Below are 57179 nucleotides of genomic sequence, written 5' to 3' on the forward strand. Positions count from 1 at the left end.
TCGGTCTCCGACCTGATCTGGTCGCGGGCGTGGGCCAGTTCCTCGCGCAGCCGGTCCAGCTCGCGCCGCCCGACCTCGTCGGCCCGCTCGGCGTCGGCCCGCTGGGCCTCCTCGCCGGCGGCGGCGACCATCTTGACCCAGCCGGGCGGACGCAGCACATAGGCGGCCGCCGCCACGTCCGCGGGGTCCGCGGCGGCGGGCGGCGATCCGGACTCGAGGGCCTTGACCAGCTCGGGCTGGGCCTTGCCGAGCCGTTCACCGATGCGCTGGCGGAAGAGGGGGTCTCCCTCGAGCGCGGCGGCCATCGCGTTGCCGGCGAACTTGGCGCGCCGGGTGGGAGTGAACCGGGCGTACTGCCGGAGCTGGGCGGGCAGTTCGGCGACGGTCAGGCCGCCGAAGGCGTCGGAGACGAGGGCGACGACCCGTCGCCTCACACCTTCCGGCAGCGGGCGGTCGAGCGCCTCGGCGGCGTCACCGGCCGCACCGGCCGGCCCGCCGCCGTTCTCAGGCTGCTCCACGATCCGTCACCCCTACCACCCATGGGGGCCGCTCCGTTCAGGAACCGGCTCCCGGCCTGTCCACCAGCTCGATCTGGTCCACCGCGTTGCACCAGCGGCAGCGGACCGACTCGATGGTCTCACTGACGACCTCGCGCTCCTCCACGGTCGGCTCACCCGCCAGGTCCAGATGGACGTACTCGACGACCTTCGACGAGCGTGTGACGTCGAAGCGCGTCAGATTGCCACAGAGCGTGCAGCGCCACCTGGTCTCGGCGGTCGGCGAGGGAACCGTCGTCATCGTGCCGTCCTCTTGTCTCATGCGGGTGCGGTACCGCGGTGCGCCGTCGAACTGCGGATGTACTGCCTGTAACCCTACGGCCTCGCAGGCACCCGATGTCGCGGCGAGGCACTCTGTACCGTTCGGTCCTGCTACGCCATGCTCTGTCCATGATCAGTAGGTGGGGCACGGCCAGGGAAGCACTCAGGAACGCGGCCTCGGGGCCGACGGTGACATACGGCCTGATCGCGGCCTGTTGCGCGATCTTCCTCATCAGCCCGGTGTCCGGCTTCAACCCCGTGTACGGCCTCGGTGACCGGCTGCTCGTCGCCCAGGCGGGGTACTTCGAGCGCTGGGGAGTGATCCCCGCCGAGCTGATGGCAGGCTCCCCGGACGCCCTGCTGACTCCGCTCACCGCGCTCTTCGTGCACGGAAGTTGGCTGCATCTGCTGGGGAACATGCTGTTCCTGTTCGTCTTCGGCGCCATGGCGGAGGAGCGGATGGGGCAGCTGGAGTTCGTGCTCTTCTACGTCGGTGCCGGATATCTCGCGCTGCTCGCGTTCGCGGTCGTCAACGCCGACTCCGAGCAGACGCTGGTAGGGGCCTCCGGGGCGATCTCCGCCGTCCTCGGGGCGTTCCTCTTCCTCTTCCCCAGGGCCCGGGTGACCAGCCTCTTCCCTTTCCTCTTCTTCCTGCCGCTGCGTTTCCCCGCCTGGGCGGTGCTGATCTTCTGGTTCGTCCTTCAGTGGCTGGCCGCCAGGGGCGCCGGCAGCGGGCCGGGCGTCGCGTATCTGGCGCACCTGGTCGGCTTCGGGGCGGGCTTCGTCTACGCGTGGGGCCGCTACGGGCGTGGGACTAGAGTGAACGCATCCGCCGCGACCGAGGGAGAAAGCCAGCCGTGATCACCGCGATCGTGCTCATCAAGACCAGCGTGGACCGCATCCCCGAGATCGCCGAGTCGATCGCCGCGCTGGACAGCGTCAGCGAGGTCTTCTCCGTCACCGGTACCTACGACCTGATCGCCATGGTGCGCGTGGCCAGGCACGACGACCTGGCGGAGGTGATCCCCGGCCGGATCAGCAAGATCCCCGGTGTCGAGGGGACCGACACGCATGTCGCCTTCCGCACCTACTCGCAGCACGACCTGGAGGCGGCGTTCGCCATCGGGCTGGACGCGTAGGACCGGCCCGGCAGCCGGGGCCGTCCGGGCGCGGAACCGGCCGGGGCGCACCGGGGGCCGCGAGCCCGCGCCCCGCCGGGGACGCCGTCGTGCCGGGGCCGGCGGCCAGCGACGACGATGACGACACCGGTGGTGAGAACTGACCGCCGGACCTCCGCGGGTCCGCATTCCGCACTGGCTGCGCCTGATGTGACGGTGGCCCTCGCGGCCGTCGCCACCTCCACCCGGTCACTGCTGCCGCGGGACATCGACCACCGGATCAACCAGCTGCTCACCCAGGAGACTCCGTCGCGCTGCACCCGGACGTCCCTCTCCTCGATCCTGGACGCCAAGGCATCTTCCGGCGTCCTCGAGCGGCCGGCGGGCGAGGTGCACTGCGCGAAGGTGCCCATCGACTCCGCCAGGCCGGGTCACCCGGCGGCCTTCGTCGTCGCGTTCCACCGCGACGGCGAGCGCTCGATCGCCGATGACACGTTCCGCACGCTGCTCGTGATCTGCGGTGTGGCGCTGTTGCTGACGACCGGCACCGGGTGGGTGGTGGCCGGCCGCATGCCGGCACCCGTACGAGTGGTCCGGGCGAGCGCCGAGCAGGACCTGACCCAACGGATCCCGGTCCAGGGCCGCCGGAGTGCCGGTGCCGGCCCTCGCCGGGACGCTCGGCCACGGCGTGCACGAGGTCAGGGCTGCGGGCGTGGACGCCTACGGGTCGATCGTGACGGCGCCGGTTCCGCTGCCGGAAGCACTGGACCGGGCCGGCGAGTTCCTCGCCGACGCGGCCGAACGGTGCTGCTGGGCACCCGGCTCGCGGCCTGAGTCAGCCGCGGTCTGGCACGCAACGCCCGTCCTCGGTGCGGTAGTTCCACTGCGCGCCGTCGCGGACGAGCTCCTTGACGGCCCGCACGAACCTCTCCACGTGCTCGTCGGGGGTACCCGCGCCGAAGCTGACCCGGATGGCGTTGAGCGACCTCTCCCCCGGCCCGGCCTCCGGGGCGCCGCAGTCGCCGACGTCCTGCGGGTCGCTGCCCAGCAGGGTGCGCACCAGCGGGTGGGCACAGAAGAGTCCGTCACGGACGCCGATGCCGTACTCGGCGGACAGCGCCGCGGCGAAGTGCGAGCTGTTCCAGCCGTCCACCACGAAGGAGAGGACACCGACGCGGGGGGCACCGTCGCCGAACAGCGAGAGCACCCTGACCTCCGGCACCTCCGCGAGGCCTTCCCGGACCTTGGCGATCAGGTGCTGCTCGCGGGTGACCAGCCGGTCGAAACCGGCCTCCGTGAGCGCCTTGCAGGCGGCGGCGATCGAGTAGACGCCGATCACGTTGGGCGAGCCGGCCTCGTGCCGTGCGGCGGTGGTGTGCCACTCGACCTCCACCCCGCCGTCGGCGCGCCGTGCGACGGTGCGCGAGGCACCGCCGCCGGCGAGGTACGGCTCCGCCTCGCGCAGCCAGTCCGCACGGCCTGCGAGCACACCGGAACCGAACGGCGCGTAGAGCTTGTGCCCGGAGAAGGCCACCCAGTCGACGTCCAGCTCCTGGACGGACAGCGGGTGGTGGGGCGCGAGTTGGGCCGCGTCGAGCACGATACGGGCGCCGTGCGCGTGGGCCGCCGCGGCGAGTTCCCGCACCGGCCACAGCTCACCGGTCACGTTGGACGCACCGGTCACGCAGACCAGCGCCGGACCGTGGGGGTCGCGGTGGGCGAGCGCGTGCTCCAGCGTCCGTACCGCCTCACCGGGCGTGCGGGGCGCGTCCAGGTACGTCACCCGGGCCTCCCTCCACGGCAGCAGAGAGGCGTGGTGCTCGGTCTCGAAGACGAACACCTCGCAGCCGTCGGGCAGCACGGCGGCCAGCAGGTTCAGCGAGTCGGTCGTGGACCGGGTGAAGACCACTTGGTCGCCGTCGCGGCAGCCGAGGAACTCGTGGACCACGGCCCGGCTGTTCTCGAACAGGTCGGTGGACAGCTGCGACAGGTACCCGGCCCCCCGGTGCACGCTTCCGTAGTACGGGGCGTACGCGGCCACGTCGTCCCACACCCGCTGCAGCGCCGGGGCGCTCGCGGCGTAGTCGAGGGCCGCGTAGGCGACTTCGCCGCCGGTGACGAGCGGGACGGTGACATCCCGGCCGAGGACCGGCAGCGGGGCACAGAGGGACGGGTCGGCGGCGTCGGCGACAGCGGTCTCGGCGGCGTTCGGGTACACGGACATGGCGGTATCTCCCAGCAGGAAAGGCGAATCGGCTTCAGAACCCGGATTACGGGATCGCCTCGGCACACGGCCACGCCGTGCGGAGGGTGTTGAAGAAGGGGCGCAGACGCCCTATCGCATTCGCTTGCTCACGAGACTGCTCCCTTGAGGACCAGGACCCCAGGGACGCGGCGGTCGATGACGCCGCGGGGGTCCGCGCTTGCCGCAGACCTCGCTGCCTGCGGCCTGGTCTTCACCCGGGGCACCCCGCCACGGACGGAGGGTTGCCGGACAGCGGGCCGGGGCCGTAATCGCTGTCACTCATGACCTTGGCCAGCATCCTGCCATACGTAGCGGCGGACGCAAGGGCGCGGTCCATCATCCGGACCGCGCCCAGGAGCCGTCTACGCGTTGCTGGCCTCGACCCAGCGCTCCAGCGCGGCCCTCGCCGCGCCGGAGTCGATCGACCTGGCCGCCCGTGCCACACCGGCCGCCAGCTGCTCGTTCAGCGTGCCGTCGGTCGGCTCCAGGGCCGCCAGCGCCGCCGCCGAGTTGAGCAGCACGGCGTCCCGCACGGGCCCGGTCTCGCCGCCCAGCAGCCGGCGCGCCACATCGGCGTTGTACGAGGCGTCCGCCCCGCGCAGCGCCTCGACAGGGACCAGCTCGATGCCGATGTCCCGCGGGTCGAAGGTCTCCTCGCGCACGGCGCCGTCCCGTACCACCCAGACATGGGAGGTGGAGGTGGTCGTCAGTTCGTCCAGGCCGTCGTCGCCGCGGAAGACCAGTGCGGACGAGCCGCGCTCGGCCAGCACCCCGGCCATGATCGGTGCCATCCGGGCGTCGGCGACGCCGGTCGCCTGGGCGGTGACCTTCGCCGGGTTGGTGAGCGGGCCGAGGAAGTTGAAGACGGTCCGGATGCCCAGCTCCTTGCGCGCCATGGCGACGTGCCGCAGCGCCGGGTGGAACTTCACGGCGAAGCAGAAGGTGATGCCCGCCTCCGCCGCGACCTCTGCCACCCGCTGCGGGGTCAGCTCCAGATTGACGCCGAGCTTCTCCAGGACGTCCGAGGCGCCGCTCGCGGAGGAGGCGGCGCGGTTGCCGTGCTTGACCACCTTCGCGCCCGTACCGGCGACGACGATCGCCGACATGGTGGAGATGTTGACGGTCTTGGCCCCGTCGCCGCCCGTGCCGACGATGTCGACACATCCCCCGGGCACCTCGATCAGATTGGCGTGGCGGTACATCGTCCGCACCAGACCGGTGATCTCCTCCACGGTCTCGCCCTTGGCGCGCAGGGCGACCGCGAAGCCGGCGATCTGCGCGTCGGTGGCCTCGCCGCTGAGGATCCGGTCCATGGCCCACGCCGTCGCGTCCGCGCTCTGGTCGCGGTTCTCGAGCAGGGCGTTCAGCACGCTCGGCCAGGAGTGGGCCGCCACGCTGTCGCCGCCTACTGGGGTCACAACGTTCATGGTCCACTCCAGGGTCCACAAGCCGACAGGGATGGTTCCCACCCTATCCAGCCCCGGGCACGGCGAAGGGCCCCGTCCATCGAGTGGACGGGGCCCTTCGCTGTGGCGACGTGTCTGCCGGACGTGTCCGTCAGGTGATCAGTGGTGGCCGTGGCCGCTCGTGATCTCCTTGTACTCGTCCGCGGTGGGCTTGTCGATCTGGTTGTGCTCGCCGTAGTAGCTCTTACTGAGCCTGGCGCGCAGCTTCTCGGTTCGCTTCACCTTGCGGCGGACGCCGTTCTCGTCGACGGTCGGGCCGATCTCCGCGGGCTTGTACTGCTCGTGCGCGGTGAGCTTGTACAGGTCGCCCTGTGCCAGCGGCTCGTGCACCTCGACGAACTCACCGTGCGGCAGGCGCTTGATGATGCCGGACTCGCGTCCGTGCAGCACCTTGTCCTTGTCGCGCCGCTGCAGACCCAGGCAGATCCGCTTGGTGATGATGAACGCCAGGACCGGTCCGACGAAGTACGTGATGCGCACGAACCAGGTGATCGCGTTGATCGACAGGTTGAAGTGCGTCGCGAAGATGTCGTTTCCGCCACCCAGCAGCATGATCACGTAACCGGTCACCCAGGCCACGCCCAGCGCGGTACGCGTCGGAGCGTTGCGCGGCCGGTCCAGGATGTGGTGCTCACGCTTGTCGCCGGTGATCCACGACTCGATGAACGGGTACACGGCGAGCACCGCGAGAACGAGACCGAAGAGGACCAGCGGGATGAACACACCGAGGACCAGGGTGTGGCCCCACAGGTTGATCTCCCAGCCCGGCATCACTCGGACCAGACCCTCGGCGAAGCCCATGTACCAGTCGGGCTGGGCGCCGGTGGACACGTGGTCCGGACGGTACGGGCCGAGCGCCCACACCGGGTTGATCGTGAACATGCCTGCGATCAGTGCGATGACACCGAAGACCAGGAAGAAGAAGCCTCCGGCCTTGGCCATGTACACCGGCAGCAGCGGCATGCCGACGACGTTCTTGTTCGTACGGCCGGGGCCCGCGAACTGGGTGTGCTTGTGGTAGAAGACCAGGATCAGGTGGGCCACCACGAGACCGAGCATGATGCCCGGCAGCAGCAGGATGTGGATCGAGTAGAACCGCGCCACCATGTCGTGGCCGGGGAACTCGCCGCCGAACAGGAACATCGACAGGTAGGTGCCGACGATCGGCGTCGCCAGGATCGCGCCCTGCGTGAAGCGGACACCGGTGCCGGAGAGCAGGTCGTCCGGGAGCGAGTAACCGGTGAAACCGGTGAACATGCCGAGGACGAACAGCAGGAAGCCGAACAGCCAGTTGATCTCACGCGGCTTGCGGAACGCGCCCGTGAAGAACACGCGCATCATGTGCACGAACATCGCGGCGAGGAAGATCAGCGCGGCCCAGTGGTGGATCTGCCGGATCAGCAGACCACCGCGGACGTCGAAGCTGATGTCCAGGGTCGAGGCGTACGCCTCGGTCATCCGGATGCCCTGCATCGGCACGTACGAGCCGTGGTACTCGATCTCGTTCATGCTCGGGTGGAAGAACAGCGTCAGGTACACACCCGTGAGGATGATGATGATGAAGCTGTAGAGCGCGACCTCACCGAGCATGAAGGACCAGTGGTCCGGGAAGATCTTGCGCATGTTGGCCTTGGCCAACGAGTAGATCCCGAGCCTGCCGTCCGCCCAGTCGGCCACCCGCTCGCCGGCGGGCGCCTTCTTCTTCGTATCCGTTGCAGTGCTCATCCGCGCTCCCAGAAGGCAGGACCGACGGGCTCTTCGAAGTCGCCGAGCGCCTCGAGGTTGCCCTCGGCGTTCACGCCGATCCGCAGCTGCGGAAGCGGGTGACCGGCCGGACCGAAGATGACGCGGGCGCCGTCGGAGAGGTCGAAGGTGGACTGGTGGCACGGGCAGAGGACGTGGTGCGTCTGCTGCTCGTACAGGCTGATCGGGCAACCGACGTGCGTGCAGATCTTCGAGTAGGCCACGATGCCTTCGTGGGACCACTCGAGCTCACGCTTGTCCTTGATGTCCTCCGGCTGGAGCCGGACGATCATCACGGCCGCCTTGGCGATCTCGGTGTTGAAGTTGTGGTCGCTCTCCTTCAGGCCCTCGGGCATGACGAAGGTCAGCGAACCCACCGCGACGTCCTCGGGACGCAGCGGCTCGTTGGTGTTCATGTTGATGAGCTGCTTGCCCTTGGCCCACAGCGTCTTGCGGAGCTTGTCCTCGGGCAGCGGGCCGAGCTCGCGCAGCAGGACCACACCGGAGAGCGGCACCATGGCCAGCGCGCCGAACATGGTGTTGCGGATCAGCTTGCGCCGTCCGATCGCGGACTCCCGGGCACCGTCCGCGAAGTCGGCCATGACCTTGGCCTTGACCTCGGGCTCGGCCTCGATCGCGTGCCGGTCGTCGGCGACCTCCACGTCGGACATCAGGGTGCGCGCCCAGTGGACGGCGCCCGCGCCGATGCAGAAGAGCGCGAGGCCCAGCGTCACACCCAGCGAGAAGTTGAGCGCGCTGATGTGCCCGAGCGGCCAGATGTAGACGATCTTGTCGACCGGGAAGATCACGAACGCGGCGATGAAGCCGATCGTGGCCAGCATCGACAGCGTGAACATGAAGGCGACGGCGCGCTCGGAGCGCTTGGCGGCCCGCTCGTCGATGTCCTGGATGCGCGGCTTGTGGGCCGGCAGTCCAGGATCGGCGAACGGATCTTCGTGGCGCTGTGCGACGGCGGTGGTGCCACCGTGGGCCGCGTCGTGCGCGGCGCCCTGCTCTGCGGGCAGGTTCTCTTCTGGAATGTCTTGGCTACTCATGACTTCTTGGCCTTAGCGGTGTGGGCCGCGACCCAGATGGCAACAGCGATCAGCGAACCGAGACCGAAGATCCAGCCGAACAGGCCCTCGGCGACCGGACCCAGGCCACCGAGCGCGAATCCGCCGGGGGTCGGCGTCTCCTCGCCGTTCACGGTCTTGACGTACGCGATGATGTCCCGCTTCTGCTGCTCGGGCATCGTCGTGTCGGGGAAGGACGGCATGTTCTGCGGGCCGGTCTGCATGGCCTCGTAGAGGTGCTTGGGGCTGACGCCTTCCAGACTCGGGGCGTACTTGCCCTCGGTCAGCGCGCCGCCCTCACCGGTGAAGTTGTGGCACTGGGCGCAGTTGTTGCGGAACAGCTCGCCACCCTTGGCGATGTCCGCGCCCTCCGGGCTGTACTGCTTCTCGGTCGGCGTGATCGGACCGGCGCCCAGGGAGGCGACGTAGGCCGCGAGCTGGTCGATCTCGGCCTGCGTGTAGATGTTCTTCTTCTTCGGCACCTGCGCGCCGGGCTGCTGGGCGGGCATGCGCCCCGTGCCGACCTGGAAGTCGACGGCGGCGGAGCCGACACCGACCAGGGACGGGCCGTCTGAGGTGCCCTGACCGCCGGTTCCGTGGCAGCTTGCGCAGCCGACGGTGTAGAGCTTCTGCCCCTCCTTGATGGCGAGGGACTGGGCGGTTGTGTCGGCCTGCGCCTTGTCCGCGGGTGCGAACGCGGCGTACAGCCCCCCAGTGGCCGCCAGCGCGAGGAGTAGGACGACGACCGCCGCCAGCGGATGGCGTCGTCGTGCGGAGAGCTTTTTCACGGATTACCCCGGTGTCAGGATCTTCTGCGTCGATGCTTCTGGACTGTGTCTGCTTCAGGCGGTGTCCGCTCGGGGACGAACCGCCCGCGCCGATTACTTGATCATGTAGATCGTGGCGAAGAGGCCGATCCAGACGACATCGACGAAGTGCCAGTAGTAGGACACGACGATGGCGGCGGTTGCCTGCTCATGGGTGAATCTCCTGGCCGCGTAGGTCCTTCCCAGGACCAGCAGGAAGGCGATGAGACCGCCCGTCACGTGCAGGCCGTGGAAACCGGTGGTCAGGTAGAACACCGAGCCGTACGGGTCCGACGAGAGGGAGAGCCCCTCGTGCTTGACCAGCTCGGTGTACTCGAAGACCTGACCGCCGATGAAGATGGCACCCATCACGAATGTGATCACGAACCAGGTGCGGAGCTTCTTCACGTCGCCCCGCTCAGCGGCGAACACGCCGAGCTGGCAGGTGAGTGAAGAGAGCACCAGGATCGTGGTGTTGGTCGCCGAGAACGGGAAGTTCAGCGCATCGGCTTTCTCCGCCCAGAAGTCGGCACCCGTCACCGATCGCAGGGTGAAGTACATCGCGAAGAGGGCCGCGAAGAACATCAGCTCGGAACTCAGCCAGATGATGGTTCCGACGCTGGTGAGGTTCGGTCGATTGACCGACGGGTGCGCGTGCCCGGTTTCTACTGTCGTTGCTGTCGCCACGACCGACATTATGTCGGTCGCTTATCCCGCCCTCACTCCGGGGGGTGCCGTTCGGAGTGTTCCCACTCCCCGCGGGGCGTTCCGGGAGAGCCGAACGGCCCATCGAAGGCGTGTCCGAACCGGTGTTGACAGGCAGTGGGACGGAGTAGCATCCGGCGCAACGAGCCTGATCGAACGAGTGCGGAGGAACCATGCAGTCGAGCGCCACGGTCCTGGTCTACAGCGACGACTCCAACACCCGCGAGCAGGTCAGGCTGGCGGCGGGGCGCAGGCCGGCCCCCGACGTTCCGCCGGTGCGGTTCGTGGAGTGCGCGACCCTGCCCGCCGTCCTCAAGGCCCTTGACGAGGGCGGGATCGACGTCTGCGTCCTGGACGGCGAGACCGTCCCGGCGGGCGGTATGGGCGTGTGCCGGCAGATCAAGGACGAGATCTTCGAATGCCCGCCGGTGCTGCTGCTGATCGGCCGCCCGCAGGACGCCTGGCTGGCCACATGGAGCCGTGCGGAGGCCGCGGTGACGCTGCCGGTGGACCCGGTGGAGTTCGCCGCCTCACTGGCGGCCCTGCTGCGCAGCAGGCTCTCCATCGAGGCCTGAGGCCCCGGGAGGGACCGGTCAGACCCGGGGGCGCAGGCGGGCGGAGACTTCGGTGACGTTGCCGGCCGCCGCGTCGGAGCCGGCGACCAGGGCGCTGCCCTTGAGCCACTTGTCCCAGGACAGATTCCAGTCGCCGAAGCCGTTACCGAACGTGTCCATCATGTCACCGTAGCTATTTATGACCTTGACGATGTCACCCTCACGAACGGTCTTGTAGAACCATTCGGCGTTCTCCATGGACATCCCGGTGCAGCCGTGGCTGACGTTCGCCGACCCCTGTGAACCGACCGACCAGGGCGCCGCGTGGACGTATTCGCCGCTCCAGGTCACCCGGGTCGCGTAGTAGACCGGCAGGTCGTAGGACTCGGAGCTGCCCTCGGCGATGCCGATGCTGGTGCTGCGCATCCGTACGTAGTACTCCTTGCCCAGCACGACCTTGATGCCGTTGCGCGTGTCGAAGCCCGGCTTGCCGGTGGTGACCGGCATGGTCTTGATCACTTCTCCGTCGCGCATCACCGTCATGGTGTGCGACCCGGCGTCGGTGACGGCTTCGAGGCGGTCGCCGATGGTGATCTTCAGCGGCTTCGAGCGGCCTCCGTAGAGCTTGCCCGCGACCTTGACGCCCTGGAGGTTGCTGGTGGCGTTCACGACGGCACCAGCGGGCCAGTAGTCCCTCGGGCGGTAGTGCAGGGTCTTGTCGTCGACCCAGTGCCAGGAACCCTCTACGGCGGGCTTCGAGCTGATCTTCAGGGCGCGTTCGACGACAGCCCTGCCCTTGCCGTCGGCGACGGCGAGGCTGAGCTTGGCCGTGATGGGCTGCCCGACGCCGTACGTACCGGCCTTGGGGCCGAACTCGGCGGTGAGGAACCGCTTGGCGGGCGCCGTCTCGAAGAGCATCGTGCGCAGTCCCGGAGCACCATCGTCGTCCTCCGTGGAGACCCGGACGGTGTACTTCGCCCCGGCGGCGAGCGGGGCCGTGGAGCGCCATCGGACGCCGTCCGCGGCGAGTTCGCCGGCGAGGTAGTGGCCCGCTTCGTCCATGACGGTGACGTCCGTGATCCGGCCGCCGTCGCCCTTGGATGTGACTTCCAGGGGCTTCTCGGGGTCCACCTTCAGGTCTGACCCGGTGTTGAAGCTCACCTGCCGCGCCGCGTCGTACGGCGCTGCGGACAGGGGGTGCCGGTCCGGTTCGCCACACGCGGTAGCGACCACACCGAGGGAGACGACCAGCGCGATGCCGCTGACGGCACGGATACGAGGCGTGTGGTTCATGAGCACACGCTATGAAGGTTCGTCAGCCGCGGCGCGCCGGATGACTCCGAACGAGTGGGCCCGGATCACCTCACTGGAGTGAGGTGATCCGGGCCCGTGCCGTGTTTCTCAGGCGTTGTTACTGGTTCTGGCTCTCACCGCGGTAGTACTCGAACACCCAGCCGAAGAGACCGACCAGGATCAGCGGAAGCGAGAAGTACAGCAGCCACCAGCCGAGCGCCACGCCCAGGAAGGCGAGCGCACCGCCGATGCCCAGGGAGAGCGGCTGCCAGCTGTGCGGGGAGAAGAACCCCACCTCGCCGGCCTCGTCGGCCACGTCGGCTTCCTTGTTGTCCTGGGCCATGGCGTCCACCCGCCGGGCCGTGAAAGCCAGGTAGTAGCCGATCATGACGCTCAGGCCGAAGGCCAGGAAGAGCGCGGTGGTACCGGCAGGCTCCTTCGACCAGACGCCGTACAGGATGGCGACGGCCAGGATGAAGACGCTCAGCCAGAGGAACATCTTGCCCTGGATCTTCACTTGCTCTCCTCCTTGCCGACGGCCGCCACCGGGGCACCGTGGCCGCCGTCCTCGAGCTGGTCGAGAGCCGCGATCTCCGGGTGGTGCAGGTCGAACGCGGGCGATTCACTGCGGATGCGCGGCAGGGTGAGGAAGTTGTGCCGCGGCGGCGGGCAGGAGGTCGCCCACTCGAGCGAACGGCCGTAGCCCCACGGGTCGTCGACCTCGACCTTCTTGCCGTACTTCGCCGTCTTCCAGACGTTGTACATGAAGGGGAGCATCGACAGGCCCAGCACGAACGACGCGATCGTCGAAATCGTGTTCAGGGCGGTGAAGCCGTCGGCGGCGAGGTAGTCCGCGTACCGACGGGGCATGCCCTCGGCTCCCAGCCAGTGCTGCACCAGGAACGTGCCGTGGAAGCCGATGAACAGCGTCCAGAACGTGATCTTGCCGAGCCGCTCGTCCAGCATCTTGCCCGTGAACTTCGGCCACCAGTAGTGGAATCCGGCGAACATCGCGAAGACCACGGTGCCGAAGACGACGTAGTGGAAGTGCGCGACGACGAAGTACGAGTCGGAGACGTGGAAGTCCAGCGGCGGCGACGCCAGGATGACACCGGTCAGGCCACCGAAGGTGAAGGTGACCAGGAAGCCGATGGTCCAGAGCATCGGTGTCTCGAAGGACAACGACCCCTTCCACATCGTGCCGATCCAGTTGAAGAACTTCACACCGGTCGGTACCGCGATGAGGAACGTCATGAACGAGAAGAACGGCAACAGCACGCCGCCTGTGACGTACATGTGGTGCGCCCATACCGTCACGGACAGACCGGCGATCGCGATCGTCGCACCGATGAGACCGATGTAACCGAACATCGGCTTACGGGAGAAGACCGGAATGATCTCCGAGACGATGCCGAAGAACGGCAGGGCGATGATGTACACCTCCGGGTGCCCGAAGAACCAGAAGAGGTGCTGCCACAGCAACGCGCCGCCGTTGGAGGCGTCGAAGATGTGGGCGCCGAACTTGCGGTCCGCCTCCAGGGCGAACAGCGCTGCCGCCAGCACCGGGAAGGCGAGCAGGACCAGCACACCGGTCAGCAGCACGTTCCAGGTGAAGATCGGCATCCGGAACATCGTCATGCCGGGAGCGCGCATGCAGATGATCGTGGTGATGAAGTTGACCGAGCCGAGGATCGTGCCGAAGCCGGAGAAGGCCAGACCCATGATCCACATGTCGGCGCCGACACCCGGCGAACGGACCGCGTCCGACAGCGGGGAGTAGGCGAACCAGCCGAAGTCGGCCGCACCCTGCGGGGTGAGGAAGCCGGCCACCGCGATCAGCGAGCCGAAGAGGTACAGCCAGTACGCGAACATGTTCAGACGCGGGAAGGCCACGTCCGGCGCGCCGATCTGCAGCGGCATGATCCAGTTCGCGAAACCGGCGAACAGCGGCGTCGCGAACATCAGCAGCATGATCGTGCCGTGCATCGTGAACGCCTGGTTGAACTGCTCGTTCGACATGATCTGCGTGCCCGGCCGGGCCAGCTCGGCGCGCATGAAGAGCGCCATCAGGCCACCGATGCAGAAGAACACGAACGAGGTGACGAGGTAGAGCGTGCCGATCGTCTTGTGGTCGGTGGTCGTCAGCCACTTCACGACGACATTGCCGGGCTGCTTGCGCCGTACCGGCAGCTCGTTCTCGTACGAGTCTTCGTCCGCCACGGCGGCACCCTGGGATTCGTTGAGGATGCTCACAGTTGGTTCTTCTCCGCATTCCTGGCCGGGTCCGTCTGCTCGATGCCAGACGGGATGAAGCCGGTCTGCCCCTTCTCGGCAAGCTCCTTCAGATGCTGCTGGTAGCGCTCCGGGGAGACGACCTTGACGTTGAAGAGCATCCGCGAATGGTCGACGCCGCAGAGCTCGGCGCACTTGCCCATGAAGGTGCCCTCGCGGCTGGGGGTCACCTCGAAGACATTGGTGTGGCCGGGGATGACGTCCTGCTTCATGAGGAAGGGGACCACCCAGAAGGAGTGGATGACGTCACGCGAGGTCAGGACGAACCGGACCTTCTCCCCCTTGGGCAGCCACAGCGTGGGGCCCGGGTTGCCGTTCTGCGGGTTCCGGGTGCCGGGAATACCGGCGTCGTAGACGCCCTCCGCACCCGCCGGGAAGTCATTGGTGTACTTGTCCGGGATCGCGTTCAGTTCCTTGTCCGCGGCCGCGTCCCCGGTGGCCGGGTTCCCGTCCACGTCCTCGAGGTAGTTGAAGCCCCAGCTCCACTGGTAGCCGACCACATTGATGGTGTGGGCGGGCTTGTCGGAGAGCTCGAGGAGCTTCGACTCGTCACGCGCGGTGAAGTAGAAGAAGACCGACACGATGATGATCGGAACCACGGTGTACAACGCCTCTATCGGCATGTTGTACCGGGTCTGCGGAGGGATCTCCACCTTGGTGCGGCTGCGCCGGTGGAAGAACACGCTCCACAGGATCAGGCCCCACACCAGCACGCCCGTGGCGAGCGCAGCCGCCCACGAGCCCTGCCAGAGGGAGAGGATCCGCGGCGCCTCCTCCGTGACGGGGGTGGGCATTCCGAGGCGGGGAAAATCCTCCCAGTTGTATGAGCAACCGGAGGCGGTAGCCAGGATCAGGCCCGCAGTCAGCACCTGCGGCAGCTTCCGCCGCATCGGGCGCCGCGACGAGCGGTCGGAGCCGTTGGGACTCACGTAGCGCCTTCCCGAGAGTCTCGGCCCGCGCGGCCGGGCTGCGGCCGTCTCGCTGGTCGGTCGCCGGCCCTGACGCGGGCAGGGGTTTGGATGTTTATGCGGACCAAACCCTACTGGACGCTATTTGGGGTCGCGCGGGGAGGGTGCCCAACGCGCCGTCCGGCACCCCGAAGGGGTGGCTGCTCCCTTCGGGGTAGGTGCGGAGCGCCCCGGAATGCCCGATTCCGGCAGGCAACTGACACTCCGTGTCCTGGCCGGGGTTAGCGTGATGACGTGCCCTATTTCGACGCCGCTTCCGCCGCTCCTCTGCACCCCGTCGCCCGCCAGGCTCTGCAGGCCTCCCTCGACGAGGGCTGGGCCGACCCTGCCCGGCTGTACCGCGAGGGCCGCCGCGCCCGGCTGCTCCTCGATGCCGCCAGGGAGGCAGCGGCCGACGCCGTCGGCTGCCGCCCCGACGAGCTCGTGTTCACTCCTTCGGGGACGCAGGCGATCCACGCCGGTGTCTCCGGGGCGCTCGCGGGGCGTCGGCGTGTCGGCCGGCGGCTCGTCGTCTCTTCCGTCGAACACTCCGCCGTGCTCCACGCGGCGCAGGCATGGGAGGCCGCCGGCGGTTCGGTGACGGAGGTCGGGGTCGACCGGCGCGGAGCCGTCGCACCGGACGCGTACGCCGCCGAACTCGGCGAGGCCACGGCCCTGGCCTGCCTGCAGTCCGCCAACCACGAGGTGGGCACCGAACAGCCCGTGCGGGAAGTGGCCGAGGCATGCCGGTCCCTGGGCGTGCCGCTCCTGGTGGACGCGGCGCAGTCGCTCGCCTGGGGGGCTGTGGAAGGGGACTGGTCACTGCTCACCGCGAGCGCGCACAAATGGGGCGGCCCGTCGGGCGTCGGACTCCTCGCCGTACGCAAGGGCGTCCGCTTCGCCCCGCAAGGCCCCGCCGACGAGCGGGAGTCGGGCCGGTCCGCCGGATTCCAGAACATCCCGGCGATCGTCGCGGCGGCCGCCTCGCTCCGGGCCGTACGCGCGGAAGCGGCCGCCGAGTCGGCCCGGCTGCGGGCCCTGGTGGACCGGATCCGCGCGCGGGTGCCGGAGCTGGTGCCCGACGTGGAGGTGGTCGGCGATCCGGTGCGGCGGCTGCCGCACGTGGTGACGTTCTCCTGTCTCTATGTCGACGGCGAGACCCTGCTGCACGAACTGGACCGGGCCGGCTTCTCCGTGTCCTCCGGCTCGTCGTGCACGAGCAGCACGCTGATCCCGAGCCATGTGCTGAAGGCGATGGGCGTCCTCTCGGAGGGCAACGTACGGGTGTCGCTGGCGCCGTTCGACACCTCGGAGGAGGACGTCGACCGCTTTCTGGCAGTGCTGCCGGAGCTGGTGGCGGGGGTACGGGAGCGGTTCGGCGCGCCGGTGCCTGCGGCGGCGTCTGCGTCTGCGGAGGGAGCGGGGGCGCCCCCGTCGGCGGAGCGTTCGCCGGAGCTTTCGTCGGAGCCCCCCGAGGCGTCCGAGTCCCTGGTGCTGGACACCCTCGGGCGGCGCTGCCCGATCCCGGTGATCGAACTGGCGAAGGTCATCGGCGAAGTGCCGGTCGGCCGTACGGTCACGGTGCTCTCCGACGACGAGGCGGCCCGCCTGGACATCCCGGCGTGGTGCGGGATGCGGGGGCAGGAGTACGTGGGGGAACGGGGGGCGGAGGCGGGGGTGGCGTACGTCGTGCGGCGCTTGCGCTGACGCGTGTTCGCCTCTCCGCCCCTTCCCGACCCGGGTTCCGCCCGGACCCGTACGCGGCCTTAGGCCCGTGCCCTCGGTCTCCCCCTGCGTCCCTGCGGCCGTGGGAGCCGCAGGCAGGCTGGATCCGCTCCGCGAAATCAGCCTCGTCGGCATAGATCGGTGGTCCGGGCGGAGCCCCGGACCACCGAATCACAGCGCGGTACGGTCCGGGCTTGCCCGATCGCCGATCCCGCACCGGCCCGGGGCCTGCCCGGTGGCGGGTACCCGGCCGGGCCGCCGCCGGCCCCGGCATGCCCGACCGCGGGCCCGGGGCTCGCCCGGCGAGGGGCAGAGGCCTGCGCGAACGGCCCAGCCCCGCCTGGCGGCGCGCTCGCGCCCCGGGGCTTGCCCGCCGTGCGGTAACGGCCCCGCTGCGGGCGGGGCCGTTACGTCAGGACAGGTGTTCGCGGACCTCCGCCGCCGCATCGTCCCCGTATGCCTTCGTGAAGCGCTCCATGAAGTGCGCCCGCCGCAGCGTGTACTCCTGCGTGCCGAGCGTCTCGATCACCAGCGTCGCCAGCATGCAGCCCACCTGCGCCGCGCGCTCCAGGCCCACGCCCCACGAGAGGCCCGAGAGGAAGCCCGCGCGGAACGCGTCGCCGACGCCGGTGGGGTCGACCTTGGCCTCCTCATCGGGACAGCCGACCTCGATCGGGTCCGCGTCCGCGGATTCGATGCGGACGCCGCGCGAGCCGAGGGTGGTGACCCGGTGTCCGACCTTGCCGAGGATCTCCTCGTCGGTCCAGCCGGTCTTGGACTCGATGAGCCCCTTCTCGTACTCGTTGGAGAAGAGGTACGCCGCGCCGTCCAGCAGTATCCGGATCTCGTCACCGTTCATCCGGGCGATCTGCTGCGAGAAGTCCGCGGCGAACGGAATGCCCCGCGTACGGCACTCCTCGGTGTGGCGCAGCATCGCCTCGGGGTCGTCCGCGCCGATCAGGACGAGGTCGAGGCCGCCCACACGGTCCGCCACCGACTTGAGTTCGATCTGGCGGGCCTCGCTCATCGCCCCGGTGTAGAAGGAGCCGATCTGGTTGTGGTCGGAGTCGGTGGTGCACACGAAGCGGGCGGTGTGCAGGACCTCCGAGATACGGACGGACGCCGTGTCCACGCCGTGGCGGTCGAGCCAGGCGCGGTACTCGTCGAAGTCCGAGCCCGCCGCGCCGACGAGGATCGGGCCGGTGCCGAGTTGTCCCATGCCGAAGCAGATGTTCGCCCCGACACCGCCCCTTCGCACGTCGAGCGTGTCGACGAGGAAGGAGAGGGAGACCGTGTGCAACTGGTCCGCGACCAACTGGTCGGCGAAGCGGCCGGGGAAGGTCATGAGATGGTCGGTGGCGATGGATCCGGTGACTGCGATACGCACGGTGAGGCGCTCCTGAGGCGGGCTGGCAGTGACAGTCCACGCTACCGGTCCTTGGAGCCGGTCACGTGCGGAAACTACCCGATAGTAGGGCTTTTTTCCGGGACTCCCAGGTGCATACGGTGCGGCTATGACGAAGTACACGGCGGCGCTCGAGCCGCGGGCGCAGCGGGATCCACGGGAGCCCGAGATCAGTCTGGCCCAGCTGCGCGGCGACTGCGCCCGGATGGCACCACACTGGGTCGTACCGGCGGCAGCGGCACCCGCGCCCGTGCACCCCTCCCTCATCCACGGTGTCGTGGTGCCGTCCGCGTCCGCGCGGCTGGTGGACGCGATGTCGGAGTACGGCGACTGACGCCGCCCGGTCCCTCCCCGGCTCCGGCGCATGCGGCCGGCCGGGGAAGAGGCGAAGGGAACCACGCGCTCCTCCGCTCCGTCCCACACGTGTCCTCCGCAGCAGGAGGCGCGAGACAAGGAGCGATGCGGTGAGCAGCACGGAGAGCACGCAGGAGAGTCCCCGCCGTCGGCGTTCCCCGCTGGTCGTCGCCTCTGTGGCGGCCGCGGTGCTGGTCGCCGGCGGTGGCGGTGCGTACTTCGCGACCGTCGGCTCCGAGGGCGGCTCGAACGCCACGGACGCCAAGAACGGTGCCGCCGGAGCCAAGAACCCTCTTCCGCCGGCCCTGGACCTCGGCGGCAGCGGTACCGAGAGCGGGATCGCGCCGGGTGAGCCCGACCCCACCGGAGGCGGCGTCGTCTACAGCGCGAAGGGCGACCTGCCGGACGGGCCCGACCGCGCGCCCGTGCACCGGGCGACGGGGACGGTCACGGAGGCGGAGGTGACCCGGCTGGCGAAGGCGCTCGGCCTGCCGGGGACACCGCGTCTGGAGGGACCGGCCTGGAAGATCGGGCCGGCCAAGGACGGCCAGGGGCCGACACTCCAGGTGAACAAGGACGCCCCGGGGACCTGGACGTTCGCCCGCTTCGCTTCGCCCGGCGGGGACAACTGCCTGAAGGGCAAGGGCTGCCCCTCGGGCGGCTCGGCGGGCGGTGAGCCGGTGAGCGAGGCCGAGGCGAAGAAGGCCGCGGCGCCCCTGCTGAAGGCCGTCGGCCAGGGCGACGCCGCGCTGAACGCGGGCCAGCTGATGGGCGCGGTGCGCGTGGTGAACGCGAATCCGGTCGTGGGCGGACTGCCGACGTACGGCTGGACGACGGGCGTCCAGGTGGGCGCTGACGGCACCGTGGTCGGCGGCAGCGGGCAGCTGAAGAAGCCCGCGAAGGGCGACACGTATCCGGTGGTCTCCGCCGAGGAGGCGGTCGGTCAGCTGAACAAGGCGGGCAAGGACAGCGGACGCGTCGGCATCGGCGGGTGCGCCACCCCGGTCCCCCATGAGGGCGAGATCAAGCCGGACGCACCCTGCGAGCCCGACAGCGCCACCGCGGGGCCGGAGCGGCTGACGATCGGCAAGGCCGTCTTCGGGCTCTCCGCGCAGTATGTGGACGGGCGGCAGGCACTGGTGCCGACGTGGCTGTTCGAGGTGGCGGCGAAGGACGGGGGCAGGCCGTTCACAGTGACGCAGACCGCCGTGGAGGAGCGTTTCCTCAAGAGCGCCGAGCCGCCGGCGCGCGACATCGCTCCGGCGGATCCGTCGGAGGACCCGGCCGGCCAGGGCCCCGCCCAGATCTCGTACAGCATCGAGGGACGGACGCTGACCGTCACCTTCTGGGGCGGCGTGTGCAGCAACTACGAGGCGAAGGCGACCGAGAGCGGTGACCAGGTGAAGGTCCGGATCGTGGAGACGAACCCGGACCCCGAGCGGGTCTGCATCATGCTGGCCAAGGAGCTCAAGGCGTCCGTGACACTGGACGAGCCGCTGGACGACCGGAAGGTCGTGGACGCGAACACGGGCAAGCCACTGCCGCGCAAGGGCTGACCCCCCTCGTGCCACATGCCGAAGGCGGCGGATCCTCGAACGGGTCCGCCGCCTTCGGCATGAGCAGCCGGAACTCTTAGCTGAACGAGTCGCCGCAGGCGCAGGAACCCGTGGCGTTCGGGTTGTCGATCGTGAAGCCCTGCTTCTCGATGGTGTCGACGAAGTCGATGGAGGCGCCGCCCAGGTACGGGGCGCTCATACGGTCGGTGACGACCTTGACACCGTCGAAGTCCTTCACGACGTCGCCGTCGAGGGAGCGCTCGTCGAAGAACAGCTGGTAACGCAGGCCGGAGCAGCCGCCGGGCTGAACCGCGACGCGCAGCGCCAGGTCGTCCCGGCCTTCCTGGTCCAGCAGGGCCTTGACCTTGGCCGCGGCGGCGTCGGACAGGAGGATGCCGTCGCTCACGGTGGTGGTCTCGTCCGATACGGACATCTGCTTCTCTCCCGGGTTGTGCGGACTGCTTGCCGACGGTGCAACCGGCGTGGCCCTGGATTCATTCCGGACCGCTCGTCTTTCCCCTTCATGCTCGCACACCCGGCCATGGGACGGCACCGGCCTGTGGACGGGGCGTGCGTCACCTTGCGGACAGGGGGGTGCGTCACATCGACACTATGGCCATCGTCAAAGTGACGTGAAGCGGTTATGATAGATAGCGTCAAATAGACGAAAAGCGCTCTGCCAGACGAAGAAAGGGTGCGTGTCGTGACCACCGCCCAGACCAGCCCCGAGCTCGACGTGTCGCCGACTCCGCTCGCACTGCTGCTGCTCGGCCGTGAGGCCGACCCCCGCAGCGAGCGCGGCGTGGAGTGCCCGGGCGACCTGCCCTCGCCGTCCGACCCGGATCTGGTGGAGCGCGCCCGCGCGGCCAAGGAGAAGCTCGGCGAGAAGGTCTTCGTCCTCGGCCACCACTACCAGCGCGACGAGGTCATCCAGTTCGCCGACGTCACCGGTGACTCGTTCAAGCTGGCGAAGGACGCCGCGGCACGGCCGGAGGCGGAGTACATCGTCTTCTGCGGTGTGCACTTCATGGCCGAGTCCGCCGACATCCTCACCTCGGACGACCAGAAGGTCGTGCTGCCCGACCTCGCGGCCGGCTGCTCGATGGCCGACATGGCCACCGCCGAGCAGGTCGCCGAATGCTGGGACGTGCTCACGGAGGCCGGCGTCGCCGAGCAGGTCGTGCCCGTCTCCTACATGAACTCCTCCGCGGACATCAAGGCCTTCACCGGCAAGCACGGCGGCACGATCTGTACGTCGTCGAACGCCAAGCGCGCGCTGGACTGGGCCTTCGAGCAGGGCGAGAAGGTCCTCTTCCTGCCGGACCAGCACCTGGGCCGCAACACCGCCGTCCGGGACATGGGGATGTCCCTCGAGGACTGCGTCCTCTACAACCCGCACAAGCCGAACGGCGGTCTGACGGCGGAGGAACTGCGCGCCGCCAAGATGATCCTGTGGCGCGGTCACTGCTCCGTGCACGGCCGGTTCTCGCTGGACTCCGTCAACGACGTGCGTGAGCGCATCCCGGGCGTCAACGTCCTGGTGCACCCGGAGTGCAAGCACGAGGTGGTCGCCGCCGCCGACTACGTGGGCTCGACGGAGTACATCATCAACATGCTCGAGGCGGCCCCGGCCGGCTCTAAGTGGGCGATCGGCACGGAGCTGAACCTCGTCCGGCGCCTGGCGAACCGTTACGCGGACCAGGGCAAGGAGATCGTCTTCCTGGACAAGACGGTCTGCTTCTGCTCGACGATGAACCGCATCGACCTGCCCCACCTGGTGTGGGCCCTGGAGTCGCTGGCCGAGGGGAACCTGGTCAACCGCATCGAGGTCGACAAGGAGACGGAGAGCTTCGCGAAGCTCGCACTCGAGCGGATGCTGGCGCTGCCGTAGCCGCCGCCTCGCGCGCACGAGGGGCGTCCCGCCGCAGCGGGGCGCCCCTCACGCATGAGGTCAGGACCTGCCTGCGCCGACGACCACGACCAGGGCCCCGCAGCCGGTCGGCAGCGGGACCCTGCTCCGTGCGGGACAGAACGGAGGCTAGGCGTTCGACGGCTCCAGGGCCGTCTCGTCCGTCTCGCCGGGCTTCGCGGCCTCACGCTTCGCCGCACGCTTGGCCCGGCGCCGCTCCTTGCGGAGCTCCACCATCGCGTACAGCGTCGGCACCAGCAGCAGGGTCAGCAGCGTCGACGTGATGAGGCCGCCGATCACCACCACGGCCAGCGGCTTGGCGATGAAGCCGCCCTCGCCCGTGACCCCGAGCGCCATCGGCAGCAGCGCGAAGATCGTCGCCAGGGCCGTCATGAGGATCGGGCGCAGCCGGTGCCGGCCGCCCTCGACGACCGCCTCGACCACGCCGAGGCCCTGGGCCCGGTACTGGTTGATCAGATCGATCAGCACGATCGCGTTGGTCACCACGATGCCGATGAGCATCAGCATGCCGATCATCGCCGGCACGCCCATCGGCGTGCCCGTCGCGACGAGCAGGCCGATCGCGCCGGTCGCGGCGAACGGGATCGAGACCAGCAGGATCAGCGGCTGGATCAGCGACCGGAACGTCGCCACCAGCAGCATGAAGACGATCGCGATCGCGGCCAGCATCGCCAGGCCGAGGTTCGAGAACGCCTCCTCCTGGTCCTCGGACACGCCGCCGATGGAGGCGGTCGCGCCCTCGGGCAGGTCCAGCGCGTTGATCTTCGACTGCAGCACGGCGCTCACAGCGCCGGTGTTGTCACCGGTCGGCTTCGCCGTGATCGTCGCTGCCCGCGAGCCGTCGATCCGGGTCATCGAGACCGGGCCGGGGACCAGCTTCACCTCGGCGATGTCACCGAGCTTCACCGGGCCGAGCGGCAGCGCCTTCAGCTCCTCCATCGTCTTCGCCGGCTTGGCGGAGGTGATGACGATGTCCCGCTCGGTGTCGGCCAGGACGGCCTTGCCCGACGGGGTGCCGCGGACGGCCTGGCCGACGGCCATGCCCAGCGTGGCGTCGGTGAAGCCCGCATCGGCCGCCTTCGGCGTGGCCTTGACGGAAATGCGCGGCACGGACTGGGCCAGGTCGCTCTGGACGTCGGTCACGTCATCGAGCTTCGCGACCTCCGCCCGTACCGCCTCCGACGCCTTCTGGAGGGTGTCGGAGTCGGACGCCTTCACCACGACGCTCAGGTCCTGGCTGCCGAAACCGTCACCGGCGGCGATCGTCGTGTCGCCGACGCCGTCCAGCTTGGCGAGCTCCTCGTCGAGGTGATCGCGGACCTTCTCGTACGACGCCGAGTCCTTCAGCGTCAGCTGGTAGGACGCCTGGTTGGCGCCGGTGCCGCCGCCGAAGGCCGCCATGAAGCCGGAGGAGCCGACGGTGACCTGGTAGTCCTTGATCTCGTCGACGCCCGAGAGGACCTTCTCGACCTTCTTCGCGGAGGCGTCGGCCGCCTCGAGGCTGGTGCCGGGAGGAAGTTCCTGCTTGACGGACATGACCTCCTGCTCGCCCTGGTCGAAGAAGTTGGTCTTGAGCAGTCCGGCCATGCCGAAGGTGCCGAACAGCACCACGACCGCCAGGGCGACACTCGTCAGCCGGCGGCGGGTCGCGAAGCGCAGCACGGGGACGTACATCCGCTGGAGCCGGCTCCGCGCCTCCTTCTCCTCCGCCTTCCGCCGGGCCTCCTCCGGGTCCAGGCCCTGCACGGCCTTGGGGGCGCGCAGGAACCAGTACGACAGGACGGGGACAACGGTCAGCGAGACGAGCAGGGACGCCAGCAGGGCGGCGGTGACGGTCAGCGAGAACGAGCCGAACAGTTCGCCGACCATGCCGCCGACGAGACCGATCGGCAGGAACACCGCGACGGTGGTCAGCGTGGAGGACGTGACGGCGCCCGCCACCTCCTTCACCGCGGTGATGATGGCGCTCTGCCGCTCCTCGCCGTAGCCGAGGTGACGCTTGATGTTCTCGAGGACCACGATCGAGTCGTCGACGACCCGGCCGATCGCGATGGTCAGCGCGCCGAGTGTGAGCATGTTGAGCGACAGGTCACGGGTCCACAGCACGATCAGCGCGAGGACGACGGACAGCGGGATGGACACCGCCGTGACCAGCGTCGAGCGCAGCGACGCGAGGAAGACAAGGATCACGATGACGGCGAAGACCAGGCCGAGCGCGCCCTCGGTGGTCAGGCCGGAGATCGACTTGGAGACCGCCGGGCCCTGGTCGGAGACGACGGTGAGCTCCGCACCCGCGCCGAGGTCGGCGCGCAGGCCGGGCAGCTTGTCCTTGACCGCTTCCGAGATGGCGACGGCGCTGCCGTCGTTGTCCATGGTGGCCAGCACGGCGAGGCTGGGCCTGCCGTTCGTGCGGGTCAGGGAGACCCGGCTCGCCTCCGTCTGCCGGACGGTCGCGATGTCTCCGAGGCGTACGGGCCTGCCCTTCGTGCCCTGCGCCGGCACGATCCGCAGGTCCTCGATCTGCTGGAGGCTGGTGAAACCGCCGCCGACCTGGACCGTGCGGCTCTTGCCCTCCTCCGAGAACGACCCGGCAGGCATCGTGGCGCCGCCGGTCCTGAGCGCCTCGGACAGCGCCATGGTGTTCAGGCCCGCGGCGGCGAGCTTGCGATCGTCGGGGGTGACGGAGACCTGGAGGTCCTGGACGCCGTCGATGGAGACCTGGCCCACGCCCTCGATGTCCTCGATCGCGGGTACGACGGTCCGCTCGAGCTGGTCGGCGAGCGCCTGCTGGTCCTTGTCGGAGGTGACGGCGAGCACGACGGTGGGGATGTCGTCCGTCGACCCGGCGACGACCTGGGGGTCCACCTCGTCCGGGAGCTGGGCGCGGGCCCGGTTCACGGCCTGCTGGACGTCGGCGACGAGCTGCTTGCTCCCGTCCCCGTACTCGAAGCTCGCCATGATGACGGCACTGCCCTCGGCGGCCGTGGACGTGATGCCCTCGATGCCGTCGACGGCCTTGAGGCTCGCCTCGAGCGGCTCGACGACCTGCTTCTCGACGACATCGGGCGACGCGCCCTGGTAGGGGGCGAGGACCGAGACCATCGGGAGCTCGATGGACGGCAGGAGCTGCTGCTTGAGCTGCGGGACGGCGATCGCACCGAAGACGATCGCGACGATGGACATCAGCCCTATCAGGGCCCGTTGCGACAGGCTGAATCTGGACAGCCAGGACATGGGGTCTCTCTTCTGTGGCTTGCGCAAGGACGGGCACAGAGGCCCGCCTATACCTTCGGCCACTCGAGGAGGGCGTTCCGTAGCCCCCAGGTCCCGTTCCTCACACCGCGCATACCACGGCTGGAGTACGCGCCCTCCCGCTCACTCCACCCTTGGACGTACCAGTCCCGACTCGTACGCGGTGACCACCAGCTGGGCGCGGTCGCGGGCGCCCAACTTGGCCATGGCGCGGTTCACATGGGTCTTGACCGTGAGCGGGCTGACCTCGAGCCGGGTGGCGATCTCGTCGTTGGAGTGACCGCCGGCCACCAGCACCAGCACCTCCCGCTCGCGGACGGTGAGCGCCGAGAGCCGCTCGGAGAGGTCCCCGGCGTTCCGGCCGTCGTCGTCCGCCGCTCCGCCCTGCGCGAGGAAGGTGGCGATGAGGCCCTTGGTCGCGGCGGGCGACAGCAGTGCCTCCCCGGCGGCGGCGACCCGGATAGCGTTCAGCAGTTCGTCCGGTTCCGCGCCCTTGCCGAGGAAGCCGGAGGCGCCGGCCCGCAGCGACTGCACGACGTACTCGTCGACCTCGAAGGTCGTCAGCATGACGATTCGTACGTGCGACAGCTCCGGGTCCGCGCTGATCTCGCGGGTGGCGGAGAGTCCGTCCGTACCGGGCATCCGGATGTCCATGAGGACCACGTCGGCCCGCTCGGAGCGGGCCAGCACCACCGCCTGCGCACCGTCGGCCGCCTCTCCGACGACCTCCATGTCCGGCTCGGAGTCCACCAGGACCCGGAACGCGCTGCGCAGCAGCGTCTGGTCGTCGGCGAGCAGCACCCTGATCGTCATGTGTCCTCCCCCGCGCGGACGGCCCGCACCTTGAGCGGCAGTATCGCCTGCACACGGAAGCCGCCTCCGTAGCGGGGTCCCGCGGTGAGGGTGCCGCCGAGGGCGGTGACCCGCTCCCGCATGCCGAGCAGACCGTGACCGCCGCCGTCGGAGGGACCGGCCGCGTCGGCGGGGCCGTTGTCGATGACGGTGACCTCCAGCGTCGAGCCGACCCGCACCACGCTCACCTCGGCCTTGGCGTCCTTCCCGGCGTGCTTCCGCACATTGGTCAGCGCCTCCTGGATGATCCGGTAGGCGGCCAGGTCGACGGCCGCCGGCGGCGCGTCGCCGTCGTCGGCGCGGGCGACCTCCACGGGGAGGCCGGCCTGACGGAACGTGGTGACCAGTTCGTCGAGGACCGCGAGACCGGGTGCGGGTGCGGTGGGCGCCTCCGGGTCCCCGGACTGGCGTAGCAGCCCGACGGTGGCGCGCAGTTCGTTCAGCGCGGAGCGGCTCGCCTCCCGTACGTGCGCGAGCGCCTCTTTGGCCTGGTCCGGACGCTTGTCCATGACGTGGGCGGCGACCCCGGCCTGCACATTGACCAGCGCGATGTGGTGGGCGACGACGTCGTGGAGGTCGCGGGCGATCCGCAGCCGCTCCTCAGCGACCCGGCGCCCCGCCTCCTCCTCCCGCGTCCGCTCCGCGCGCTCCGCCCGCTCCCTGATGGCGTCGACGAAGGCCCGCCGGCTGCGCACGGCGTCACCGGCGGCGGCCGCCATACCGGTCCAGGCGAAGACGCCCAGGTTCTCCTGCGTGTACCAGGGGCTCGAGCCGAAGGCCATCGCTGCGGCGGTCAGCACGGTCATCGTCAGCAGGCCGACCCGCCAGGTGGTCGGACGGTCGGTACGGGAGGCGACGGTGTACAGGGCGATCACGGCGCTCATCGCGACGGGGGCGGCCGGGTCGCCGGCCACCAGTTCCACGACGGACACCGCGCCGGTGACCAGCAGCACGCCCATCGGCTCACGCCGCCGGAAGACGAGCGCGCCGGCGGCGAGAAGCATCAGGACCGCGCTGCGCGCGTCGGGTGTGCGGGTGCCGAAGGTGGGACCGTGCGGCCCGTTCGGATCGGCGAAGGAGCCGGCCACCATGCAGATCAACGCGGCCACGGCGAGGGCGCCGTCCAGTGCCAGCGGGTGCGCGCGCAGCCAGTTGCGGACGCGGTCGTACCGGGCGGCGAATGGGGTCACGTCGGGCAACGTTACGGCGTGGGAGGGGTGGCGGAGCACGGTGGTGGCCGCGACCGCGGCCCGGAACCGGAGATTGGGGCGCGGGGGTCCGGGGCCTGCCCCGTAACGGGTCCCGGCGGGGCCCCGGTTCCGGTAGGCGCGGGGAGGGGGCAGGCTCCGCGAAGCTGCACCGTTCCGGTTCGGGCCGCGGTCGGGGACAGACCGGCGCGACCCCGTTGAAGAAGTCGGTGCAGCCGGTACAGAAGGGGCGCGCGTGTTGGAGTGCGGGCGCGGGCGCCGGCCGCTACGCCACCGGCGGGATCAGACCGCTCTCGCCGAGGAGTTCACGGACCTCCTCCAGCGTCGCGTCCGGCGCGGGGAGAATCAGTTCGGACGGTTCGAGAGAGGCGTCGGGCAGTGGCTCCCCCAGCTCCCGGACCTTCTCGAGGAGCGCGTGCAGGGTTTGGCGGAAGCCGGCCCCGTCGCCGCTCTCCATCTCCGCGAGCAGTTCGTCGTCGAGCTTGTTGAGTTCGGCGAGGTGGCTTTCCGCCACCTCCACCTGGCCCTCCCCCATGATCCGTACGATCATGACGAGTCCTTACTCTCCGTGCAGGTCCGTACTGACGGTCACTGCTTGTCGAACTTGTGCGGGCTGTTCTGCTGCTGCGTGGCGTCCTGGGAGCCGGCGGCGCCGCCTTCGATCGCCTGCTTCGATGCCGGGCCGCCGGCCAGTTCCGCCTTCATCCGCTGGAGCTCCAGCTCGACGTCCGTGCCACCGGAGAGGCGGTCCAGCTCGGCCTGGATGTCGTCCTTCGCCAGCCCCGACTGGTCGTCGAGGGCACCGGAGGCGAGCAGCTCGTCGATCGCGCCGGCCCGGGCCTGGAGCTGGGCGGTCTTGTCCTCGGCGCGCTGGATCGCGACGCCGACGTCGCTCATCTCCTCCGAGATGCCGGAGAAGGACTCCGCGATCCGGGTCTGCGCCTGTGCCGCGGTGTAGGTGGCCTTGATGGTCTCCTTCTTCGTGCGGAAGGCGTCGACCTTGGCCTGGAGCCGCTGCGCGGCGAGCGTCAGCTTCTCCTCCTCGCCCTGGAGGGTCTGGTGCTGGGTCTCGAGGTCGGTGACCTGCTGCTGCAGCGCGGCACGGCGGGAGAGTGCCTCGCGGGCCAGGTCCTCACGGCCGAGGGCCAGCGCCTTGCGGCCCTGGTCCTCGAGCTTCGAGGACTGCCCCTGGAGCTGGTTCAGCTGCAGCTCGAGGCGCTTGCGGGAGGTCGCCACGTCGGCGACTCCGCGGCGGACCTTCTGAAGCAGCTCCAGCTGCTTCTGGTACGAGTAATCGAGGGTCTCGCGCGGATCCTCGGCCCGGTCGAGGGCCTTGTTCGCCTTCGCGCGGAAGATCATCCCCATACGCTTCATGACACCGCTCATGGGCTTCGCGCGCCCCCTTCTGACGGACTACGGCTTCAGCACTCCAACAGAACCCACAGTACGGGCCCTGCATCCATTACCGCACTGTTCGAGCGCGGATGCGCTCATCCCCAAGGACGACTGCGTACGGCTCCGATCCGGCGCAAGGAGTAGGTGGCTGTCAGGGGAGCCGTACCCGCCGTCCCGTTCTGTCCCTTACGGACGCACGCCGTTGCGGGATCGTTCCCCACCGGGGTGGGGTCCATGCCCCGCAACCCGTACCCTTGGGTTTTGTGTTCCGTAGCCGTTCCAAGGAAGAGAAGGCCCCCACCGGCAAGGTGACGGCGGACCTCTCCAAGCAGCCCCGCGACCCCGAGGCCCCCAAGGGCCGCCCGACGCCTAAGCGCAGTGAGGCACAGGGCCAGCGCCGTCGTGCCTCCAGTGGTGCGCCGCAGGACCGCAAGGAGGCGATGAAGCGCCAGCGTGAGGCACGCCGTGCCGACCTGGCCAGGCAGCGGGAGGCTCTCGCCAGCGGCGACGAGCGTTACCTGCCGGCCCGCGACAAGGGCCCGGTGCGGCGCTTCGTCCGCGACTTCGTCGACTCCCGCTTCTGCATCGCGGAGTTCTTCCTGCCGCTCGCGGTGGTGATCCTGGTCCTGAGCATGGTCCGGGTCGCCCAGCTGCAGAACATCGCGCTGCTGCTCTGGCTCGGCGTGATCGTGCTGATCGTCGTCGACTCGATCGGCCTGTCGATCCGCCTGAAGAAGCAGCTCCGTGAGCGCTTCCCGAACGAGCCGAAGCGCGGAGCCGTCGCCTACGGCCTGATGCGTACGCTCCAGATGCGTCGGCTGCGCCTGCCCAAGCCGCAGGTCAAGCGCGGAGAGCGGCCCTGAGCACCAATTCGTCGCAGCGTGGCGGCTTCACGCCGGAGGCGTCCGCGAACTGGCTGGCCGGCGCCGGCGGTCTGCGCAACACCGTCCGCCAGGAGCTGGTGGCCCGGCAGCTCGAGGAACAGATCACGTCGCGGTATCCCGTCGGCCAGCGGCTGCGGGTGCTCGACGTCGGCATGGGACAGGGCACCCAGGCCCTGCGTCTGGCACGCGCCGGGCACACGGTCACCGGCCTGGAGTCGGACTCCGTGATGCTGAAGGCCGCCCGTGAGGCGCTGGCGGGCGAGCCCGCCGGTATCCGCGAGCGGGTCCGGCTCGTGGAGGGCGACGGCCGGGACACCGGCGTGCACTTCCTGCCGGGCAGCTTCGACGTGGTCCTCTGCCACGGCGTGCTGATGTACGTGGAGGAGCCGGACGGGCTGCTCGCCGGTCTGGCCAGGATGCTGGCGCCGGGCGGGCTGCTGTCCCTGCTCGTCCGCAACGGCGACGCCCTGGCCATGCGGCCCGGAGCGGCCGGGGACTGGCAGACGGCGCTGGACGCCTTCGACACCCAGACCTACACCAACCGCCTCGGGCTGAAGGTGCGCGCCGACCGGCTCGAGGCGCTCACGGCGACGCTGGACGGCATCGCCGCGCCGCTGCATGCCTGGTACGGGGTGCGGATCTTCACGGACAACATAGGCAACGACGTCGAGCTCCCCGCCGCGGACGAGCTGCACCAGGTGCTGACGCTGGAGGAGCGCGCCGGACGCACCGACCCGTACCGCGGGGTGGCGGCACTGCTGCACCTGTGCGGAGTACGGCGGATCTGACTCCGGCCGCCGCCCCCTGATCGGCGGCGCACCGTAGGCACGGCCGGGCGGCCGTAGGGACACTCCTCCGGGCATCGACGCATCTCCCCCGCCCGGCCGGTCGAAACCTCCGGCTGCCGGCGACCGCCGGCGACGCTGGTCTCCGCCTCACCCGAGCAGGACCTCGCCGTCGTCAAGCTCGACGACGTCCCCCGAGCCTCCGGGCCGCCCGCTTCGGTGACTCCTCCGAGGTCGCGGTCGGCCGGATCGTCCTGGCCATGGGGTCGCCGCTCGGACCGTCGAGCAGCATCCCCCAGGGAATCGTCTCAGCCGTGGCAGCGCCGGCCCAGCCCGAGAGTCAGGGCCCCGGAGCGGCCGGGAAACGAGCGCCGGGCCCGACCGAGGGCGTCACACCCCCGGCCGGGCCCGGCACAAGCGCAGGCTCAGGACTCGTGGAGGCTCATCGGGCCGTAGATCTTCGCGCCGTCCTCCGAGAGGACGACCTGGTCCGCCCCGCCCTCCTGGAGTTCCTTCCAGTGCTCGCCGATCCAGGATTCCGCGTCGCCCTGCGTCGTGAACTCCTCCGGCTCCACCGCCGGCTGGACCTCCGTACCGTCGGACTTCTCGAACCGCCACGTCCACGCCATGTGCGCCTCCCACGTCCCTAGGGCAAGCTGATCAGTTTGCTGCCCGCAGCGTAGCCGGGCGCGCACCGCTCGGGGCGAGGCGGCAGGATCGGAGGCGTGGAACTGACTCTGCTCGGCACCGGCGCTCCCGCCGGCCTCCCCCGGCCCGACTGCCCCTGCGCCGTGTGCGCCACCGCCCGCGGCCCGGAGGCGCGGGCGGCGACCGCGTTGCTCGTGGACGGGGCGCTGCTTCTGGATCTGACGCCGGGCGCCGCGCTCGCCGCGGCGCGTGCGGGGCATTCGCTCGTGGGCGTGAGGCAGGTGCTGTTGACGCACCCTCACGACGGTCCGCCCCTGGATCTGCCGGCGGGGCTTCCGACGGCGGGGAGGGTGCCGGACGGGCGGGAGTTGACGCTGATCAGCGGGCACCGGGTGCGGGCCCTGCCGACGGACAATCCGGGCACGGGTTACGAGGTGACGTCCCCGGACGGTGACCGGCTGCTGTATCTGCCGCCGGGCGCGGCCCCTGCGGGTCTCGCGGAGGGGCTGGCCGCGTACGAGATGGTCGTGGCCGATGTCGTGGGTCGTCCGGACGCGATCGCCCGGCTGCGGGCGTCGGGGGCGGTCGGGGCGACGACGGACGTGGTCGCCGTGCATCTGGACCATGACGCCCAGGGCGGCCCCGAGCTGACCCGTCGTCTGGCGGCGGCGGGGGCCCGTGCGGTACCGGACGGGACGACGCTGATCGTCGGCGAGTACCACGCGGTGCCGGACGTGCCGAGGCGGACTCTGGTGACGGGCGGGGCACGTTCGGGGAAGTCGCTGGAGGCGGAGCGCCGGCTGGAGGCGTTCCCGGACGTGCTGTACGTGGCGACGGGCGGGGCCCGGGACGGAGACGCGGAGTGGGCGGCCCGGGTCCACGCGCACCGTGAGCGCCGGCCGGGTTCGTGGCGTACGACGGAGACGTGCGACCTGGTGCCGCTGCTGGAGGCAGAGGGGCCACCGCTGCTGATCGACTGTCTGTCGCTGTGGTTGACGGACGCCATGGACAGGGCCGGCGCCTGGGACGACGAGCGGTGGGCCGCCGAGGGTGAGCGGGCGCTGCGGGAGCGGGTCGGCGAGCTGGTCGCGGCGGTCCGGGCCACGGCCCGTACGGTCGTGGCGGTGACGAACGAGGTGGGTTCCGGGGTGGTCCCTGCAACGGCGTCAGGGCGGCGTTTCCGTGACGAGCTGGGCCGGCTGAACGCGGCGTTCGCGGACGAGTGCGAGCAGGTGCTGCTGGTGGTCGCGGGCCAGGTGCTGGTACTGCGCGGCTGAGGTCCGCTCGAGGCGGGGCCGGGCCGTTCCGGCACGGTCCCCCGCCGGCCGTCCGCGCGTCGGCGGGTGCCGGTACTGTTCGGCGAATGAGCAGGCTGAATCTCGACGACTTCTCCGATCTGATCGAGCGCCCGGACAGCGGTACGCGGCGTGACGCCGAGGAACGCCGGGAGCGGCTCGTCGTGCCGCCTGGTGCGCTGGGCCGTCTCGACGAGCTGGGCGAGTGGCTCGCCGCCGCGCAGGCGTCCGTCCCCGTGAGGGCGATCGAGCGGCCGCGTGCGGTGCTGTTCGCCGGCGACCACGGTGTCGCGGAACTGGGTGTGTCGGCGCGGGAGTCGGGCACGGCGCACCGGTTGGTGCGGGGCGTGCTGGAGGGCGGGAGCCCGGTGGCCGTGCTGGCCCGCCGGGCGGGAGTGCCGGTGCGGATCGTCGACGCGGGTCTGGACTGCGAGCCGGGTCTGCTGCCGGAGGAGGTGTCGCGCCACCGGGTGCGGCGCGGCAGCGGACGCATCGACATCGAGGACGCGCTCACCGCCGAGGAGGCGGAGCAAGCGGTGCGCCTCGGCATGGCGATCGCCGACGAGGAGGCCGACTCGGGTACGGATCTCGTGGTTCTCGGTGACCTGAGCGTGGGCGGTACGACGCCGGCGGCGACGCTGATCGCGGCGCTGTGCGGCACGGACGCGTCCGTGGTGACAGGCCGCGGCGGGGCGGGCATCGACGATCTGGCCTGGATGCGCAAGTGCGCGGCGATCCGGGACGCCTTGCGGCGGGCCCGGCCGGTGCTGGGCGATCAGCTGGAGCTGCTGGCGGCGGTGGGCGGCGCGGACCTGGCGGCGACGACCGGGTTCCTGTTGCAGAGCGCGGTTCGCCGGATGCCGGTGATCCTGGACGGCGTGGTGTCGGCGGCGTGCGCGCTGGTGGGGCAGCGGGCGGCGTTCCGTGCTCCGGACTGGTGGATCGCGGGCCAGGTGAGCGGCGAGCCGGCGCAGACGAAGGCGTTGGACCGGATGGCGCTCAATCCGGTGCTCGACCACGGCGTGACGGTGGGCGAGGGGACGGGCGCGCTGCTGGCGCTCCCGTTGGTGCAGGCGGCTGCCGCGCTGGCGGCGGAGCTGCCGGAGCGGCCGGGTCCGGAGGCGGCGGAGCCCGAGGCGCGGTGACGCCGGGCGGGAACCGTCCGCCGAGGATCGGGCTCGCCGCCGGCCGGACCGAGGGATTCGTGGCCTGCCACGGTCGATGCACCGCCGGCCTCTGGAAGGCAGGAGCTGATCACGGCGGGCGGCAGCCGGCGGCCGCACCGCGCCGCAGTCCGAGGCTCCGCGGTCACGGGTCGCGGGGCGGCACCCGGTCCGGCGCGCCGCCGATCAGGTCCTGGAACGCCCGGCGCGGCCCCGACCAGCGCCGGTCGTGGCGGACCGAACGCAGTCGCGCCCTGGCACGGGCCTTCGGGCGGCGCCGGTAGAACCTGCGGGCCCAGTACGACTCGGGGCGGGCCAGCCGTACCGCACCGACCAGTGCCACCACCGGCACGAGCACGCCGAGCAGGCCCATCCTGGCCTTGCCCTTGAGGAGGGCGATCAGGGCGAAGAGCAGGTTTCCCACCACGGTGAGGATCACGACGGCTCGGTTCTCGCGTTCGTCCGGCGTCAGCCCGTCGACGCCGAGCGGCACGGAGCCGCCGAGTACCAGCAGCGCTAAGGCTGTGGCCATCACGACGACCTCGACGCTCTTGCGGCCCTCTTCGGTCCAGTAGACGTCGTCCAGATGGAGGATCAGGGCGAACTCGTCGAGGACCAGCCCGGCTCCCATCCCGAAGATCACCGCGCAGACGGCGGCTCCGACGCCGTGTCTGCCGCTGCCCACGGCGCCGAAGCCGCCGACCACGGTGAGGAGGACCCCGGGCACCACGTGGTGGATGTGCATGCCGCCCGGAGTGACGTTCTTGAACGGCCCCTTGCCCGCCCTGATCAGCCGGGTGACCATCCGGGTGCTGATGAACGTGACCACGAACGAGGCCAGCGCGAGCAGCATCGGCAGTTTTCCGGGTTCCAGGATGTTGCGGTAAAACCAGTGACCCATGCCACCCGCTCCCGTTCAGGACACTTCGCCCGTTATGCGCAATTTACCGTCACGGGGCTCGGGCTACCCTTCGCGCGATGACTCCTCGGACCGCCGCCGCGGCCTCTGCGCACGGCATACGTTTCGCCTTCGGTACCCTCACCGTGCTCCCCGTCCGCGTCACCCGCTGGGACCGCGACGCCGCGCGTGCCGGGATGCTGTGCGCGCCGCTCGCGGGGCTCGTGGTCGGGCTGTCCGCCGCGGCGGCCGGCGGGCTCCTGGCACTGCTGGGTTCGGGGCCGCTCCTGGCCGCGGTGGCCACGGCGGCGGTTCCGGCCGTGCTCACCCGGGGGCTGCATCTCGACGGGCTCGCGGACACGGCGGACGGGCTCGGCAGCGGCAGGCCCGCGGAGGACGCGCTGCGCATCATGAAGCAGTCCGACATCGGACCGTTCGGCGTGATCTCGCTGCTGTTCGTGCTGCTCGGGCAGGTCGCGGCGCTGGCCGAACTGTACGCGCGGAGCTGGGCTCTGGGCGCGACGGCCGCGGCGCTTACTGCCGTGACCGCCCGTCTCGCGCTGACCCTCGCCTGCCGGCCCGGTGTCCCGCCGGCCCGTCCCGAGGGCCTCGGGGCCGCCGTCGCGGGGGCTGTTCCACTGCGCGCCGGGCTCGCCGTGAGCGCCGTCGTGGGCCTCTGCGCGGTGGGCGCGGGCGCGATCTTCGGCCCGTACGGGGCACTGCACCACGCACTCGCGGTGGCGGCCGGTCTGCTGGCCGCCCATTTCCTGCTGCGGCACTGCGTGCGCCGCTTCGGCGGAGTGACGGGCGATGTGTTCGGGGCGCTCGCGGAGACGGCGGGCACGGTGGCACTGGTGGCGCTGACCTTGAGCTGACATTTTCCCGTTCCTTGACCCTGGGGCGTACAACCCCACCGGAAAGTGGGCGGTCCAAACGACGTGATCACACGTCCTCGTCTTCCGATACTCGCCGCGGCCGCTGCGGCCGGCGTGCTTCTGACCGCCTGCTCCGCGAAGGAGCAGGCCCCCGCGCACCCGGTCTTCGACGCGTCCCTGCAACAGCAACCGCGCCAGGCGCTGCTCGCCACGCAGGCGGCGGCCACCGCGAGCTTCACGCAGACGCTGACGTTCACTTCGGAGCACGGTGACACCACGCAGACGTCCGAGGGACGGCTGGACTTCCCCGGCGGCCGCGCGTCGGGCTCCCTGGCCTGGAAGGTCGCCGAGGGCCTGCCCGCAGAGGCCCAGGACGCGCTCCTCGGCACCCGGCTCGGTGAAGGCCGCTCGCCCGCCCGGTCGCGTGTCGCGATCGACCCGGCCACCATCCGGATCCGTTCCGGCGAGGCCGCCTACTGGCTGCGCTACGACGAGTCGGACCCCTTCGGCAGCGGGGGCACGATCGACGCGCTGCGCGGCGCGGAAGCGGCCTTCGGCGGCACGATGCTGGAGATCGTGTCGGGCGCCCAGGACGTGAAGCAGTCGGCGGGCGACGGCGGAGGCCGTGTGTACCGGGCGAAACTGACGGCCTTCAACGCCCTCGGCATGTTCTCCCCGGACCTTCGCAAAGAACTGGTCAGATCGATCCCGGACGTCACCGACGCGCCGGTCACGCTCACCCTGGCAGTGGACGCGCAGGGCCGGATCACCCGGGCGGAGGCAGACCTGTCCGCCCTGCTCGACAGGAAGGACAGCGCCCTCGGCCCGATCACCGGCCTGCACGCCACCCTGGTGGTGAGCGGCCTCGGGGCCTCGCCGCCGGCCATGCCGCCGGCGTCCGAGCGGAACCTGCCCGCCAAGGAAACCGTCAGGCCCATCGGCGAACTGAAGCCCGGCGCATGCGCCGACCTCAACACCGGGACGCGGGTACTCGACATGGTCGTGGCCATCCCGTGCGAACAGCCCCACGACGCCCGCGTGTTCGGCCACTGGACATTCTCCCTCGAACACCCGGGCGCCGAGGAGGCGAAGCGGCACGCGAGCGAGAAGTGCGGGCAGGCGTTCGGGGCGGCGCCCGACCTCTGGACCCGGGAGTCCGTCAAGAAGGACCAATACTGGTTCACCTGGCCCGGCGAGGACGGTTGGGGCGAGGGCGGCGTCCCGGTGGCCAGCTGCTACGTACTCTCCCGCTGACCCGCCCGGTCACGGGCAGGGCTCGCGCCACACCCCCAGGTCGTAGTTCTTCAGCATCGAGCTGAGGCCGAGCGCCCGCGTCGTGGGGCAGAACTCCCGTGTCGGCAGCTCGTACTCGACGTGGAAGACCGCCTTGCCCGCGCGGACGAACGGGCTGAGCGCCGCACACTCGTCGTACTCGGCGCACTGTTCGTTGACCGCGAAGTCGAAGTCGCCGACCAGTTCGGGGATCTGGTCGAGGTCGTTCTTGAGGCCGACGGACAGGCCGCGTTCCTTGGCGAGGCGGGCGATCAGGCGGTTGTAGCGGAGCTGGTCGCCGGCCGTGAGGGGGAAGCCGGTGCGGTTGGCGTAGCCGTCCATGTTGTCGGGCTCCACCGCGTCGAAGCCCTTGTCCCTGCACATGTCCAGGCGTTCGGCCATGAGCGGTTCGAGGACGTCGGTGCGGCGGATGTCGAGCCAGCGCTCGCCCTCCCAGCCGTTGCCGCGGCCGAGCAGCGACTTCGGGAAACGGTCGGCGTCGGGGCGGAAGTCCTCCCAGGCGCCGGTGGAGAGGTAGCAGATGACCTTGCGGCCGCGGCGGTGCAGGTCGGCGACGGCGGAGGCCGGGTGATCGAAGCCGTCGATGTCGTAGACAGGCACGTCGACGGTCGGGTCGAGGCGGCCGCTGAGCTGCCACTGCCACGCCAGGCCGGGACCGGGCAGCCACCGCTCCCCGGCGGGCCTCACCGGCCGGGGAGGGAGCGTCGGTCCGCCCGCGCCGTCGTCGGGCGCGCTCGTACATCCCGCGAGCAGGAACAGCGACAGGACCGGCAGGAGGAAGGGCGAACGTTTCACAGGACGGGCTCCAGATGGCGCGGGAGGGTGCCCCAGGGGTGGGCGCCGGTTCCCGGGACGACGCAGTGGACCGCAGCGCCGGCGCGGGCCCCGGGCGGGGCCGCGTAGACGAGATGGCAGAACTGTTCCGGCGGGTGGGCCGCGGTCCATGACGGGATGCCGGCGGCCCGGTACGCGTCCCACGGGCCCTCGAAGGTCACGAGCAGATCGGCGAACTCGGCGTAGCCCTCGTCGGGGTGCACACCGTGGTTGAGCGCCACGGTGGCCACGCCCGCCGACCTGGCTTCCGTCGCAAGCCGCCGGTAGTGGGCCATGGTCTCGGCCCCGGAGCAGACCTGGTCGAGGAACGCGCCGTCGGCGCCGTACCAGTCCCGGTGGAGCAGCAGGTCCCGCGCGACGTCGGCGTGCGGGCGGCGGCCGTAGTCCGTGTCGGTGTAACCGAGCACGCGCACTCCCGCCCGCCGCAGCCGGTCGGCGACCGCCACGAAGGCGGGGTCGCGTGAAGTGCCGGGCCCGTCGGCCGGATTGAGAATGACGCCGTAGAGGTGGGACGCGGCCGCGACGACGGCGTCCCAGGCGTCCGGCCGGTCGGCCGGGTGCTCGTAGAACGGCACCAACAGGCTTTTCACGGGCGCTTCCCGGGTCAGAGGCGGTGGGCGGTGGCACGGCCCAGCAGAACACAGACGAGTACGGCGAGCACGGAGGCCGACACGGCGGCCACGCACAGCCCGACCGTCGCGGGGCTGCCGGTGCCGGTGAGCAGCCCGAGGGTCTGCAGGGCGGCGGCCCCGGCGCAGACCGCCGCGGCCGGGTTCGCCGCTCGGGACGACTGGAGCAGCAGACCGGTCCACAGCACCGCGCCGACGAGCAGCAGGGTGGCCGACCTCACCCCGCCGAGCGCCGGCGCGCCGGGCCACAGCACGGTCCCGGCCACCGCGAGGGCGAACAGGATCGCGAGATATCCGCAGAGACACTCCGCGAGGACGGCGGCGGTGCACCGGCGGAAGTCGCCGCGTGTGGTGCTCACGCTCAGCCCGGCGACGGTCCCGCCGCGGAAGCGGCAAAGCAGCCATTCGGCGGGGCCCATGCTCAAGGTCAGCGCCACGGCGGCGGGTGCGGCGACAGCCGCGCCCGTACGGCCCGCGAGCACGTCCCCGAGAGCGGTGTACAGCACCAGGGTTCCGGCACCGAGTCCGAACACCCCGTAGGGCAGGGACGCGAGGACCCGCGGCCTTTGGGGCGGCCGGGCCCGTGCCGTCGGAGCTCCGGTCAGGGCCCGCGCCCGCCGGGCCGGTCGACGGACACCGCCGGTCGCGCCCGGCTCGGGGCGCGTGGCGCGGACCGCCAGGACCGTGGCCGCCGCGAGGGACACCAGCAGGAGCGCCGTCCGGGACCACGGCGGCAGATCGTGGAGCAGGGTCACGACCGGGCCCCCGGCCGTCGGCAGGAGCGCGCGCAGCAGCGCGCGTTCGTGGCCCAGCACCATCAGGACCGTCGCCGCCGACACGTACAGCGCCTGCACCGACGCGAACACCGCGGCCTGCCACTGGCCCTGTTCGGCGCACACGCCCGCCGCCGCTGTGCTCAGCAGGGCGCCCGCCGCGGTGCCCGCGCGCAGGCAGCGGAGCGCGGCGGACCGGTCGCCGAGTGCCAGCCAGGAGTGGGCCCGGTGGGACAGCGCCTGGTTCCAGGCCCAGCCGGTGAGCGCGCCGGCCAGCAGCGGGCCGAGTTCCGCGCTCTCGAGCAGCGGGGCGCCCAGCACGTACGCGAGGCCCGGAAGGGCGAAGACGAGGCCGCGCAGCAGGCAGCCGTGGAGCCCGGTCCACCACGGGTCGGCGGCGGGCGGCGCAGGATCGGGGTAGCGGCGGGGGACCCTCTCGTAGAGTGCCTCCGCGAGCGCGAACGAGTCGGCGCGGCCGTAGATGCGGCGGATGTGGTCGTCCGTCATGCCGTCCGATTCGAGGACGGCGGCGATCTCGTCGGGGTGGACGGCACGGGCGATCAAGCCGTCCATGCGGTGGGCGAGTTCACCGAACGGGTCGGCCGGTGCCGCGGGAGGCGCTCCGGTCATCGCAGGGCCGCCTCCGCGATCGAGGCGGTCTCCGCGATCCCCGCGAACTCCGCGAACTCCGCGACCGGCGGAACCGGCTCCGGGAACCCGGCCAGTTCGAGGTAGATCCGGCGGAACGCGTCCACCGAGCGCCGGAGCGTGAACCGGTCGACGACCCGCTGACGGGCGAGCCGGCCGAACTCGGCCCGCCGTGCGGCGTCACGCAACAGGCCGAGCGTCGCCTCCGCCATCAGCGCGGGCTCACGCGGCGGTACGACCAGGCCGGTGTCGCCGACCGCCTCCCGGACCCCGCCGACGTCGGTGGACACGGTGGCACGGCCGCACGACATCGCCTCGATGAGCGAGAAGGGGAACCCTTCGCTGATCGAGGAGAGCAGCACCACGCTCCCCGACGCGTAGGCGCGGGCCACGTCGCCGACCCGCCCCTCCCAGCTGATCCCGTCCACGACGCCCAGCTCGGCGGCGAGTTTCTCCATCCGCGTGCGGTACGCCTCGCCGCCGGCGGGGACGCCGCCGAACAGCCGGAGCCGTACGTCGGGGAGTTCGGCGCGCACCATCGCGTAGGCCCGGATCAGTGTCCGGAGGTCCTTGATGGGGTCGATGCGGCCGGCCCAGGCGATGGTCGGCACGTCCGGCTCGGGGCCGGCGTCGGGGAAGGCGTGCGGATCGACCCCGTTGTAGACGGTGCGGACGCGGTCGTCGGGCGCGCCACCCCGCTTCTCCCACCGCCGGTTGTACTGGTTGCACGGGGTGATGAGGTCGGCGCGCCGGTAGCCGAGCGCGCTGAGCTCGCGGTAGAAGCCCAGCATCAGCGCCTTCACCGGCGCCGGCTGTCCCTCGCCGCGGGACCAGAGGTAGCGCTCGCGGAGGTAGATGCCGTGCTCGGTGAGCAGGAACGGCACACCGTCGAAGTGCTGGGCGGCCAGCGCCGGCAGGGTGGCAAGGCCGCCGCTGACGGCGTGGGCGACGGAGTCGTCGGGTATCCGGGCGGCGAGCGGCCGGAGGGTGTGCTCCAGCAGGTCGAGGGCGGTGAGGCCGTCGTGCACGGTGGGCCGTGCCGCAGACAGCTCCAGGTGCGGCATGGACCATGTCCACATCAGGGACCGCAGCGCGGACTCGGAGCGGAGCGCCGTCGTCAGCTGCCCGGCGCGTGCGTAGCCGGCGAGGCCGTCCAGCGCCTCGCCGAAGTCGCAGCCGGCCGACGGGTCGAGGATCGACAGCAGGAGGTGTTCGTAGACGCCGAGGAAGCGTTCGCGTTCCCCTCGAGGCAGCCGGCGGGGGGCCGGCTCCGGTCCCCACAGCGGAAACACCGTGTGCCGGTAGACGTTCCGCGGCATCTCCCAGGTGACCGGCTCGCGTCCGCCGCCGGTGAGGGAGACGAGCTGGAAATCGACCTCCGGCATTCCGCGCAGCAGTTGGTCGCACCAGGTGGAGACGCCGCCGTGTGCGTGCGGATAGGTGCCTTCGGTGAGCATGGTGACATGACGGCCGCAGCTCGGCATGGATGGTGTCCCCCCAGGACGGTGGTCGGCGGTGCCCGTTTCGTGCCGTCGGTCAGGACGGCAGCCTGAGCGTGATCGCCGACTGGAGCAGTTCGGGCGTGGCCCACTCGGAGCGCGTCCCGGCGTAGGCGGAGCCGAACACCGCGGTGGTCAGAAGCCGTTGCCTGCGGGTGCCGTCCGGTGCGGTGACCGGTGCGGCGACACCGGATGGCGCCTTCACGGTGACCGTGCCGCCGATGCGGTAGGCGGTGACCCTGCCGTCCGCGAGCGCCCGCTCCCACGCGGCGCGCCGCTGGAGTTCCGTACCGGCCTCCCGCTGGCTGGGGTTGACGACCGGGGCGCTGTCGGTGAACAGGGCGCGGTAGTCGGCCAGCACCCTGTCGAGCACGGGATACAGGAGGCGTTCCTCGGCGAGGTTGGACTGGTGCGCGTAGTGCGGGCGGGGATCGTTTGCGACGACGTGGCCGAGGGCGGTGCGCGCCTCCTGCGGCACGATGTGCGTGGCGTAGCCGGTGGCGGTGTCGAGGGGTTCGGGCAGGCAGGTGGAGGCGGGGTCGGTCTCGCAGACCCCGCTGCCGCCGTCGTCGGCGGCCGTGTAGATCCAGTTGTACTCGTCGGTCATCTCGGCCGCCGTGCCGACGTTGTAGTACACGTTCATGGGGTGCCGGGGCACCGTCTGCGCGGCGCCGACCGGGTGCTGCCGCGGCTCGCGGGAGTTGTCGCTCGCGATCCACTTCACCCCGTTGTCGGCGAGGGCGCCGGCGAGGTTCGGATTGTCCACCGGCTGCTGCGGCAGGGTCTTCAGGCCGGAGTGCTCGCCGGTGACGAGTTCGGTGCGGTCGACGGGGAGGCCCTTGCGCACGGCCCAGTCGTGGTTGTCGCGAATCTGCGCGGAGATCTCGGCGCGGCCGACCCAGCGGGTGTTGCCCGCCGTGTCCGTCGCGCACTTCCAGGGCACCGTGGACGCGTCCTGCACACAGCCGAGGAAGGGATGGGTGTAGGTGTGGTTGATCCAGCGGTACTGCGTCCTGTCGGCGAGCAGCCGGTCGGTGAGCGGATCGCTGCCCGCGTGCTCCGCCTTCCACTCCTCGCCGGCGCCCGCGTTGTGGACCATGTCGAGGGTGAAACCGGCGCTCCGCTGCCAGGCGGCCGCGTGCGCGGCGTCGGCCGCGGTCATCCGGATCGGCACGCCCGCCCCGTCGCCGCCGCCCGGGCAGTCGATGTCGCCGGGGGTGCAGTCGCGGGCGGTGTCCCAGCGTGCGTCGGGTGCGAAGACGTCGTCGACGTGGACGGAGAAGTAGTTGCGGCTCTGCCCGAGGTGGACGCCCTGGGTGAGCCATTCGACGATGCCGCGCGCGAGGACCCGGAACTGCCGCTGGTGCCGGTTGTACGCGAAGGTGACCACCAGCTCGCTGCGGCCGTCGTGCGTGTACTCGCCGATCAGGCTCGCGCGTGAGGAGCCGTCGCCGACGGGCGTGTCGAGGAGGCTGGTGAATCCTTCGCGGGGGCGGCCCGCGTAGCCGTAGCTCTCGGCGACGAGCGGCGAGTTGTCCTCGAAGGTGACGGGTCCGTCGAGGTATCCGAACACTCCGGAACGGCCGGCGGCGGTCACCGCGCTGCGCGCGCCGTCCAGCACGCCGGCGTAACCGCCGTTGTCGACGTACTCCAGCCCCACACCAGGGTGCGACCACGTGTAGGCGTCGACCTGCCGGACACCGAAGGTCCGCTCGTACGTGAAGAGGGCGGCGTTCTCCGCGGCCCCGGCGGCGGTGTCCGCGCCGAACGGGTCCTCGTCGGGCACGACGACCCCCTGGAACCTGGCGCGCGGGCGGCCGTCCACGGTGTCGCTGAGGAAGGAGGCGTCGACCCGGGGGCGGGCCGGGTCGTTCAGGTCCAGCGTCCGGTGGGGCACGCCGGTGCCCGCCAGTTCGGAGACGATCGCGTCGACGGCCGCGCTCCCGTCGTCGACGACGAGCACCACGAGGTCGATCCGGGGCACCGGCGCGGCGGCCGCCTGCGAGGCGGGCAGGATCCCCGCGAGCGTGACGGCGGCGGTCGCGGCGACGGCGAACCGGCCGCCGGCGGCGCGTCCGGACCACGGCCGGGCCGCCGCGCGCCGCTTCCCGGTGACCCCGGGAACTCCGTGCCGGCCACTGGCCCCGGTCCCGGCGCGGGACCGTCTTCCGGTCCCACGGGCTCCGGCGGCCCCGGCAGCCCGCCCGCCGGGGTCGGCCCCGGGGGCCGTCACGGCCCCACCGGACGTCCCCGCCTCGGTCCCGTGCCGGCGTCCCGCCTCGTGCGCGCCCTGCTGCTCCATGTGGTTCCCCCCTCGCACGCTTCCCCAACGCCCTGCGGGCGCAGGGAAGTTCTGTGCCGATGACGCAACGGGGCCCCGCGCCCCGTTGCCGGAATGTGGTGAGTGTGGCCGAGCGGTGACAACCTCCGGGCCGAACATGAAAGAGACACCACGCACGAGTGAACCGCCGCCGCCGTGAGCGATACATACGGCCGCGCGTAGGCTCTTGTCCGGTGTGGGGTGTCGATCCGCCCTCGCCGCACCCTCGGAACTCAACGGAAGCGAGATTTCACCACCGTGACTGCTCTCACTCTCAGCACTGCAGGCGCTGCGACGCTGCGCGCGGACGCCCTCGTCGTCGGCGTCGCGAAGGGCGCCAAGGGCCCGGTGGTCGCGCCGGGCGCCGAGGCCGTGGACAAGGCGTTCGACGGCAAGCTGGCCTCCGTCCTGGAGACCCTCGGCGCCGGCGGTGGCGAGGGCGAGGTCACCAAGCTCCCCGCGCCCGCCGGCCTGAAGACCCCGGTCGTGCTGGCCGTCGGTCTGGGCGCGGCCCCCGAGGACGGCGAGGAGTACGGCACCGAGGCGCTGCGCCGTGCGGCCGGTGCCGCGGCGCGTGCGCTGTCCGGTGCCAAGAAGGCCGCTTTCGCGCTGCCCATAGAGTCCGTGGAGGACGCTGAGGCCATCGCCGAGGGTGCGCTGCTCGGCGCGTACGCCTTCACCGCGTACCAGGGAACTGCCGGCGAGAACGGTGCGAAGAAGCCGCTGGCCGAGGTCGCCCTGCTGGGCGCCAAGCCGCGTGACAAGGCGTTCAAGGCCGCCGCCGAGCGCGCGGTCGCGCTCACCGAGGAGATCAACCGCGCCCGCGACCTGGTCAACACCCCGCCGAACGACCTCACCCCCGAGGCCTTCGCCGCCGTGGCCACGGCCGCCGGCAAGGAGCACGGCATCAAGGTGCAGGTGCTCGACGAGAAGGCGCTCGCCAAGGGCGGCTTCGGCGGCATCCTCGGCGTCGGCCAGGGCTCCCAGAACCCGCCGCGCCTGGTCAAGCTCTCCTACACGCACTCCAAGGGCGCGAAGACGCTCGCGCTCGTCGGCAAGGGCATCACCTACGACTCCGGCGGCATCTCCCTGAAGCCGGCCGGCCACAACGAGACGATGAAGTGCGACATGAGCGGCGCGGCCGCCGTGTTCGCCGCTGTCGTCGCGGCGGCCCGGCTCGGTCTCGCCGTCAACGTCACCGGCTGGCTGGCCCTCGCAGAGAACATGCCGTCCGGCTCGGCCACCCGCCCCGGCGACGTGCTGCGCATGTACAGCGGCAAGACGGTCGAGGTCCTCAACACCGACGCCGAGGGCCGTCTGGTGCTCGCGGACGCGCTGACGAGGGCGTCCGAGGAGAACCCGGACGCGATCGTGGACGTGGCGACGCTGACCGGTGCGATGGTGCTGGCGCTCGGCAACCGCACGTTCGGCATCATGGCGAACGACGACGCGTTCCGTACCTCGATCCACGAGATCGCCGAGGAGGTCGGCGAGGCGTCCTGGCCGATGCCGCTCCCCTCGGAGCTGCGCAAGGGCATGGACTCGCCGACCGCCGACATCGCGAACATGGGTGAGCGCATGGGCGGCGGCCTGGTGGCCGGCCTGTTCCTGAAGGAGTTCGTGGGCGAGGGCATCACCTGGGCGCACCTGGACATCGCGGGCCCCGCGTTCCACGAGGGCGCGCCGTTCGGCTACACGCCGAAGGGCGGCACCGGGTCGTCGATCCGCACGCTGGTGAAGCTGGCGGAGCGGACGGCCGCGGGCGACCTGGGCTGACGGTCGGCACGGGGCGGGGCCGCGGGTGCCGCCGCGCGGCGCCTGTTCCCCGCCCCGCCCCCGTGCCCCGGGCCCGCCCCCGCTACGCCCCGGTAACGGGGAAAAGCGCTCAAGCTCACCATCTCAAGCTCCGGCCCCGCGTCCCGCCGTCCGTCAACAAGTGCGAAGATGGGTTCTCGGCAGGACAGGGCCCCACCACAGGGCCGAAGAGACAGCGGCCGAACACCAGCCGACCGGCCGGTCATCTCCCGAGACGGGGGCCCGGCGAACGGCGCACATGCATGGAGGACGTGACGTGGCGAACGACGCCAGCACCGTTTTCGACCTAGTGATCCTCGGCGGTGGTAGCGGCGGTTACGCTGCGGCGCTGCGCGGAGCTCAGCTGGGCCTGGACGTCGCACTGATCGAAAAGAACAAGCTCGGCGGCACCTGCCTGCACAACGGCTGCATCCCCACGAAGGCTCTGCTGCACGCCGGCGAGATCGCGGACCAGGCTCGTGAAGCCGACCAGTTCGGTGTCAAGACCTCTTTCGAGGGCATCGACATCGCCGGCGTTCACAAGTACAAGGACGAGGTCGTCTCGGGCCTCTACAAGGGTCTGCAGGGTCTGGTCGCCTCCCGCAAGGTGACCTACATCGAGGGTGAGGGCCGGCTGTCCTCCCCCACCTCCGTCGACGTGAACGGCCGGCGTGTGCAGGGCCGCCACGTCCTCCTGGCGACCGGCTCCGTGCCGAAGTCCCTGCCGGGTCTGGACATCGACGGCAACCGCATCATCTCCTCGGACCACGCGCTGGTCCTGGACCGTGTTCCGAAGTCCGCGATCATCCTGGGCGGCGGCGTCATCGGCGTCGAGTTCGCCTCCGCGTGGAAGTCCTTCGGTACCGACGTCACCGTCGTCGAGGGCCTCAAGCACCTCGTGCCGGTCGAGGACGAGAACAGCTCGAAGCTGCTGGAGCGCGCCTTCCGCAAGCGCGGCATCAAGTTCAACCTGGGCACCTTCTTCGAGAAGGCCGAGTACACCCAGGACGGCGTGCGCGTCACGCTCGCCGACGGCAAGACCTTCGAGGCGGAGGTCCTCCTGGTCGCCATCGGCCGCGGTCCGGTCTCCCAGGGCCTCGGCTACGAGGAGCAGGGCGTCGCGATGGACCGCGGCTACGTCCTGGTCGACGAGTACATGCAGACCAACGTGCCCACCATCTCCGCGGTCGGTGACCTGGTCCCGACCCTCCAGCTCGCGCACGTCGGCTTCGCCGAGGGCATCCTGGTGGCGGAGCGGCTGGCCGGTCTGAAGACCGTCCCGATCGACTACGACGGCGTGCCGCGGGTGACGTACTGCCACCCCGAGGTCGCCTCCGTCGGCATCACCGAGGCCAAGGCCAAGGAGATCTACGGTGCGGACAAGGTCGTCGCCCTGAAGTACAACCTCGCGGGCAACGGCAAGAGCAAGATCCTCAAGACCGCGGGCGAGATCAAGCTCGTCCAGGTCAAGGACGGTGCCGTGGTCGGCGTCCACATGGTCGGTGACCGTATGGGCGAGCAGGTCGGTGAAGCTCAGCTGATCTACAACTGGGAGGCTCTGCCGGCCGAGGTCGCGCAGCTCATCCACGCGCACCCGACGCAGAACGAGGCGCTCGGCGAGGCCCACCTGGCCCTGGCCGGCAAGCCGCTGCACTCCCACGACTAGTCAGTTACGGGCGCGACAGACCACTTCCGCACATCGTTAAGGAGCAACTGAAACCATGGCGGTTTCCGTAACCCTTCCGGCGCTCGGTGAGAGCGTCACCGAGGGCACTGTCACCCGCTGGCTGAAGGCCGAGGGAGAGCGCGTCGAGGCCGACGAGCCGCTGCTCGAGGTGTCGACCGACAAGGTCGACACCGAGATCCCCGCCCCCGCCTCCGGTGTCCTGGCTTCCATCAAGGTCGCCGAGGACGAGACCGTAGAGGTCGGCGCCGAGCTGGCCGTCATCGACGACGGCAGCGGCGCCCCCGCTGCCGCCCCTGCCCCGGCCGCCGCCGAGGCCGCGGCGCCCGCCCCGGCTCCGGCCGAGACGCCCGCGCCCGCCCAGGAGGCCCCGCAGGCCGCGCCGTCCACCGAGGCTGCCGCCCCGGCTCCCGCCCCGACCGCGCAGGCCGCGGCCGGCGGTGGCTCGGCCGAGGGCACCGACGTCGTCCTTCCGGCGCTCGGCGAGAGCGTCACCGAGGGCACCGTGACCCGCTGGCTGAAGGAGGTCGGCGAGGAGGTCACGGAGGACGAGCCGCTGCTCGAGGTCTCCACCGACAAGGTCGACACCGAGATCCCGGCCCCGGCTTCCGGCGTGCTGCTGGAGATCGTGGTCGCGGAGGACGAGACGGCGGAGGTCGGCGCCAAGCTGGCCGTCATCGGTGCGAAGGGTGCGGCTCCGGCCGCCGCCCCCGCGCCGGCCGCTGCTCCGGCCCCCGCGCCGGCGGCTGCGGCTCCTGCTCCGGCCCCCGCGCCCGCCGCCCCGGCCCCCACGCCGGCTCCCGCTGCCGCCCCTGCTCCGGCTCCGGCTCCGGCGGCTCCGGCCCCCGCGCCGGCCCAGGCTCCGGCTCCCGCGCCGGCTCCCGCCGCGCCCGCCCAGGTCCCGGCGGCTCCCGCCGCGCCCGCCGCCGTCGAGGCGAGCGACGCGTACGTGACCCCGCTGGTCCGTAAGCTCGCCGCCGAGAACGGCGTCGACCTCGGTTCGGTCAAGGGCACCGGCGTCGGTGGCCGTATCCGCAAGCAGGACGTCATCGCCGCCGCGGAGGCCGCCAAGGCCGCCGCGCAGGCGCCTGTCCCCGCTGCCGCTCCGGCCGCGGCCAAGGCGCCGAAGCTCGAGACGTCCCCGCTGCGCGGTCAGACGGTCAAGATGACCCGCATGCGCAAGGTCATCGGCGACAACATGATGAAGGCGCTGCACGACCAGGCGCAGCTGACCTCGGTCGTCGAGGTCGACATCACCAAGCTGATGAAGCTGCGCGCCCGTGCGAAGGACGCGTTCGCGGCCCGTGAGGGCGTCAAGCTCTCCCCGATGCCGTTCTTCGTCAAGGCCGCCGCCCAGGCGCTGAAGGCCCACCCGGTCGTCAACGCCCGGATCAACGAGGCCGAGGGCACCATCACGTACTTCGACTCGGAGAACATCGGCATCGCCGTGGACTCCGAGAAGGGTCTGATGACGCCGGTGATCAAGGGTGCGGGCGACCTGAACCTCGCCGGTATCGCCAAGAAGACCGCCGAGCTCGCCGGCGCCGTGCGCGCCAGCAGGATCACGCCGGACGACCTCGCCGGGGCGACCTTCACCATCAGCAACACCGGCTCGCGCGGTGCGCTGTTCGACACGATCATCGTGCCGCCGAACCAGGTCGCCATCCTGGGCATCGGTGCCACGGTCCGCCGCCCGGTGGTCGTGAACCACCCGGACCTCGGTGAGACGATCGCGATCCGCGACATGACGTACGTCGCGCTCTCCTACGACCACCGTCTGGTGGACGGCGCCGACGCCGCCCGCTACCTGACGACGGTCAAGCAGATCCTGGAGGCCGGTGAGTTCGAGGTCGAGCTCGGCCTCTGAGCGGCACCGCTGTAACCAGCCTCACCTGCTGCGCCCCCGCCCGGGAGTACTTCCGGGCGGGGGCGCAGCCGTATTGTCTAAGGGCCACAGGTCGACGCGGCTTTAAGGAGCGCTCCATGACCATCCCCGTCGTCCACTCGCTGCGCGATCAGATCCGCGAGCACATCGTGGAGGGGATCGTCAGCGGGCGCTGGAAGCCGGGGGAACGGATCGTCGAGCGCCGCATCGCCACCGAACTCGAGGTCTCCCAGACGCCGGTGCGTGAGGCACTGCGCGAGCTGGAGTCGCTGCGGCTGATCGAGTCGGCACCCAACAAGGGTGTGCGGGTACGGAATCTGACGGCCGCGGACCTGGAGGAGAGCTACCCGGTGCGGGCGGGTCTGGAGCAGATCGCGGCCGAACTCGCCGCGGGGCGCCTCGCGGAGGACTGCACGACGCTGGAGCCGCACGTGGCGGCGCTGTACGAGGCGGACCGGACCGGGGACTCGGCGGGGCAGGTCCGGCACACCGTGGCCTTCCACAGGGAGCTGGTCAGGGCCGCGGGCAACGGCGTCCTCCTGCACACCTGGGAGGGCCTGGGGATCGAGGTCTTCACGGCCCTGTCGATCCGCTGGCTGGGCACGGTGCAGAAGTCGTACGCGGAGGAGCACCAGGACCTGGTCGAGGCCTTCCGCAGGCGCGACCCGCAGATCGGCTCGCTGGTGAAGGCGCACGTCCTCGGCTGCGCCCCGCGCGCGTAGCCGGGTCACGGCCGGTTCAGCGCCCGTAGCTCTTCGCACGCGACGGCGGGCACGCGGCCGGTCCTGCGTCGGCTGCACGGTTGGCGCCGTGCCTGCTCGAACGTGCATTTAGGTGCCCGATTAGACCCTTTCGTCGCGGCACAGCGTGCCCACTTTTGAGGCACCCGATGCCAATTTCAGCCCAGGCTTTGATCGATCATCGATCAGAGACTTACAGTCGTCCCCGGGTCCACCAGACCCGTCGCCCTGTCCTGCCAGACACGGCACCCCCTTATCTCAACCCCCCTCCTGTCCGGAAGGCGGCGATCATGACCGACCCCGTAGGCAAGCTTCCGAGCGAGCTCGACCAGCTCCCGGACCGCGACGCCGAGGAAACCGCCGAGTGGGCGGCGTCCCTCGACGCCGTCGCGGAGCACGCAGGCCCGCACCGCGCCGCGTATCTGATGCGCCGCACGCTCCAGCACGCCGAGAAGGCCGGTGTGGCCCTGCCCCGCCTGCTGGAGACGGACTACGTCAACACCATCCCCACCTCCGCCGAGCCCGCCTTCGACGGCGACGAGGCGATGGAAGCCCGGATCACCGCCTGGAACCGCTGGAACGCCGCGGCCATGGTGACCCGCGGATCCAAGCACGGCGTCGGCGGCCACATCGCCACCTTCGCGTCCGCGGCCTGGCTCTACGAGACCGGCTTCAACCACTTCTTCCGCGGCAAGGAGGGAGACGGCTCCGGCGACCAGCTCTACATCCAGGGCCACGCCTCCCCGGGCATCTACGCCCGCGCGTTCCTCGACGGCCGGCTCACCGAGGACCACCTCGACAACTTCCGCCAGGAGGCCGGCGGCAAGGGCCTCCCCTCGTACCCGCACCCGCGCCGGCTGCCCTGGCTGTGGGAGTTCCCCACCGTCTCCATGGGCCTCGGCCCGCTGTCGGCGATCTACCAGGCGCGCTTCAACCGCTACCTCCAGGGCCGCGGCATCAAGGACACCTCGAACTCCCACGTCTGGGCGTTCCTCGGTGACGGCGAGATGGACGAGCCCGAGTCGACCGCGGCACTCGCTCTCGCCTCCCGTGAGCAGCTGGACAACCTGACCTTCGTGATCAACTGCAACCTGCAGCGTCTCGACGGCCCGGTCCGCGCCAACTTCAAGATCGTGCAGGAGCTCGAGGCCCAGTTCCGCGGCGCCGGCTGGAACGTCGTCAAGTCGCTGTGGGGTTCGGCCTGGGACGAGGTGTTCCAGCTCGACACCACGGGCGCCCTGGTGCGCCGGCTGCGCGAGGTCCCGGACGCGCAGTTCCAGACGTACGCGACCCGCGACGTGGCTTACATCCGTGAGCACTTCTTCGGCGCGGAGCCCGCGCTCGTCGAGCTCGGGAAGGTCCTCGGCGACGCCAAGATCGCCGAGTGCTTCCACAGCTCCCGCGGCGGCCACGAGGCCCGCAAGGTGTACGCGGCGTACCGTGCGGCGCTCGCCCACAAGGGCGCGCCGACCGTGATCCTCGCGCAGACGGTGAAGGGCCACACCCTCGGCAAGGGCTTCGAGTCCAAGAACGCCAACCACCAGATGAAGAAGCTGACGATCGACGAGTTCAAGGGCATGCGTGACCTGCTCGGGCTCCCGATCGCGGACAGCGCCTTCGACAGCGGTGTGGTGCCCTACGGCCACCCCGGCGCCGACTCCCCCGAGGTCCGCTACCTCCAGGAGCGCCGCGCGGCCCTCGGCGGCCCCGCCCCGGCCCGCCGGGTGCACGCCTCCGCGCCGCTGCCCCAGCCGGAGGAGCGCGCGTTCAAGGCGCTCCACAAGGGCTCCGGCAAGCAGGAGATGGCCACGACCATGGCCTTCGTCCGGCTGGTCAAGGACCTGATGCGGGACAAGCAGACCGGCCGCCGCTGGGTGCCGATCGTCCCGGACGAGGCCCGTACCTTCGGTATGGAGTCTCTGTTCCCGTCGGCCGGCATCTACTCGCCGATGGGCCAGACGTACGAGCCGGTCGACCGTGACCAGCTGATGTACTACAAGGAGGCCAAGGACGGCCAGATCCTCAACGAGGGGATCACCGAGGCCGGCGCCATGGCCGACTTCATCGCCGCCGCCACGTCGTACTCGACGCACGGCGAGACGATGATCCCGTTCTACATCTTCTACTCGATGTTCGGCTGGCAGCGGACCGGCGACCAGATGTGGCAGCTCGCCGACCAGCTCGGCAAGGGCTTCATCGTCGGCGCCACCGCGGGCCGCACCACGCTGACCGGTGAGGGCCTCCAGCACGCCGACGGCCACTCGCACCTGATCGCCGCCACCAATCCGGCGTCGCTCAACTACGACCCGGCGTTCGCGTACGAGATCGCGGTGATCGTCAAGGACGGTCTGCGCCGGATGTACGGTCAGGCCGCCCCCGGCGAGGACTCGAACGTCTTCTACTACCTCACGGTCTACAACGAGCCCAAGCCGCAGCCCGCCATGCCGGAGGGCGTCGAGGAAGGCATCGTCAAGGGCCTGTACCGCTTCAAGGAGGGCGCGGCCGGCGCGGACGCCCCGCGGCTCCAGCTGCTCGCCTCCGGCACGGCGATCCACTGGGCGCTCGACGCCCAGCGGCTCCTGGCGGACGACTGGGACGTGGCCGCCGACGTCTGGTCCGCGACCTCGTGGGGCGAGCTGCGCCGCGACGCGCTCGAGGCCGACGCGGCCCTGCTCCGCGGCGAGCAGCGCACCCCGTACGTCACCCAGGCGCTGGAGGGCGCACCCGGCCCGGTGCTGGCCGTCTCCGACTGGATGCGGCAGGTGCCGGACCAGATCAGCCAGTGGGTGGAGCAGGACTGGTCCTCGCTCGGCACGGACGGCTTCGGCCTGTCGGACACGCGTGACGCGGCCCGCCGCCACTTCGGTGTCGACGCGCACTCGATCACGGTCGCGGCGCTGGCCCAGTTGGCGAAGCGCGGCGAGGTACCCGCCTCGGCCGTGAAGGAGGCCCGCGAGCGCTACGGCCTGTAGGCCCGCTCGTTCGTGAAGGCCCCCGCGGGCAGCTGCCCGCGGGGGCCTTCCGTGTCCGATGCTTGACCTTGACACCGTGTGAAGCCGTGCACTGGGAGACGTCATGTTCACCATCGGAGACTTCGCCAGGCACGGCCGTGTGTCGGCCCGCATGCTGCGTCACTACGACGCGGTCGGGCTGCTGCGTCCCGAGCACACCGACCCTTTCAGCGGCTACCGCTACTACTCCGCGGCCCAGCTCGCCACCCTCAACCGCGTCATCGCCCTCAAGGACCTCGGCTTCACGCTTCAGCAGGTGCGGCAGATCCTCGAGGAGAAGGTGACCCTGGAGGAACTGCGCGGGATGCTCAGGCTGCGGGAGGCGGAACTGCGGGAGGCGATGGCCGCGGCGGCCGCCAGGCTGGCGCAGGTCGAGGCGAGGCTCCGGTCGATCGAGAGTGAGGGTCGTATGCCCACCCAGGACGTCATGCTCAAGAGCACCCCGGCGGTCCGTGTCGCCGAACTGTCCGCCGTCGCCGCCAGCTACGCCCCCGAGCACATCGGCCCGGTGATCGGCCCGCTGTACGACGAGTTGTTCACCCGGCTGAAGGCGGCCGGCGTCACCCCGGCAGGACCCGGCATCGCCTACTACGAGGACGCGCCGGACGGCGACGGCATCGTGGTGCACGCCGGGTGCACGGTCTCCGTGGAGACACAGCCGGGACCCGACTTCGAGATCGCCGAACTCCCCGCCGTGGAGCGGGCGGCGACGATCGTGCACCGCGGCCCGATGGACACGATCATGCCCACCGAGCAGAACCTGGCCCGCTGGATCGACGCCGGCGGCCACCACTCGGCCGGCTACGCCCGCGAGGTCTACCTGGAGTGCCCGCCGGACAAGGAGAAGTGGGTGACGGAGCTCCAGGTACCGCTGGCACCCGCTGCGCGATGATGGGGGCATGCGCGCTGCCCGGCTGATCAAGATGGTCCTGCTGCTCCAGTCGCGGCCCTCCATGACCGGCGCCGAGCTCGCGCGGGAGCTGGAGGTCTCCGAGCGCACGGTCACCCGCGACGCGCTCGCCCTGTCGGAGGCCGGAGTCCCGGTCTACGCGGACCGGGGCCGGGCCGGCGGGTATCGACTGATAGGCGGGTACCGCACCCGGCTCACCGGTCTGGGACGCGACGAGGCGGAGGCCCTGTTCCTGTCCGGTCTGCCGGGCGCGCTGCGCGACATGGGACTCGAGGACGCGGCGTCCGCGGCACGCCTGAAGGTGTCCGCGGCGCTGCTCCCCTCGCTGCGGAACGCGCCCGAATCCGCGGCCCGGCGCTTCCACCTCGATGCCCCTGGCTGGTACCAGGAGCCGAAGACCCCCGAACTGCTGCCGGTCCTCGCGGAGGCAGTCTGGGACGACCGCCGCGTACGGGCCGCGTACCGCCGTAGGGACACCGAGGTGGAACGGCGGCTGGAACCGTACGGGCTCGTGCTGAAGGCGGGTGTCTGGTACCTGTGCGCGCGGGCGGACGACACGCTGCGGGTCTACCGCATCGACCGGTTCTCGTCGGTGGAAGCGGACGGGGAGCGGTTCGAACGGGACGAGGACTTCGAGCTGGCGGCCTTCTGGCAGGAACGCGCCGCGCAGTTCGCCCGGTCCATCCTCCGCGCGGAGGCCGTCGTCCGCGTGAGCGAGGACGGCGCGCGCCGACTGCCGTACGTGACGGACCACGCCGCCGCGGAGGAGGCGCTCGCGGCGGCCGGTCCGCCGGACGGCCGGGGGCGGGTGACGCTGACACTGCCCGTGGAGTCGCTGGACGTGGCGTACGGCCAACTGCTGTCCCTGGGGCCCGAGGTGGAGGTCCTCGGGCCGCCGGAGCTGCGGGACCGCTTCGCGCGGGCGGCGGCCGCGCTGCGGGACCTCTACCGGTAGTCCTCCACCGCCGGTGTGCCGCCCGCCTGTTCGGCCATCATGAATCCCCAGACGTCGGGCCGGCTGCCGTCCGCGTCGGTCACTCCGTACTCCCTGGCGAGCAGGCCGCTGTCGAGGGAACGGCCGTTCCAGCGGGACCGCTCGGGGTCGGCGGCGAGCGCCGCGACGCCCCTCGCCAGGTACACGGGCGACTCGGACAGGGCCCAGTGCTTCTGCTTGTCGATGCCGTCGCGCCAGTTCTCCTCCTTGAGGCCGAAGATGTCGAGCATCTCCTCGGAGCGGATGAAGCCGGGGGTGACGGCCACGGCGGTGCAGCCGACACTCTTCAGCTCCTCGCCGAGGGTGAAGGCCATCCGGATCGGACCGTTCTTGGCGAGGTCGTAGTAGAAGTTCTCGCGGAACCCCTTGTTGGTCTCCGCGGTGCCGTCGGTGACCTCCACGACCAGTCCGCCCGGCTCACGGACCAGCAGGGGCAGCGCGATGCTGCTGGTGATGATGTGGCTCCTCACGCCCAGGTCCAACATCCGCAGCCCGCGTTCGAGGTCGACGTCCCACATGCGGGTGTCGAAGTCGAGCAGGAAGTTTCCGCCCCAGAGGTCGTTGACGAGCACGTCCAGCCGTCCGTGGTCGCGTTCGACGCGCCGGAGAAGTGCCCTCACCTGGTCCGGCTCGAGGTGGTCGGTGGGCACCGCGATGCCTTCGCCGCCGGCCGCCGTGACCAGTTCCGCGGTCTCCTCGACGGTCTCCGTGGGCCGGCCGACCTCGCTGACGCTGGTGCGGGTGGTCCGGCCTGTCACATAGACGGTCGCGCCCGCGGCGCCGAGTTCCACGGCCAAGGCACGTCCCGCGCCGCGAGTGGCGCCGGCGACCAGTGCGATCCTGCCGCCGAGCGGCTTGTTCGTCGTCGTCATGAGCCGACCGTCGCACGGAAACCGGACACCTTCTGTCGGGTTTGGGCCGACCGGAGCCCCCGTATTGCGAAACAGCCGCGTTTCGGCATGCTGCGCGTGCGACGGCCCCCGCCAACCACGATGCTTGACCCGTGATGGACGAGACGGAGTTCTGGGAGATCATCGACAGCACCCGCGAGGCCGCCGAGGGCGACCCCGAGGAACACGCGGAGCTGCTCGTCGAACGGCTGCTGCAGCTCGACCCCGACTCCGTGCTGGACTTCGCACGGCACTTCGAGGCCCGCTACAACCGCGCCTACCACTGGGACGTGTGGGGCGCGGCGGCGGTGCTGCTCGACGGGGCGAGCGACGACGCTTTCGACTACTTCCGCTGCTGGCTCATCGGGCAGGGCCGGGAGATCTTCGAGAGCGCGGTGCACGAGCCGGACTCCCTGGCGGAGCTGCTGGACGATTTCGACGAGGACATCGACGGCGACGGCGAGGAACTGGGCTACGCAGCGGACGAGGCGTACGAGCAGCTGACCGGCGCCGACGCGCCCGACCTGGGGATCCCCGTGCAGTCGGCGGAGCCGGCGGGCACACCCTTCGACCTCGACGACGACGCGGTGCTCGCCGAACGCTTCCCGCGGCTGTGGGAGCGGTTCGGCAGCGGCTGACGGGCCGTTGTCCGCGACCGGGCCCAATGGGACGGTGAGCCGTCCGGTGCGCGGTGCCGCGAACAGGGTCACTCGTATCCCCGGTCCGGAGTGCCGGAGCAGCGCGGACGACTTTCAATGAGGTCATGTCACAGCCACCTGTCCCGCCCGCCCCGATCACCTCGCGCCGTGGGAAGGGGCTGCTGGAGCGCACCGGCGAATGGTGCGCGCGCCATTTCGTGACGGTCCTGGTCCTCTGGGTGGCGGCCCTGGCCGGAGTGCAGGTTCTGGATCGGCACTACGGCGGCGACTACTCCGACGACTTCGCGCTGCCGGGCACCCAGTCGCAGGACGGCCTGGACGTCCTCAAGGCCCATGAGCCGTCCGCGGGCGGCTACAGCGCCCAGATTGTGCTGCACGACTCCGCGAAACCGCTCACCGATGTAAGCAGCCAGGTGCAGACGGCGGTGACCGACCTCGGCAAGCTGCCCCATGTGCTGTCGGCCCAGAACCCGCTGCCGGCGCCGGGCACTTCGCCCCAGAAGCCGCCCGCGGGCACACCGAACGTCGGTCCCCTCTCCACCGACGGCAAGACCGCCTACATCACGGTCCGTTTCGACGCCCAGCCCTCCACACTCGGTCAGTCCTACCTGGACGGAGTGGACTCCGCGGTGCAGCCGATGCGCGCCGCGGGCGTTGACGTGGAGTACGGCGGCACGCTCGGCGAACTCGCGCGTCCCGAACCTGACGACCGGACCAGTGAAGCGATCGGCTTTTCCGTGGCCATCCTGGTACTGCTGATCGGATTCGGCAGCGTCTTCGCCGCTGTGCTGCCCCTGATCACCGCGCTGATCGCGGTGATCTGCGGGCTCGGTCTCCTCGGGCTGCTGGCGGCGGCGTTCACCTTCGCCACGGTCTCGCCGACCCTGGCCACCATGATCGGCCTCGGCGTGGGCATCGACTACGCACTTTTCCTGATCACCCGTCACCGGCAGAATCTGATGGACGGCCGTGACGCCGTGTCGGCCGCCGGCCGGGCGACGGCCACCAGCGGCCGGGCGGTGCTGGTCTCCGGCTGCACGGTCGTCATCGCGCTGTCCGGCCTGTGGGTGTCCGGCATCAGCTTCATCGGCAAGCTCGGCCTCGCCGCAGCCGTCACCGTGGTCACGGCCGTGCTCGGCGCGCTGACCCTGGTGCCCGCCGTACTGGGGCTGACCGGCCGGCATCTCGACAGACTTCGCGTACGCAGGCCGATCGCGGAGACCGATGCCGCCCCCGGCGAGGAGGCCCACGGATCGTGGCACCGTTACGCGCAGCGGGTCGAACGTCGGCCGTGGTGGTTCCTGGCCGGCGGCGCCGCCGTCCTGGCGGTG

The 57179-nt window shown here is 70.9% G+C and carries 49 protein-coding genes, 2 pseudogenes and 1 riboswitch (2 of these 52 running past the window's edge); of the genes and pseudogenes, 24 read left to right on the forward strand and 27 right to left on the reverse strand.

The features are described 5' to 3' along the window. Positions 1 to 518, reverse strand: partial view of an NYN domain-containing protein gene (locus MDN94_RS38705; RefSeq protein WP_482730440.1) — the 5' end (the start) only. It extends 847 nt beyond the left edge of the window; 518 of the gene's 1365 nt are visible here — the first part of the coding sequence; the start codon lies at positions 516 to 518; its stop codon lies beyond the left edge, outside the window. Between the two features lie 37 nt (positions 519 to 555). After that, positions 556 to 798, reverse strand: coding sequence for a hypothetical protein (locus MDN94_RS38710; protein WP_159695250.1), 243 nt, complete (start codon positions 796 to 798; stop codon positions 556 to 558). Between the two features lie 149 nt (positions 799 to 947). On the opposite strand from MDN94_RS38710, the gene MDN94_RS38715 reads away from it, so the two are divergent. From MDN94_RS38715 to MDN94_RS38725, 3 genes and pseudogenes are all read left to right on the forward strand, one after another. Continuing rightward, positions 948 to 1679, forward strand: a complete 732-nt coding sequence (locus MDN94_RS38715) for a rhomboid family intramembrane serine protease (protein WP_482730441.1) — start codon at positions 948 to 950, stop codon at positions 1677 to 1679. After that, the gene (locus MDN94_RS38720; protein ID WP_358758050.1) at positions 1676 to 1957 is read left to right on the forward strand and encodes an Lrp/AsnC family transcriptional regulator; all 282 of its coding nucleotides are present in this window, start codon (positions 1676 to 1678) and stop codon (positions 1955 to 1957) included. Before MDN94_RS38715 ends, MDN94_RS38720 begins: the two co-directional genes overlap by 4 nt. Before the next feature lie 667 nt (positions 1958 to 2624). Continuing rightward, positions 2625 to 2684, forward strand: a pseudogene (locus MDN94_RS38725) (hypothetical protein); the annotation flags it as partial. An 87-nt stretch (positions 2685 to 2771) separates the two neighbouring features. Here the strand turns inward: MDN94_RS38725 and MDN94_RS38730 are convergent. The 6 genes from MDN94_RS38730 to ctaE all read right to left on the reverse strand — a co-directional run bounded on the left by MDN94_RS38730 (position 2772) and on the right by ctaE (position 9965). Continuing rightward, on the reverse strand, positions 2772 to 4160 hold the full coding sequence (locus MDN94_RS38730) for an aminotransferase class V-fold PLP-dependent enzyme (RefSeq protein ID WP_482730442.1): 1389 nt from the start codon (positions 4158 to 4160) through the stop codon (positions 2772 to 2774). Positions 4161 to 4350: 190 nt separating this feature from the next. Next, a riboswitch (SAM riboswitch) is annotated at positions 4351 to 4468 on the reverse strand. A gap of 75 nt (positions 4469 to 4543) precedes the next feature. Beyond that, entirely contained in the window at positions 4544 to 5608 is a 1065-nt protein-coding gene (gene trpD / locus MDN94_RS38735; protein WP_453460021.1) for an anthranilate phosphoribosyltransferase, read from the reverse strand. Between the two features lie 138 nt (positions 5609 to 5746). Then, positions 5747 to 7372, reverse strand: a complete 1626-nt coding sequence (gene qcrB, locus MDN94_RS38740; protein WP_482730443.1) for a cytochrome bc1 complex cytochrome b subunit — start codon at positions 7370 to 7372, stop codon at positions 5747 to 5749. Continuing rightward, positions 7369 to 8445: a cytochrome bc1 complex Rieske iron-sulfur subunit gene (gene qcrA / locus MDN94_RS38745; RefSeq protein WP_482730444.1), complete on the reverse strand. Its 1077-nt coding sequence runs from the start codon at positions 8443 to 8445 to the stop codon at positions 7369 to 7371. The genes qcrB and qcrA overlap by 4 nt, the downstream gene beginning before the upstream one ends. Then, positions 8442 to 9251, reverse strand: a complete 810-nt coding sequence (gene qcrC, locus MDN94_RS38750) for a cytochrome bc1 complex diheme cytochrome c subunit (RefSeq protein ID WP_441264247.1) — start codon at positions 9249 to 9251, stop codon at positions 8442 to 8444. Before qcrC ends, qcrA begins: the two co-directional genes overlap by 4 nt. Positions 9252 to 9344: 93 nt before the next feature. Next, entirely contained in the window at positions 9345 to 9965 is a 621-nt protein-coding gene (gene ctaE / locus MDN94_RS38755) for an aa3-type cytochrome oxidase subunit III (RefSeq protein ID WP_307705952.1), read from the reverse strand. 182 nt (positions 9966 to 10147) lie between these two features. Between ctaE and MDN94_RS38760 the strand changes: the two genes are divergently transcribed. Next, positions 10148 to 10549, forward strand: a complete 402-nt coding sequence (locus MDN94_RS38760) for a DNA-binding transcriptional response regulator (protein WP_360046378.1) — start codon at positions 10148 to 10150, stop codon at positions 10547 to 10549. A gap of 18 nt (positions 10550 to 10567) precedes the next feature. On the opposite strand, the gene MDN94_RS38765 is transcribed toward MDN94_RS38760, so the two are convergent. From MDN94_RS38765 to ctaC, 4 genes are all read right to left on the reverse strand, one after another. Continuing rightward, positions 10568 to 11821, reverse strand: a complete 1254-nt coding sequence (locus MDN94_RS38765; protein ID WP_482730445.1) for a L,D-transpeptidase — start codon at positions 11819 to 11821, stop codon at positions 10568 to 10570. Positions 11822 to 11939: 118 nt separating this feature from the next. After that, positions 11940 to 12338, reverse strand: a complete 399-nt coding sequence (locus tag MDN94_RS38770) for a cytochrome c oxidase subunit 4 (RefSeq protein WP_453461271.1) — start codon at positions 12336 to 12338, stop codon at positions 11940 to 11942. Beyond that, complete coding sequence (gene ctaD, locus MDN94_RS38775) at positions 12335 to 14074, reverse strand: aa3-type cytochrome oxidase subunit I (RefSeq protein ID WP_482730446.1); 1740 nt, start codon at positions 14072 to 14074, stop codon at positions 12335 to 12337. Before ctaD ends, MDN94_RS38770 begins: the two co-directional genes overlap by 4 nt. Then, the gene (gene ctaC, locus MDN94_RS38780; RefSeq protein WP_441262614.1) at positions 14071 to 15042 is read right to left on the reverse strand and encodes an aa3-type cytochrome oxidase subunit II; all 972 of its coding nucleotides are present in this window, start codon (positions 15040 to 15042) and stop codon (positions 14071 to 14073) included. The genes ctaD and ctaC overlap by 4 nt, the downstream gene beginning before the upstream one ends. Positions 15043 to 15315: 273 nt before the next feature. On the opposite strand from ctaC, the gene MDN94_RS38785 reads away from it, so the two are divergent. Continuing rightward, positions 15316 to 16767 (forward strand): aminotransferase class V-fold PLP-dependent enzyme, encoded by a 1452-nt coding sequence (locus tag MDN94_RS38785; protein WP_482730447.1) that lies wholly within the window; start codon positions 15316 to 15318, stop codon positions 16765 to 16767. 430 nt (positions 16768 to 17197) lie between these two features. Here the strand turns inward: MDN94_RS38785 and MDN94_RS38790 are convergent, their stop codons facing one another. Next, positions 17198 to 18172, reverse strand: a complete 975-nt coding sequence (locus MDN94_RS38790) for a carbohydrate kinase family protein (protein ID WP_482730448.1) — start codon at positions 18170 to 18172, stop codon at positions 17198 to 17200. Positions 18173 to 18299: 127 nt separating this feature from the next. Here MDN94_RS38790 and MDN94_RS38795 point away from each other — a divergent pair, with 127 nt between their 5' ends. Beyond that, positions 18300 to 18524 (forward strand): hypothetical protein, encoded by a 225-nt coding sequence (locus MDN94_RS38795; protein ID WP_482730449.1) that lies wholly within the window; start codon positions 18300 to 18302, stop codon positions 18522 to 18524. A gap of 130 nt (positions 18525 to 18654) precedes the next feature. After that, positions 18655 to 20100, forward strand: coding sequence for a hypothetical protein (locus MDN94_RS38800; protein ID WP_482730450.1), 1446 nt, complete (start codon positions 18655 to 18657; stop codon positions 20098 to 20100). A gap of 76 nt (positions 20101 to 20176) precedes the next feature. Here MDN94_RS38800 and MDN94_RS38805 read toward each other — a convergent pair whose 3' ends face one another. Beyond that, the gene (locus tag MDN94_RS38805) at positions 20177 to 20533 is read right to left on the reverse strand and encodes a HesB/IscA family protein (RefSeq protein ID WP_005318559.1); all 357 of its coding nucleotides are present in this window, start codon (positions 20531 to 20533) and stop codon (positions 20177 to 20179) included. Positions 20534 to 20803: 270 nt separating this feature from the next. On the opposite strand from MDN94_RS38805, the gene nadA reads away from it, so the two are divergent. Next, complete coding sequence (nadA, locus tag MDN94_RS38810) at positions 20804 to 21991, forward strand: quinolinate synthase NadA (RefSeq protein WP_189476310.1); 1188 nt, start codon at positions 20804 to 20806, stop codon at positions 21989 to 21991. Between the two features lie 147 nt (positions 21992 to 22138). Here nadA and MDN94_RS38815 read toward each other — a convergent pair whose 3' ends face one another. The 5 genes from MDN94_RS38815 to MDN94_RS38835 all read right to left on the reverse strand — a co-directional run bounded on the left by MDN94_RS38815 (position 22139) and on the right by MDN94_RS38835 (position 28728). Continuing rightward, the gene (locus MDN94_RS38815) at positions 22139 to 25264 is read right to left on the reverse strand and encodes an efflux RND transporter permease subunit (RefSeq protein WP_482730451.1); all 3126 of its coding nucleotides are present in this window, start codon (positions 25262 to 25264) and stop codon (positions 22139 to 22141) included. A 141-nt stretch (positions 25265 to 25405) separates the two neighbouring features. Next, positions 25406 to 26095 carry a response regulator gene (locus MDN94_RS38820; protein WP_482730452.1) on the reverse strand — a complete coding sequence of 230 codons (690 nt, stop codon included), beginning with the start codon at positions 26093 to 26095 and terminating at the stop codon, positions 25406 to 25408. After that, on the reverse strand, positions 26092 to 27333 hold the full coding sequence (locus tag MDN94_RS38825; protein ID WP_482730453.1) for a sensor histidine kinase: 1242 nt from the start codon (positions 27331 to 27333) through the stop codon (positions 26092 to 26094). Before MDN94_RS38825 ends, MDN94_RS38820 begins: the two co-directional genes overlap by 4 nt. 274 nt (positions 27334 to 27607) lie before the next feature. Then, the gene (gene pspAA, locus MDN94_RS38830) at positions 27608 to 27892 is read right to left on the reverse strand and encodes a PspA-associated protein PspAA (RefSeq protein WP_482730454.1); all 285 of its coding nucleotides are present in this window, start codon (positions 27890 to 27892) and stop codon (positions 27608 to 27610) included. 38 nt (positions 27893 to 27930) lie between these two features. Beyond that, the gene (locus MDN94_RS38835; RefSeq protein WP_078535378.1) at positions 27931 to 28728 is read right to left on the reverse strand and encodes a PspA/IM30 family protein; all 798 of its coding nucleotides are present in this window, start codon (positions 28726 to 28728) and stop codon (positions 27931 to 27933) included. Positions 28729 to 29000: 272 nt separating this feature from the next. On the opposite strand from MDN94_RS38835, the gene MDN94_RS38840 reads away from it, so the two are divergent. From MDN94_RS38840 to MDN94_RS38850, 3 genes and pseudogenes are all read left to right on the forward strand, one after another. After that, the gene (locus tag MDN94_RS38840; protein ID WP_441262624.1) at positions 29001 to 29600 is read left to right on the forward strand and encodes a DUF3043 domain-containing protein; all 600 of its coding nucleotides are present in this window, start codon (positions 29001 to 29003) and stop codon (positions 29598 to 29600) included. A 98-nt stretch (positions 29601 to 29698) separates the two neighbouring features. Next, positions 29699 to 30409, forward strand: coding sequence for a class I SAM-dependent methyltransferase (locus MDN94_RS38845; protein ID WP_482730455.1), 711 nt, complete (start codon positions 29699 to 29701; stop codon positions 30407 to 30409). A gap of 129 nt (positions 30410 to 30538) precedes the next feature. Beyond that, a pseudogene (locus tag MDN94_RS38850) lies at positions 30539 to 30724 on the forward strand (trypsin-like peptidase domain-containing protein); the annotation flags it as partial. Positions 30725 to 30831: 107 nt separating this feature from the next. Here the strand turns inward: MDN94_RS38850 and MDN94_RS38855 are convergent. Then, a complete protein-coding gene (locus tag MDN94_RS38855) occupies positions 30832 to 31035 on the reverse strand; it encodes a hypothetical protein (RefSeq protein WP_482730456.1) in 204 nt (67 codons plus the stop codon). A 96-nt stretch (positions 31036 to 31131) separates the two neighbouring features. Here MDN94_RS38855 and MDN94_RS38860 point away from each other — a divergent pair, with 96 nt between their 5' ends. Together MDN94_RS38860 and cobT are read left to right on the forward strand one after the other, a co-directional pair. Next, positions 31132 to 32331: a bifunctional adenosylcobinamide kinase/adenosylcobinamide-phosphate guanylyltransferase gene (locus tag MDN94_RS38860; RefSeq protein ID WP_482730457.1), complete on the forward strand. Its 1200-nt coding sequence runs from the start codon at positions 31132 to 31134 to the stop codon at positions 32329 to 32331. Between the two features lie 86 nt (positions 32332 to 32417). After that, complete coding sequence (gene cobT / locus MDN94_RS38865; RefSeq protein WP_482730458.1) at positions 32418 to 33494, forward strand: nicotinate-nucleotide--dimethylbenzimidazole phosphoribosyltransferase; 1077 nt, start codon at positions 32418 to 32420, stop codon at positions 33492 to 33494. Between the two features lie 163 nt (positions 33495 to 33657). Here cobT and MDN94_RS38870 read toward each other — a convergent pair whose 3' ends face one another. Next, a complete protein-coding gene (locus MDN94_RS38870) occupies positions 33658 to 34413 on the reverse strand; it encodes a hypothetical protein (RefSeq protein WP_482730459.1) in 756 nt (251 codons plus the stop codon). A gap of 77 nt (positions 34414 to 34490) precedes the next feature. On the opposite strand from MDN94_RS38870, the gene cobS reads away from it, so the two are divergent. After that, positions 34491 to 35285 carry an adenosylcobinamide-GDP ribazoletransferase gene (gene cobS, locus MDN94_RS38875; protein ID WP_482730460.1) on the forward strand — a complete coding sequence of 265 codons (795 nt, stop codon included), beginning with the start codon at positions 34491 to 34493 and terminating at the stop codon, positions 35283 to 35285. Between the two features lie 63 nt (positions 35286 to 35348). Further along, positions 35349 to 36539, forward strand: coding sequence for a hypothetical protein (locus MDN94_RS38880; RefSeq protein WP_482730461.1), 1191 nt, complete (start codon positions 35349 to 35351; stop codon positions 36537 to 36539). A gap of 9 nt (positions 36540 to 36548) precedes the next feature. On the opposite strand, the gene MDN94_RS38885 is transcribed toward MDN94_RS38880, so the two are convergent. From MDN94_RS38885 to MDN94_RS38905, 5 genes are read right to left on the reverse strand one after another with little or no spacing between them, the layout of a single operon-like run. Beyond that, complete coding sequence (locus tag MDN94_RS38885) at positions 36549 to 37373, reverse strand: endo alpha-1,4 polygalactosaminidase (protein WP_482730462.1); 825 nt, start codon at positions 37371 to 37373, stop codon at positions 36549 to 36551. Then, positions 37370 to 38002 (reverse strand): spherulation-specific family 4 protein, encoded by a 633-nt coding sequence (locus tag MDN94_RS38890; protein ID WP_482730463.1) that lies wholly within the window; start codon positions 38000 to 38002, stop codon positions 37370 to 37372. The genes MDN94_RS38885 and MDN94_RS38890 overlap by 4 nt, the downstream gene beginning before the upstream one ends. A 14-nt stretch (positions 38003 to 38016) precedes the next feature. Continuing rightward, positions 38017 to 39444: a hypothetical protein gene (locus MDN94_RS38895; RefSeq protein WP_482730464.1), complete on the reverse strand. Its 1428-nt coding sequence runs from the start codon at positions 39442 to 39444 to the stop codon at positions 38017 to 38019. Then, positions 39441 to 40946, reverse strand: a complete 1506-nt coding sequence (pelF, locus tag MDN94_RS38900; protein WP_482730465.1) for a GT4 family glycosyltransferase PelF — start codon at positions 40944 to 40946, stop codon at positions 39441 to 39443. Before pelF ends, MDN94_RS38895 begins: the two co-directional genes overlap by 4 nt. Positions 40947 to 40998: 52 nt before the next feature. Further along, positions 40999 to 43263, reverse strand: coding sequence for a hypothetical protein (locus tag MDN94_RS38905; RefSeq protein ID WP_482730466.1), 2265 nt, complete (start codon positions 43261 to 43263; stop codon positions 40999 to 41001). A gap of 276 nt (positions 43264 to 43539) precedes the next feature. Here MDN94_RS38905 and MDN94_RS38910 point away from each other — a divergent pair, with 276 nt between their 5' ends. The 7 genes from MDN94_RS38910 (at position 43540) to MDN94_RS38940 (ending at position 54260) form a co-directional block, all read left to right on the forward strand. Continuing rightward, entirely contained in the window at positions 43540 to 45057 is a 1518-nt protein-coding gene (locus MDN94_RS38910) for a leucyl aminopeptidase (protein WP_482730467.1), read from the forward strand. A gap of 295 nt (positions 45058 to 45352) precedes the next feature. Continuing rightward, complete coding sequence (gene lpdA / locus MDN94_RS38915) at positions 45353 to 46741, forward strand: dihydrolipoyl dehydrogenase (protein ID WP_037774878.1); 1389 nt, start codon at positions 45353 to 45355, stop codon at positions 46739 to 46741. A 55-nt stretch (positions 46742 to 46796) separates the two neighbouring features. Continuing rightward, positions 46797 to 48626, forward strand: coding sequence for a 2-oxoglutarate dehydrogenase, E2 component, dihydrolipoamide succinyltransferase (sucB, locus tag MDN94_RS38920; protein ID WP_482730468.1), 1830 nt, complete (start codon positions 46797 to 46799; stop codon positions 48624 to 48626). Between the two features lie 116 nt (positions 48627 to 48742). Next, positions 48743 to 49366: a GntR family transcriptional regulator gene (locus MDN94_RS38925; protein WP_482730469.1), complete on the forward strand. Its 624-nt coding sequence runs from the start codon at positions 48743 to 48745 to the stop codon at positions 49364 to 49366. A 308-nt stretch (positions 49367 to 49674) separates the two neighbouring features. Continuing rightward, positions 49675 to 52356 (forward strand): pyruvate dehydrogenase (acetyl-transferring), homodimeric type, encoded by a 2682-nt coding sequence (gene aceE / locus MDN94_RS38930; protein ID WP_482730470.1) that lies wholly within the window; start codon positions 49675 to 49677, stop codon positions 52354 to 52356. A gap of 103 nt (positions 52357 to 52459) precedes the next feature. Beyond that, entirely contained in the window at positions 52460 to 53287 is an 828-nt protein-coding gene (locus tag MDN94_RS38935; RefSeq protein WP_482730471.1) for a MerR family transcriptional regulator, read from the forward strand. A gap of 7 nt (positions 53288 to 53294) precedes the next feature. After that, positions 53295 to 54260, forward strand: coding sequence for a helix-turn-helix transcriptional regulator (locus tag MDN94_RS38940; RefSeq protein WP_482730472.1), 966 nt, complete (start codon positions 53295 to 53297; stop codon positions 54258 to 54260). Here the strand turns inward: MDN94_RS38940 and MDN94_RS38945 are convergent. Then, a complete protein-coding gene (locus MDN94_RS38945) occupies positions 54251 to 55171 on the reverse strand; it encodes an SDR family oxidoreductase (protein WP_482730473.1) in 921 nt (306 codons plus the stop codon). The two genes, MDN94_RS38940 and MDN94_RS38945, sit on opposite strands and share 10 nt — an antisense overlap. A 134-nt stretch (positions 55172 to 55305) precedes the next feature. Here MDN94_RS38945 and MDN94_RS38950 point away from each other — a divergent pair, with 134 nt between their 5' ends. Both MDN94_RS38950 and MDN94_RS38955 read left to right on the forward strand, forming a co-directional pair. Continuing rightward, complete coding sequence (locus tag MDN94_RS38950; RefSeq protein WP_482730501.1) at positions 55306 to 55827, forward strand: DUF4240 domain-containing protein; 522 nt, start codon at positions 55306 to 55308, stop codon at positions 55825 to 55827. Between the two features lie 125 nt (positions 55828 to 55952). Continuing rightward, a protein-coding gene (locus MDN94_RS38955) for an MMPL family transporter (RefSeq protein ID WP_482730474.1) crosses the window boundary here: on the forward strand, positions 55953 to 57179 show its 5' portion. The gene runs 1068 nt beyond the window's last position; 1227 of the gene's 2295 nt are visible here — the first part of the coding sequence; it begins with the start codon at positions 55953 to 55955; its stop codon lies off the right edge, out of view.

The sequence above is a fragment of the Streptomyces sp. WAC00040 genome (assembly GCF_056835925.1).

Excerpts from the sequence above, each read along its gene's own strand:
- MDN94_RS38710 (WP_159695250.1), bottom strand. The coding sequence starts at position 798 with ATGACGACGGTTCCCTCGCCGACCGCCGAGACCAGGTGGCGCTGCACG.
- MDN94_RS38715 (WP_482730441.1), top strand. The coding sequence starts at position 948 with ATGATCAGTAGGTGGGGCACGGCCAGGGAAGCACTCAGGAACGCGGCC.
- MDN94_RS38730 (WP_482730442.1), bottom strand. The coding sequence starts at position 4,160 with ATGTCCGTGTACCCGAACGCCGCCGAGACCGCTGTCGCCGACGCCGCC.
- trpD (WP_453460021.1), bottom strand. The coding sequence starts at position 5,608 with ATGAACGTTGTGACCCCAGTAGGCGGCGACAGCGTGGCGGCCCACTCC.
- qcrB (WP_482730443.1), bottom strand. The coding sequence starts at position 7,372 with ATGAGCACTGCAACGGATACGAAGAAGAAGGCGCCCGCCGGCGAGCGG.
- qcrA (WP_482730444.1), bottom strand. The coding sequence starts at position 8,445 with ATGAGTAGCCAAGACATTCCAGAAGAGAACCTGCCCGCAGAGCAGGGC.
- ctaE (WP_307705952.1), bottom strand. The coding sequence starts at position 9,965 with ATGTCGGTCGTGGCGACAGCAACGACAGTAGAAACCGGGCACGCGCAC.
- MDN94_RS38760 (WP_360046378.1), top strand. The coding sequence starts at position 10,148 with ATGCAGTCGAGCGCCACGGTCCTGGTCTACAGCGACGACTCCAACACC.
- MDN94_RS38765 (WP_482730445.1), bottom strand. The coding sequence starts at position 11,821 with ATGAACCACACGCCTCGTATCCGTGCCGTCAGCGGCATCGCGCTGGTC.
- MDN94_RS38795 (WP_482730449.1), top strand. The coding sequence starts at position 18,300 with ATGACGAAGTACACGGCGGCGCTCGAGCCGCGGGCGCAGCGGGATCCA.
- MDN94_RS38805 (WP_005318559.1), bottom strand. The coding sequence starts at position 20,533 with ATGTCCGTATCGGACGAGACCACCACCGTGAGCGACGGCATCCTCCTG.
- MDN94_RS38815 (WP_482730451.1), bottom strand. The coding sequence starts at position 25,264 with ATGTCCTGGCTGTCCAGATTCAGCCTGTCGCAACGGGCCCTGATAGGG.
- MDN94_RS38820 (WP_482730452.1), bottom strand. The coding sequence starts at position 26,095 with ATGACGATCAGGGTGCTGCTCGCCGACGACCAGACGCTGCTGCGCAGC.
- pspAA (WP_482730454.1), bottom strand. The coding sequence starts at position 27,892 with ATGATCGTACGGATCATGGGGGAGGGCCAGGTGGAGGTGGCGGAAAGC.
- MDN94_RS38835 (WP_078535378.1), bottom strand. The coding sequence starts at position 28,728 with ATGAGCGGTGTCATGAAGCGTATGGGGATGATCTTCCGCGCGAAGGCG.
- MDN94_RS38855 (WP_482730456.1), bottom strand. The coding sequence starts at position 31,035 with ATGGCGTGGACGTGGCGGTTCGAGAAGTCCGACGGTACGGAGGTCCAG.
- cobT (WP_482730458.1), top strand. The coding sequence starts at position 32,418 with ATGAGCAGGCTGAATCTCGACGACTTCTCCGATCTGATCGAGCGCCCG.
- MDN94_RS38870 (WP_482730459.1), bottom strand. The coding sequence starts at position 34,413 with ATGGGTCACTGGTTTTACCGCAACATCCTGGAACCCGGAAAACTGCCG.
- cobS (WP_482730460.1), top strand. The coding sequence starts at position 34,491 with ATGACTCCTCGGACCGCCGCCGCGGCCTCTGCGCACGGCATACGTTTC.
- MDN94_RS38895 (WP_482730464.1), bottom strand. The coding sequence starts at position 39,444 with ATGACCGGAGCGCCTCCCGCGGCACCGGCCGACCCGTTCGGTGAACTC.
- pelF (WP_482730465.1), bottom strand. The coding sequence starts at position 40,946 with ATGCCGAGCTGCGGCCGTCATGTCACCATGCTCACCGAAGGCACCTAT.
- MDN94_RS38905 (WP_482730466.1), bottom strand. The coding sequence starts at position 43,263 with ATGGAGCAGCAGGGCGCGCACGAGGCGGGACGCCGGCACGGGACCGAG.
- sucB (WP_482730468.1), top strand. The coding sequence starts at position 46,797 with ATGGCGGTTTCCGTAACCCTTCCGGCGCTCGGTGAGAGCGTCACCGAG.
- MDN94_RS38925 (WP_482730469.1), top strand. The coding sequence starts at position 48,743 with ATGACCATCCCCGTCGTCCACTCGCTGCGCGATCAGATCCGCGAGCAC.
- aceE (WP_482730470.1), top strand. The coding sequence starts at position 49,675 with ATGACCGACCCCGTAGGCAAGCTTCCGAGCGAGCTCGACCAGCTCCCG.
- MDN94_RS38935 (WP_482730471.1), top strand. The coding sequence starts at position 52,460 with ATGTTCACCATCGGAGACTTCGCCAGGCACGGCCGTGTGTCGGCCCGC.
- MDN94_RS38940 (WP_482730472.1), top strand. The coding sequence starts at position 53,295 with ATGCGCGCTGCCCGGCTGATCAAGATGGTCCTGCTGCTCCAGTCGCGG.
- MDN94_RS38945 (WP_482730473.1), bottom strand. The coding sequence starts at position 55,171 with ATGACGACGACGAACAAGCCGCTCGGCGGCAGGATCGCACTGGTCGCC.
- MDN94_RS38950 (WP_482730501.1), top strand. The coding sequence starts at position 55,306 with ATGGACGAGACGGAGTTCTGGGAGATCATCGACAGCACCCGCGAGGCC.